52 protein-coding genes, 1 tRNA gene and 2 pseudogenes (1 of these 55 cut by a window edge) are annotated in these 57025 nt (G+C 58.1%); 31 read left to right on the top strand and 24 right to left on the bottom strand.

All coding sequences use genetic code 11. The features are described 5' to 3' along the window. Positions 1-84: the final stretch of a Na+/H+ antiporter subunit G gene (locus LRK71_RS06700; protein ID WP_232402057.1), read on the top strand. Its footprint begins 291 nt before the window's first position; 84 of the gene's 375 nt are visible here — the last part of the coding sequence; the start codon falls outside the window, past its left edge; the stop codon is at positions 82-84. A gap of 120 nt (positions 85-204) precedes the next feature. Then, positions 205-2388, top strand: a complete 2184-nt coding sequence (gene selD / locus LRK71_RS06695) for a selenide, water dikinase SelD (RefSeq protein ID WP_232402056.1) — start codon at positions 205-207, stop codon at positions 2386-2388. Here selD and mnmH read toward each other — a convergent pair. Both mnmH and LRK71_RS06685 read right to left on the bottom strand, forming a co-directional pair. After that, positions 2375-3463: a tRNA 2-selenouridine(34) synthase MnmH gene (gene mnmH / locus LRK71_RS06690; RefSeq protein ID WP_232402055.1), complete on the bottom strand. Its 1089-nt coding sequence runs from the start codon at positions 3461-3463 to the stop codon at positions 2375-2377. The two genes, selD and mnmH, sit on opposite strands and share 14 nt — an antisense overlap. A 144-nt stretch (positions 3464-3607) precedes the next feature. Further along, the gene (locus tag LRK71_RS06685) at positions 3608-5185 is read right to left on the bottom strand and encodes a bifunctional metallophosphatase/5'-nucleotidase (protein ID WP_232402054.1); all 1578 of its coding nucleotides are present in this window, start codon (positions 5183-5185) and stop codon (positions 3608-3610) included. A gap of 225 nt (positions 5186-5410) precedes the next feature. Here LRK71_RS06685 and LRK71_RS06680 point away from each other — a divergent pair, with 225 nt between their 5' ends. The 3 genes from LRK71_RS06680 to arsC are packed head-to-tail and all read left to right on the top strand — an operon-like array spanning position 5411 to position 7173. Further along, the gene (locus LRK71_RS06680) at positions 5411-5749 is read left to right on the top strand and encodes a DUF952 domain-containing protein (RefSeq protein ID WP_232402053.1); all 339 of its coding nucleotides are present in this window, start codon (positions 5411-5413) and stop codon (positions 5747-5749) included. Positions 5750-5761: 12 nt separating this feature from the next. Next, positions 5762-6820 (top strand): quinone-dependent dihydroorotate dehydrogenase, encoded by a 1059-nt coding sequence (locus tag LRK71_RS06675; protein ID WP_232402051.1) that lies wholly within the window; start codon positions 5762-5764, stop codon positions 6818-6820. Continuing rightward, entirely contained in the window at positions 6817-7173 is a 357-nt protein-coding gene (gene arsC / locus LRK71_RS06670) for an arsenate reductase (glutaredoxin) (RefSeq protein WP_232402050.1), read from the top strand. The genes LRK71_RS06675 and arsC overlap by 4 nt, the downstream gene beginning before the upstream one ends. Here arsC and LRK71_RS06665 read toward each other — a convergent pair. The 3 genes from LRK71_RS06665 to LRK71_RS06655 form a co-directional block, all read right to left on the bottom strand. After that, positions 7170-8510, bottom strand: a complete 1341-nt coding sequence (locus tag LRK71_RS06665) for an MATE family efflux transporter (protein WP_232402049.1) — start codon at positions 8508-8510, stop codon at positions 7170-7172. The genes arsC and LRK71_RS06665 overlap by 4 nt on opposite strands. A gap of 84 nt (positions 8511-8594) precedes the next feature. Further along, entirely contained in the window at positions 8595-9113 is a 519-nt protein-coding gene (locus LRK71_RS06660) for a PaaI family thioesterase (protein ID WP_232402048.1), read from the bottom strand. Continuing rightward, entirely contained in the window at positions 9110-9532 is a 423-nt protein-coding gene (locus LRK71_RS06655; protein WP_232402047.1) for a PaaI family thioesterase, read from the bottom strand. Before LRK71_RS06655 ends, LRK71_RS06660 begins: the two co-directional genes overlap by 4 nt. Before the next feature lie 127 nt (positions 9533-9659). On the opposite strand from LRK71_RS06655, the gene LRK71_RS06650 reads away from it, so the two are divergent. From LRK71_RS06650 to LRK71_RS06610, 9 genes are all read left to right on the top strand, one after another. Beyond that, complete coding sequence (locus LRK71_RS06650) at positions 9660-10034, top strand: MerR family transcriptional regulator (protein WP_232402046.1); 375 nt, start codon at positions 9660-9662, stop codon at positions 10032-10034. 437 nt (positions 10035-10471) lie between these two features. Next, entirely contained in the window at positions 10472-10873 is a 402-nt protein-coding gene (locus tag LRK71_RS06645) for a MerR family transcriptional regulator (RefSeq protein WP_232402724.1), read from the top strand. 67 nt (positions 10874-10940) lie between these two features. Then, complete coding sequence (locus LRK71_RS06640) at positions 10941-12722, top strand: acyl-CoA dehydrogenase C-terminal domain-containing protein (RefSeq protein WP_232402045.1); 1782 nt, start codon at positions 10941-10943, stop codon at positions 12720-12722. Positions 12723-12811: 89 nt separating this feature from the next. Beyond that, positions 12812-13024 carry a hypothetical protein gene (locus LRK71_RS06635; protein ID WP_232402044.1) on the top strand — a complete coding sequence of 71 codons (213 nt, stop codon included), beginning with the start codon at positions 12812-12814 and terminating at the stop codon, positions 13022-13024. A 41-nt stretch (positions 13025-13065) separates the two neighbouring features. Beyond that, positions 13066-14217: an acyl-CoA dehydrogenase family protein gene (locus tag LRK71_RS06630; protein WP_232402043.1), complete on the top strand. Its 1152-nt coding sequence runs from the start codon at positions 13066-13068 to the stop codon at positions 14215-14217. A gap of 280 nt (positions 14218-14497) precedes the next feature. After that, positions 14498-15130: a glutathione S-transferase family protein gene (locus LRK71_RS06625; RefSeq protein ID WP_232402042.1), complete on the top strand. Its 633-nt coding sequence runs from the start codon at positions 14498-14500 to the stop codon at positions 15128-15130. A 10-nt stretch (positions 15131-15140) separates the two neighbouring features. Then, positions 15141-16352 (top strand): acetyl-CoA C-acetyltransferase, encoded by a 1212-nt coding sequence (locus tag LRK71_RS06620; protein WP_232402040.1) that lies wholly within the window; start codon positions 15141-15143, stop codon positions 16350-16352. Further along, positions 16352-16837 (top strand): cupin domain-containing protein, encoded by a 486-nt coding sequence (locus LRK71_RS06615; protein WP_232402037.1) that lies wholly within the window; start codon positions 16352-16354, stop codon positions 16835-16837. The genes LRK71_RS06620 and LRK71_RS06615 overlap by 1 nt, the downstream gene beginning before the upstream one ends. Continuing rightward, positions 16834-19038 (top strand): 3-hydroxyacyl-CoA dehydrogenase NAD-binding domain-containing protein, encoded by a 2205-nt coding sequence (locus LRK71_RS06610; protein ID WP_232402035.1) that lies wholly within the window; start codon positions 16834-16836, stop codon positions 19036-19038. Before LRK71_RS06615 ends, LRK71_RS06610 begins: the two co-directional genes overlap by 4 nt. A 136-nt stretch (positions 19039-19174) precedes the next feature. On the opposite strand, the gene LRK71_RS06605 is transcribed toward LRK71_RS06610, so the two are convergent. The 4 genes from LRK71_RS06605 to LRK71_RS06590 form a co-directional block, all read right to left on the bottom strand. After that, positions 19175-19690, bottom strand: coding sequence for a fasciclin domain-containing protein (locus LRK71_RS06605; protein WP_232402034.1), 516 nt, complete (start codon positions 19688-19690; stop codon positions 19175-19177). A gap of 292 nt (positions 19691-19982) precedes the next feature. Then, a complete protein-coding gene (locus LRK71_RS06600; protein WP_232402033.1) occupies positions 19983-20645 on the bottom strand; it encodes a Hint domain-containing protein in 663 nt (220 codons plus the stop codon). A 105-nt stretch (positions 20646-20750) separates the two neighbouring features. Further along, positions 20751-21440 (bottom strand): sulfotransferase family 2 domain-containing protein, encoded by a 690-nt coding sequence (locus LRK71_RS06595; RefSeq protein ID WP_232402032.1) that lies wholly within the window; start codon positions 21438-21440, stop codon positions 20751-20753. Between the two features lie 57 nt (positions 21441-21497). Further along, the gene (locus LRK71_RS06590) at positions 21498-22430 is read right to left on the bottom strand and encodes a DMT family transporter (RefSeq protein ID WP_232402031.1); all 933 of its coding nucleotides are present in this window, start codon (positions 22428-22430) and stop codon (positions 21498-21500) included. 79 nt (positions 22431-22509) lie between these two features. Here LRK71_RS06590 and LRK71_RS06585 point away from each other — a divergent pair, with 79 nt between their 5' ends. Next, positions 22510-24138, top strand: a complete 1629-nt coding sequence (locus LRK71_RS06585; protein ID WP_232402030.1) for an AMP-binding protein — start codon at positions 22510-22512, stop codon at positions 24136-24138. A 43-nt stretch (positions 24139-24181) separates the two neighbouring features. On the opposite strand, the gene LRK71_RS06580 is transcribed toward LRK71_RS06585, so the two are convergent. From LRK71_RS06580 to LRK71_RS06560, 5 genes are all read right to left on the bottom strand, one after another. Then, positions 24182-25246, bottom strand: coding sequence for an NAD(P)H-dependent flavin oxidoreductase (locus tag LRK71_RS06580; RefSeq protein ID WP_232402029.1), 1065 nt, complete (start codon positions 25244-25246; stop codon positions 24182-24184). A 230-nt stretch (positions 25247-25476) separates the two neighbouring features. Further along, complete coding sequence (locus LRK71_RS06575) at positions 25477-26343, bottom strand: LysR family transcriptional regulator (protein ID WP_232402028.1); 867 nt, start codon at positions 26341-26343, stop codon at positions 25477-25479. Between the two features lie 243 nt (positions 26344-26586). Further along, positions 26587-27462 carry an RNA polymerase sigma factor SigJ gene (gene sigJ / locus LRK71_RS06570; RefSeq protein WP_232402027.1) on the bottom strand — a complete coding sequence of 292 codons (876 nt, stop codon included), beginning with the start codon at positions 27460-27462 and terminating at the stop codon, positions 26587-26589. Next, positions 27459-28001, bottom strand: a complete 543-nt coding sequence (locus LRK71_RS06565) for a hypothetical protein (RefSeq protein WP_232402025.1) — start codon at positions 27999-28001, stop codon at positions 27459-27461. Before LRK71_RS06565 ends, sigJ begins: the two co-directional genes overlap by 4 nt. Further along, a complete protein-coding gene (locus tag LRK71_RS06560) occupies positions 27998-28384 on the bottom strand; it encodes a hypothetical protein (RefSeq protein ID WP_232402022.1) in 387 nt (128 codons plus the stop codon). The genes LRK71_RS06565 and LRK71_RS06560 overlap by 4 nt, the downstream gene beginning before the upstream one ends. Before the next feature lie 373 nt (positions 28385-28757). On the opposite strand from LRK71_RS06560, the gene LRK71_RS06555 reads away from it, so the two are divergent. Beyond that, positions 28758-29768 (top strand): hypothetical protein, encoded by a 1011-nt coding sequence (locus LRK71_RS06555; protein ID WP_232402021.1) that lies wholly within the window; start codon positions 28758-28760, stop codon positions 29766-29768. A gap of 338 nt (positions 29769-30106) precedes the next feature. Here LRK71_RS06555 and LRK71_RS06550 read toward each other — a convergent pair whose 3' ends face one another. The 6 genes from LRK71_RS06550 to LRK71_RS06525 all read right to left on the bottom strand — a co-directional run bounded on the left by LRK71_RS06550 (position 30107) and on the right by LRK71_RS06525 (position 36541). Next, positions 30107-31495 (bottom strand): SPOR domain-containing protein, encoded by a 1389-nt coding sequence (locus tag LRK71_RS06550; protein WP_232402020.1) that lies wholly within the window; start codon positions 31493-31495, stop codon positions 30107-30109. A gap of 150 nt (positions 31496-31645) precedes the next feature. Then, entirely contained in the window at positions 31646-32278 is a 633-nt protein-coding gene (gene upp, locus LRK71_RS06545; RefSeq protein WP_232402019.1) for a uracil phosphoribosyltransferase, read from the bottom strand. Between the two features lie 91 nt (positions 32279-32369). Beyond that, on the bottom strand, positions 32370-33581 hold the full coding sequence (locus tag LRK71_RS06540; RefSeq protein ID WP_232402018.1) for a phosphopentomutase: 1212 nt from the start codon (positions 33579-33581) through the stop codon (positions 32370-32372). After that, positions 33581-34885: a thymidine phosphorylase gene (locus LRK71_RS06535; protein WP_232402017.1), complete on the bottom strand. Its 1305-nt coding sequence runs from the start codon at positions 34883-34885 to the stop codon at positions 33581-33583. Before LRK71_RS06535 ends, LRK71_RS06540 begins: the two co-directional genes overlap by 1 nt. Before the next feature lie 3 nt (positions 34886-34888). After that, positions 34889-35281, bottom strand: coding sequence for a cytidine deaminase (locus LRK71_RS06530; protein ID WP_232402722.1), 393 nt, complete (start codon positions 35279-35281; stop codon positions 34889-34891). 168 nt (positions 35282-35449) lie between these two features. Next, positions 35450-36541, bottom strand: a complete 1092-nt coding sequence (locus LRK71_RS06525; RefSeq protein ID WP_232402016.1) for a cupin domain-containing protein — start codon at positions 36539-36541, stop codon at positions 35450-35452. A gap of 184 nt (positions 36542-36725) precedes the next feature. Here LRK71_RS06525 and LRK71_RS06520 point away from each other — a divergent pair, with 184 nt between their 5' ends. Continuing rightward, positions 36726-38999 carry an NADP-dependent malic enzyme gene (locus LRK71_RS06520; protein ID WP_232402014.1) on the top strand — a complete coding sequence of 758 codons (2274 nt, stop codon included), beginning with the start codon at positions 36726-36728 and terminating at the stop codon, positions 38997-38999. A gap of 166 nt (positions 39000-39165) precedes the next feature. Continuing rightward, the gene (locus tag LRK71_RS06515) at positions 39166-39918 is read left to right on the top strand and encodes a CbiX/SirB N-terminal domain-containing protein (RefSeq protein WP_232402012.1); all 753 of its coding nucleotides are present in this window, start codon (positions 39166-39168) and stop codon (positions 39916-39918) included. Between the two features lie 1169 nt (positions 39919-41087). On the opposite strand, the gene LRK71_RS06510 is transcribed toward LRK71_RS06515, so the two are convergent. Continuing rightward, the gene (locus LRK71_RS06510; RefSeq protein ID WP_232402010.1) at positions 41088-45101 is read right to left on the bottom strand and encodes an Ig-like domain-containing protein; all 4014 of its coding nucleotides are present in this window, start codon (positions 45099-45101) and stop codon (positions 41088-41090) included. 386 nt (positions 45102-45487) lie between these two features. Between LRK71_RS06510 and LRK71_RS20515 the strand changes: the two genes are divergently transcribed. The 7 genes and pseudogenes from LRK71_RS20515 to LRK71_RS06480 form a co-directional block, all read left to right on the top strand. Further along, the gene (locus LRK71_RS20515) at positions 45488-46387 is read left to right on the top strand and encodes a helix-turn-helix domain-containing protein (protein WP_232402008.1); all 900 of its coding nucleotides are present in this window, start codon (positions 45488-45490) and stop codon (positions 46385-46387) included. A gap of 127 nt (positions 46388-46514) precedes the next feature. Beyond that, positions 46515-46691, top strand: a complete 177-nt coding sequence (locus LRK71_RS06500; RefSeq protein WP_232402005.1) for a hypothetical protein — start codon at positions 46515-46517, stop codon at positions 46689-46691. A gap of 424 nt (positions 46692-47115) precedes the next feature. Further along, the gene (locus LRK71_RS06495; protein ID WP_232402004.1) at positions 47116-47301 is read left to right on the top strand and encodes a hypothetical protein; all 186 of its coding nucleotides are present in this window, start codon (positions 47116-47118) and stop codon (positions 47299-47301) included. Then, a complete protein-coding gene (locus tag LRK71_RS06490; RefSeq protein WP_232402003.1) occupies positions 47298-48323 on the top strand; it encodes a tyrosine-type recombinase/integrase in 1026 nt (341 codons plus the stop codon). Before LRK71_RS06495 ends, LRK71_RS06490 begins: the two co-directional genes overlap by 4 nt. Before the next feature lie 97 nt (positions 48324-48420). After that, a tRNA-Cys gene (locus LRK71_RS06485) sits at positions 48421-48494 on the top strand. Positions 48495-48544: 50 nt separating this feature from the next. After that, a pseudogene (locus LRK71_RS20510) lies at positions 48545-48754 on the top strand (DUF6538 domain-containing protein); the annotation flags it as partial. A gap of 574 nt (positions 48755-49328) precedes the next feature. Then, positions 49329-49466: pseudogene (locus tag LRK71_RS06480) on the top strand (IS66 family transposase); the annotation flags it as partial. Positions 49467-49863: 397 nt separating this feature from the next. On the opposite strand, the gene LRK71_RS06475 reads toward LRK71_RS06480, so the two are convergent. Further along, on the bottom strand, positions 49864-50184 hold the full coding sequence (locus LRK71_RS06475) for a hypothetical protein (RefSeq protein WP_232402002.1): 321 nt from the start codon (positions 50182-50184) through the stop codon (positions 49864-49866). 139 nt (positions 50185-50323) lie between these two features. Between LRK71_RS06475 and LRK71_RS06470 the strand changes: the two genes are divergently transcribed. Next, positions 50324-51364: a thymidylate synthase gene (locus LRK71_RS06470; RefSeq protein ID WP_232402001.1), complete on the top strand. Its 1041-nt coding sequence runs from the start codon at positions 50324-50326 to the stop codon at positions 51362-51364. Between the two features lie 11 nt (positions 51365-51375). Then, positions 51376-52314 (top strand): alpha-glutamyl/putrescinyl thymine pyrophosphorylase clade 3 protein, encoded by a 939-nt coding sequence (locus LRK71_RS06465; RefSeq protein WP_232402000.1) that lies wholly within the window; start codon positions 51376-51378, stop codon positions 52312-52314. Here LRK71_RS06465 and LRK71_RS06460 read toward each other — a convergent pair. Both LRK71_RS06460 and LRK71_RS06455 read right to left on the bottom strand, forming a co-directional pair. After that, complete coding sequence (locus LRK71_RS06460; protein WP_232401999.1) at positions 52293-53417, bottom strand: ImmA/IrrE family metallo-endopeptidase; 1125 nt, start codon at positions 53415-53417, stop codon at positions 52293-52295. The genes LRK71_RS06465 and LRK71_RS06460 overlap by 22 nt on opposite strands. Further along, positions 53417-53740, bottom strand: a complete 324-nt coding sequence (locus LRK71_RS06455) for a hypothetical protein (protein WP_232401998.1) — start codon at positions 53738-53740, stop codon at positions 53417-53419. The genes LRK71_RS06460 and LRK71_RS06455 overlap by 1 nt, the downstream gene beginning before the upstream one ends. 459 nt (positions 53741-54199) lie before the next feature. On the opposite strand from LRK71_RS06455, the gene LRK71_RS06450 reads away from it, so the two are divergent. From LRK71_RS06450 to LRK71_RS06435, 4 genes are all read left to right on the top strand, one after another. After that, positions 54200-54754, top strand: a complete 555-nt coding sequence (locus tag LRK71_RS06450) for a recombinase family protein (protein ID WP_232401997.1) — start codon at positions 54200-54202, stop codon at positions 54752-54754. Further along, positions 54751-55056, top strand: coding sequence for a hypothetical protein (locus LRK71_RS06445; RefSeq protein ID WP_232401996.1), 306 nt, complete (start codon positions 54751-54753; stop codon positions 55054-55056). The genes LRK71_RS06450 and LRK71_RS06445 overlap by 4 nt, the downstream gene beginning before the upstream one ends. A 139-nt stretch (positions 55057-55195) precedes the next feature. After that, positions 55196-56056, top strand: a complete 861-nt coding sequence (locus LRK71_RS06440; protein WP_332460252.1) for a cysteine desulfurase family protein — start codon at positions 55196-55198, stop codon at positions 56054-56056. Between the two features lie 72 nt (positions 56057-56128). After that, positions 56129-56917, top strand: a complete 789-nt coding sequence (locus LRK71_RS06435; RefSeq protein ID WP_232401991.1) for a class I SAM-dependent methyltransferase — start codon at positions 56129-56131, stop codon at positions 56915-56917. The last annotated feature ends 108 nt before the right edge of the window (positions 56918-57025 follow it).

The following is a 57025-nucleotide window of genomic DNA, read 5'->3' as shown; positions in this document are numbered from 1 at the left end:
ACAAAGGACAGCCTGCCCCCCCCTGCAGATGACAGCAATTGGGCCACTCATACCGTGATTGAACCGCACCCAGAGCAGGACTGAGCCGACATCGCACCGCCGCACCGCACGGGCAGAAGATACCGCCGCAGGTATCAAGACACAGGTGGCACAAAACAGGCCACACAACACAGGCCGCACAACACAGGCAAGGTATAGATGCAGATGCATACCCCCCCTCTACCGGCAACCAAAGATGTGGTTTTGATTGGCGGCGGGCATGCGCATGCTCTCTTGCTGTTGAAATGGGGGATGCGCCCGCTGGCAGGGGCCCGCCTGACCCTGATCAACCCTGGCCCCAGCGCCCCCTATTCCGGCATGTTGCCGGGCTTTGTGGCCGGCCATTACCAGCGCGATGAGCTGGATATTGATCTGGTCAAACTGGCGCGCTTTGCCGGGGCCCGACTGGTTCTGGGGGCGGCAACGGCGATGGATCCAGTGGCCCGACAGGTGCAGGTGTCGGGGCGTGCGCCCATTGCCTATGACCTGGCCTCTTTGGATGTGGGCATCACCTCTGACATGCCCGATCTACCCGGTTTTGCGCGCTACGGTCTGCCGGCCAAACCGCTTGGTGGCTTTGCCCGGACCTGGGATCAATTCCGCCAGACGCAGGCGGATCACGCGAGGGCATCAAGCCCGGCGGCCAATATCGCGGTGATCGGTGGCGGCGTCGCCGGAGCCGAGCTGATCCTGGCCATGGCCTACGCGCTGGCGCAGCAGGGGCGGCTGGGCCAGGCCAGCCTGATCGACAGCCGAAGGGTATTGGGGCAGGCCAGCCCCGATCTGCGCCGCCGCCTGCTGCGGGCCTTTTGCGAACGCCGGGTCACGCTGGTGGAAAACACCGCGGTCGCCCGGATTGAAGCCGACCACATCCAGCTGGAAGATGGCCGAACAGTGCTGTCAGATTTCACCACCGGTGCCGCTGGTGCCCGCCCGCAGGACTGGATCGCCCAGAGCGGACTGGCGCTGCAGGATGGCTTTATCAAGGTGGACGAAACCCTGCAAAGCTCTGTTCCGGGGGTCTTTGCGGCAGGGGACTGCGCCCATATGACCGCCACGCCGCGCCCCAAGGCCGGGGTCTATGCAGTGCGTCAGGCCCCCATTCTCTATCACAATCTGCGCGCCCAGCTGACCCAGGATCCGCTGCGCAAATATCAGCCGCAAAAGGACTATCTAAAGCTGATCTCGCTGGGCAAGACCGAGGCCCTGGGCCAGCGCTTCGGGCTACAATTTTCCGGCGCTCTGGTCTGGCACTGGAAAGACCGGATCGACCGGGCCTTTATGGATCAGTTTCGCAACCTGCCCCAGATGCCCACGGCCAGCCTGCCACCGGAACATACCCATGATCTGCCTGCCATCCTGGGCGACAAACCCATGTGCGGTGGCTGTGGAGCCAAGGCGGGGCGCGCTGCCCTGCGCGGGGCGCTTACAGGCCTGGCAGCAGCACGGCGCAGCGATGTGACGCCACTGCCCGGCGATGACGCCGCACTGGTGCAAACCGGTGGCGCGCAGCAGGTGATCACCACCGATCATCTGCGCGCCTCGACACTCGACCCCGAGGTCATGGCTCGAATTGCTGCGGTGCATGCGCTTGGAGATATCTGGGCCATGGCTGCCGCGCCACAGGTGGCCACTGCCAATCTGATCCTGCCGCGCCTGTCCCCGGCGCTGCAACAGCGCAGCCTGGCCGAAATCATGGGCGCTGCGACGCAGGTATTTCAGGACGCCGGGGCTGATATCATCGGCGGTCATACCTCTCTCGGGGATGAGCTGTCGATTGGCTTCACCGTCACCGGCCTCTGTGACAGCCCGCCTGTGACCCTGGGCGGGGCGCAGCCCGGCGATGTGCTGATCCTGACCAAACCTATTGGGTCGGGCGTGATCATGGCCGCCGAGATGCTGGGCGCGGCCAAGGGCGCCTGGGTGGCAGCGGCTTTGGCGCGGATGGTGCAGCCCCAGGGCGCGGCCTCCCGGATCTTGGCTTCGGCCCATGCGATGACCGATGTCACCGGCTTTGGCCTTGCCGGGCATCTCTTGGGGATCTGCGAGGCCTCGGGCCTGGCTGCCCAGCTGGATCTTGCCGCAGTGCCACTGATGCAGGGGGCTGCCACGCTCAGCGCGCATGGCATCCGATCCTCCCTGTTTGAAGACAACCGCGCCCTCGCCCCCGACTTGCCACACCGCCCCGAGGTTGATCTGCTGTTTGATCCGCAAACCGCTGGCGGGCTGCTAGCCGCGCTGGCCCCGGATGAAGCAGAAGACAAACTGCAGGACCTGCGCGCCGCTGGCTTTGATGCAGCACGCATCGGCCGCCTGAAGGCTGGTGCGCCCGGCCTTATGCTGGTTTAATAGCGCCGCCTTTAGGGCGCTGTGCCGGGGCGGCCATAAGGTCGCATATCTGTTGCGCGGCGCGGTCCAGATCTGCCTGGGTCATCTGCCCCAGACCCACCTCAGCGAGAGGCGGCAAACCATTGATACGGCGCGATTTTTGATAGGCAGGGTCATAGTGATCCTGCATCAGGGCCAGGGTCAGCGCTGCCTTGTCCCCCGCCGCAATCAGGTCAAACCAGTGATCTATCACCGCATTTGCGTGATGCCCCCGCAGATACCCAAGCTTCTGTTGCAAGCGCTGTGTATCCGACAGGATATCATCATAAACCTGGGTCAGATATTGGCAGCGGGCTGCACTGGGGGCGCTGACCTCGATCCGGGGGGCCTGTTTCATCGCACGCCACAGGCTGGGTGGAATGATGCGGGCACCAACCTTGCTCGACTCGGCCTCGACCAGAACCGGGCGCGCCGGGTCCATCGGCACCAGCGCCTGTGCCAGGGCGCTTTCAAATCCCTTTTGGCTCGGCTGTGGATCCGACATCGCCCCCAGCAAAGAGCCGCGATGATTGGCCAGCCCCTCCAGATCAAGCATCTGTGCACCCAGGGCCTGACAGCGCTGCAACAGCTCTGTCTTGGCACTGCCGGTATAGCCATCCAGCGCGATCAGCCGAAACGGCAGCACCTGATCATAAAGGTAAGACTTCACCAGGCGGCGATAGGTCTGATACCCGCCCTCGACCAGATCTGCCCGCCAGCCGATCTGTTGCAGCATCCAGGAAAAACTGCCCGAGCGCTGACCGCCACGCCAGCAATAGACCAGCGGTTGCCAGCCGCCGTCATGATGGCTCAGCCTGTGTTCAATGTGATTGGCGGCATTGCGAAACACCAGTGCCGCACCAAGTTTACGGGCACGAAAGGGGCTGTCCTGCACATAGATGGTGCCGACCTGCGCCCGTTCTTCGTTGTCCAGAACAGGCAGGTTGATGGCCCCCGGAAGATGATCCTCGGCAAATTCGGCAGGGCTGCGCACATCAATGACGCAGTCAGCCCCATGGGCCAACAAATCCTGCAGCGATTCATAACGCTTTGACATGCTGTCTGACCTACCCTTTGAACGGGCTGAATAAAAGAGAGATTTCGCACGCAGACTGTCGCACCCGCCACAAAAGAATGCCCCGCCAGTCCAAGACAGTGGCGGGGCATATGGGGGTGAGGCAACTGTTTCGCGCGCGAAACGCTATTTCTGCGAAATACGCCCATCGGTATAGGCCTGATAGGCCCCCTGATCTGCCAGGTATTCGGCCAGTACATCGGCAAGATCGGGACCAAAATCATAGGCGTTCTTGTCGTCGCCGGCAAAGATCTTGTAGCCGTCACCGCCATTACGCACATAGTTATTGGTCACCACCAGATAGGTCTTGGCCGGATCAAGCGGCACAAAGCCCTGATCGCTTGCGACCTGAACCTCTTGCACCCGGCCCTCATTGGCCGCGACACTGCCATCCCAGCTGAACTTCAGCCCGGCAACCTGAGGAAAGCGGCCTTTGACCTCTTCCACCTGACTGACGCCATTTTCAAGGGCTGCAACCAGCCCGGCGCCAGTGATTTCAAAGGTGGACAGCGTATTCTGGAACGGCAGCACCGTCAGCACCTCGCCCATGGTGACAGCGCCGGGTTCCAGGCTGGCGCGAATGCCGCCGGAATTGGCAATGGCGATGGTCACGCCCTGGTCCTTGACCCGATCCAGCATGGCATCCGCCACCAGATTCCCCATCTCGCATTCCTGGATACGGCAGATGGTGCGATCACCTTCCACCGCGCTGGCGGCCTCGGCCACGACCTTATTGCGGATCTCATCCAGCGGCTGTGCCAGCTCGGCAATGCGCGCCAGGGTATCGCTGTCCTCGGCCACATTGCCATCCATGATCAGCGGCTCGCCTGCTGCCTCGGTCACAGTTCCGGCCTCGTCAAAGGTGACGTTCAGCTCGCCCAGGAATTTGCCATAAGCATAGGCCTGCACAATGGCCACATCATTGACCATGGTAGGATAGGGACCAACCGCATCTTCGGATGTATTGGACAGATAAGTATTTGAATGCCCGCCAACAATCACATCCACCCCAGTGGTTCCCGCCGCCACGACCTGATCCACTTTATAGCCAGAATGGCTGAGCACGATAATCTTGTTGACGCCCATCTCTGTCAGCCGGTCGACCTCTCCCTGCACGGCAGCCACCGGATCAGAGAACGAAATATTCGCACCAGGGCTGGCCAGATCATGGGTGTCTTCCGGGGTCAGACCAATCAGACCGATCTTTTCGCCGCCGCGTTCAATCACCGTGGATTTTTGCAAGACATCCGCCAGGGCAGGTTCCGCCGAGACATCCGCATTGGACATCAGCACCGGGAACTCTACCGCATCCATGAACCCGCGCAGGACCTCGGGGCCATCGTCAAATTCGTGGTTGCCAACGGTCATCCCGTCATAGCCGAGCTTGTTCATCATCTCGGCTGCGACCTTGCCCTTGTAGTAGGTATAAAACAGCGAGCCCTGGAACTGATCGCCACCATCCACCAAGATCGCATTCCCGGCCCGTTCACGCGCTGCGGCCAGGGCCGTGACCAAACGTGCCGATCCGCCAAAGCACTTGCCCTCGGCGTTGTCGCCCTCGCGGCAGCCACTGTCATATTTGCTGATCGGTTCAAAGCGCGCGTGGAAGTCATTGGTGTGCAGAATGGTCAGTTTATACTCTGCCGCCGCCATGCCAGCCGTCAGGCCCAAGGCCGCGACCGAGGTCAAAATTCGCGTCATCATCAGTATCGCTCCCGTTGTTATTCTTTGCCCGCAATGGTGCGATCAAAGCATCAACCAGTCAAAGGGGAATAACGCCCGGCCCGGCCCTTAGGCAGCATTCGGCACGATATTTGCACGTTTAGCGCGATTTGCGCCGCGCTTGCCGGGTGATCTGCGGCGGATTACTGCACCCGGATCTGTCGCTTCGGGCTTGATTCCAACGACGGCGCGGGGCATCAGATCGCCATGCTGATCTATAAAATCCTCCGCGCCGATGAATGGTCGGCCTTCCAGTCCCAAGGCAAAACCCTTGGCGCGCCCATCGACCTGAGCGATGGTTTCATTCACTTCTCCACCGCGCTGCAAGCGACCGAGACTGCTGCCAAGCATTTTGCCGGTGTCGATGGGCTCTGGCTGCTTGCACTGGATACAGAAGCGCTGGGGGAGGCGCTGAAATGGGAGGTCTCGCGCGGCGGTGACGATTTCCCGCATCTCTACCGCAAGATGCACCTGTCAGAGGTGATCTGGGCCAAACCCCTGCCGCTGATCGACGGTATACATCGCTTTCCCCAAGCCATGACATGAGCACCCCAATCCATGAAACTGACTGAAAAACTTGCGCTCAAGGCGCTGCACAAGCTGGATCCGGAAGTGGCGCACGGGCTGTCGATCAAGGCGCTGACAACGGGGCTGGCCCCCTGCCCCGGCCCGGTACGATCCCCCCGGTTGAAATGTGACATCGCGGGCATCGCGCTGGACAATCCGGTGGGGCTGGCCGCAGGCTTTGACAAAAACGCCGAGGCCCTGGCGCCGCTGACCCAGGCCGGGTTCGGCTTTATCGAGGTCGGCGCTGCCACCCCGCGCCCGCAGCCTGGCAACCCCAAGCCACGCCTGTTCCGGCTGAGCGAAGACCGCGCTGCGATCAATCGCTTTGGCTTTAACAACGACGGTATGGAGGTGATTGCAGAGCGGCTGGCGAACCGACCCAAAACAGGCGTGATTGGCCTGAACCTTGGTGCCAACAAGGACAGCGACGACCGGGCAGCCGATTTTGCCAAAGTGCTGGCGCGCTGTGGCGCTTCTCTGGATTTTGCCACGGTCAATGTGTCTTCGCCCAACACCGAAAAGCTGCGGGATCTGCAGGGCAAGGCAGCACTTTCGGCGCTGTTGAACGGGGTGATCGAAACCCGCGACAGCCTGGGTCGCCGGGTGCCGATCTTCCTGAAAATCGCCCCCGATCTAGATCGTGCCGCCATCGAAGACATTGCAGCCGTGGCGCTGGACACCGGCATCGACGGCGTGATTGCCACCAATACCACCCTGTCGCGCGAGGGGCTGCAAAGCCCGCACCGGGCCGAGGCCGGCGGGCTGTCCGGCGCGCCGCTATTTGAAGCCTCAACCCGCGTCTTGGCCCAGCTTTCTGATCTACTGCAGGGTCAGGTGCCGCTGATTGGCGTTGGCGGCATCGGCAGTGCCGAACAGGCCTATGCCAAGATCTGCGCCGGTGCCTCTGCTGTCCAGCTCTATACGGCGATGGTTTTTGGTGGGATTTCACTGGCGGGCGATATCGCGCGCGGGCTGGATGACCTGCTGGTGCGCGACGGGTTTGCCTCTGTCGCTGCCGCCGTGGGCTGCAAACGGGGGGAATGGCTATGATCAGCTATTGGCACAATCCACGCTGCTCTAAATCGCGCGCAGGTCTTGCGCTGCTTGAAAGCCGGGGGATCACGCCAGAGGTGCGGCTCTATCTGCAAGATCCGCCAAGGTCGGCAGAGCTGCAGGCGCTGCACGCCGCCCTTGGGGGAACGGTGATCGAAATGATGCGAACGGGCGAAAAGGTCTTCAAAGAGCTGGGCCTGAGCAAGGACAGCCCCGCAGCAGACCTGCTGGCGGCCATGCAGACACATCCCATCCTGATCGAACGGCCAATTGCGATCAAGCAGGATGGCGACGTAATCGAACAGGTGGTGATTGGCCGCCCAACCGAAGCACTGGAGCTGCTGCTCTAGGCGACCGCGCCTTGCTGGGATGACGCCACGCTGGCCTCTAGCCGAGGATAGCGCAGCCCCAGTGTCACAGCGCGGGCACAGTTCAATACCAAAAGCGCCGCCCAGAGCCCATGATTGCCCCAGATCGGCACCAGCACCAGCAGCACCACGAGAAAAATCGCCACCGATTGCACCATCGCCCGGCGCATATCCCCCGTCCAGGTCGCGCCGATATAGATGCCGTCATACATGTAGCTTGCCACCGAAATCAGTGGCAGCAGCGCGGCCCAGATCAGATAGCTACGCCCCTCGGCTCTGACCTCGGGGGCGGTGGCCATCAGGTCAATCAGATAGGGACCGCCCAGAAAAAAACCGGCGCTCAGCAATACAGCGCAGACAATCCCCCATTGGCTGGAAATCCAGGCGGCGCGACGCAGGTTGCCCCGGTTCTTTGCGCCAATGGCACCACCCACCAACGCCTCGGCGGAAAAGGCAAAACCATCTAACGCAAAGGCCGTGATCTCGACGAACTGCAGCAGCACCTGATTGGCTGCCAGCGTAACATCGCCAAATTTGGCCCCCACAAACATAAAACAGGTGAAAGACCCGGTCAGCAGCACCGAGCGTACCATGATATCACCATTGACCTGCGCCATCCGCCGGATCCGCACCGGGTCAAACACCCTTGGCCAATCGCACCATTGCCGCCCGGCAAAGGCCGCACGACACAGCCAAAGCCCCAGCGCCAGGCCGCTCCATTCGGCAATCAGGGTGGCAAGAGCGACGCCTTCGACGCCCCAGTCCAGCCCCAGTACAAACCACAGATCCAAGGCTATATTGATCCCATTCATCCAGATCTGCAGCACAAAGACCCCGCGGGTATTTTCCATCGCGATCAGCCAGCCCGTCACCGCAAAGAGCGCAATGGTCGCGGGCGCACCCCAGATGCGGATCTGCAGATAATCGCGCGCCAGGGTTTCAACCTCGGCACTGGTGGGGGCCAGGGCAAAAGCCCCCCAGAACACCAGGCCCTGCAGCGAAACAAAGGTGATCCCGGCAAGCGCAGCCAGCAGGACGCCGCGCATCAACAAAGCGCCGGTTTCCGCCGTGTCCCCGGCACCGCGCGCCTGCGCCACCAGGCCAGTGGTGCCCATGCGCAGAAAGCCGAAAATGAAATAAAGCGTCGCCAGAATAACCGCGCCAATTCCCACCGCGCCAATAGGCGCCGCCTGCCCCATCTGCCCGACAACGCCGGTATCCACCGCGCCCAGAATAGGCACCGTGGCATTGGACAGCACAATCGGCAGGGCAATTTTCAGCACCCGCGCATGGGTGATGTCATCCTGTTGCAAACCCATCTCGCGGGCACCTTCTTGTCATATGTAAGGTCACGCGCGACACCACCCAACAAGCCGGACGTGCTGCGCACTTGACCCCAGGCGTCAGCTTTTGGCCGCTTTCTCTTGTGGCATCAGAAAATGGCCGGTGGCCTGGGCAAACAGCTTGTCTTTGTGATCCTGCCAGGCCTCGACATGGACAGAGGCATAGCGCCGTCCGGCGCGGCTGATCGTGGCGCGGGCATAGGCATCGCGCGGCAGGCCAGAGCGCAGGTAGTCCACGGAAAAATCAATGGTTTTAGGTTGGCGCGGCAGGATACCCTTTGCCATGTCTTCGGGATCCAAGGCACCGCTTTCAATGCTGCCCCAGATCTGCGACCAATTCAGAGAGACCGTGGCGGTGATCTCCAGAAAGGCCGCCGTCACCCCACCATGAATGGCAGGCAAAAACGGATTGCCGATGTGTTTGTCGTTAAAGTTCAGCTGCGCCGTCAGCTCATCACCACGGCGATCAAAGCTGACATTGAGAAAGCGGATATAGGGCACCGAGTCGAGCAGAGCATTCAGCGCCGCATCGCGGCGCTGCTTGACCACCTGGATTGGTTCTGGACGGGGGCGCTTCAAAATCCACTCTCCACTGTAAAGGCGCCAGCGGCGGTTGCGACCGGGCGATCGGTATCGTCATCGCTGGCCACCGCCCGCACAAAAGCAACGCTGCGGGTGATGTGATGACAGGTGGCGCGGGTGGTGATGCTTTGGCCCGGCGTCGCACCGCGCATGTAATCGATGCGCAGATCAATGGTTGCAGTGCCGCCGGGCGCATCAGGGTGACACATCACCGCAGCGCCACAACAGGTATCCATCAAGGCCGACACCGCCCCGCCCGCGATGACGCCGCTCTGCGGGTCTCCGATAAGCTTTTCATCATAGGGCATTGAAATACATGCAGTTCCATCGCCAATTTCTTCCAGAACCATCCCCAGCTCTTTGGCATGCGGTATCGCCTGAATGAACTGACGTGCGAGATCTGTCTTGTCTGCCATATGGCTGTTTCCTATCCTGACTTGGCCCATTTGTGGCCCTGCTCGAAACAAAGAGCAAGCCCACAACACGCAGGGAGGTTGCACAGGTCATTTCAAGTGCATAGGTTGCGCGCAAGGGAGATGATGGATGACCGAAGCAAGATTGTCATTCAAGGAAATGTGCGCAGCCTTTGACGTTACGCCGCGAACCTTGCGATATTATGAGTATATTGAACTGCTGAAACCCGATCGCGAAGGGCGGTCACGGTTTTACGGTGCCCGAGAGCGTGCCCGGATGAAGCTGATTCTGCGCGGCCGCCGGTTTGGCTTTCAGTTGGAAGAGATCCGCCAATGGCTGCTGATCTACGAAAACGAAGGCAACCAGGCCCAGATGCAGGCTTTCATAGAGATGGCTGACCACCAGATGGGCGAGTTGCAGCAGCAACGCGAACAGCTGGACGAGGCCCTGGATGAGCTGGGCAGCCTACGCGCCACCACCAAAAGTCTTCTGTCGCAAAGCTGACGCCCGGCCGCCTGCCAAGGCTGAACCGCAAACAGACGCGGCAGAGCAGACCATCTGCGCCCCCTGCCCTGCGCCGGTTGCGGCGCGGCCTTTCCAACATGCCGACACAGGAAAACGTGCCGCCCCATCGGGGCAGCGCGCTACTTTGTCATGGCCGATTGGCGACCTAGATCAAGGAACGCGCTGCCAACCCCTGGACCTGTCCGCGACCAGAGCGGGCGTCACGACAGGTGACCGTGACGTCACCTTTGAAAGTGACGCGGCGTTCGGCTTACGTCAACGTCAAGAAGATGTTGTAAATCACCGCAACCCGGGCCAGCTTGGTCAGGCAGGCCTTGCCGGTTTCCCCCGTTTCCCGGGACCGATCCGCTGGCCAAGACCGCACAGGCAAACCACCGCCCGCCCGGCGCCGACAAAGAGTGACGACGATGACTGATATGAGCGAAGAGACCAAATCGATCCGCGAAATGTGCGACGCCTTTGGCGTGACCCCCCGCACCCTCCGCTTTTATGAGGCCAAAGAGCTGCTGTTTCCCCAGCGCGACGGGCAAAAACGCCTGTTCACCAAACGAGACGGTGCCCGGCTAAAGCTGATCCTGCGCGGCAAGCGCTTTGGCTTTAGCCTGGAAGAGATCCGCCAGCTACTGGATCTGTATCACATTGGCGATCAACAGATCACCCAACTGTCGCGCACCTATGAAATCGCCTGCGATCGACTCGCCGATATGATGCGTCAGCGTGATGAGCTGAACGAAGCCATCGAAGAGCTGCAGGACCAGTTGAAATGGGGCGAAAAAGTCATCGCCTCGATGAAATCCGATCAGGAGGCCGCCGAGTAGCGCCGCCCCCGCCAGCCTGCACGGGCAGGCCTATTTGACCCGAACTCTGCCACCAACGAGGACCGCAATGACCGTCTATTCAGCCCCCACCAAAGACACCCAGTTCATCCTGCATGACGTCTTGAAAGTCTCTGAGGCCGCAACCCCAGGCTATGACGATCTGGAACGCGACTTCACTGCCGCCATCCTAGAAGAAGCCGGCAAGATCAGTTCCGAGGTATTGCACCCGCTGAACGTCGTGGGCGACACCGAAGGCTGCCGCCTGGAAAATGGCGTGGTTTCAACCCCAACCGGGTTCAAGGCGGCCTTTGAACAGGTCAAGGAAGGCGGCTGGACCGGGCTAGACATGCCCGAACAATATGGCGGCCAGAACATGCCCTATGTGCTGGGCACCGCCGTTGGCGAGATGTTCTCCTCTGCCAACCAGGCCTTTGTGATGTATCAGGGCCTGACCCATGGGGCCGCCGCCGCGATCCTGGCACATGGCACCGATCAGCAAAAAGACACCTACCTGCCCAAGATGGTCTCTTGCGAATGGACTGGCACCATGAACCTGACCGAACCGCACTGCGGCACCGATCTTGGCCTGATGCGCACCAAGGCAGAACCGCAGGATGATGGCAGCTACAAGGTCTCAGGCCAGAAGATCTTTATCTCGGCTGGTGATCACGACATGGCTGACAACATTATCCACCTGGTCCTGGCCAAAATCCCCGGTGGCCCCGAGGGCATCAAGGGGGTGTCGCTCTTTATCGTGCCCAAATTCGTGGTCAAAGAGGATGGTACCCCCGGCGCGCGCAATGGCGTTTCGGTTGGCAACATTGAAAAGAAAATGGGCATCCACGGCAATTCAACCTGCGTGATGAACTATGATGAGGCCACCGGCTATCTGCTGGGGGATCTGCACAAAGGCATGCGCGCCATGTTCACCATGATGAACGAAGCCCGCATCGGCGTTGGCATGCAGGGCGTTAGCCAGGCCGAAGCCGCCTATCAGAATGCAGTAGTATACGCCAAGGACCGGCTGCAGGGCCGCGATGTAACCGGTGCCAAGAACCCCGAAGGCCCGGCCGACCCGCTGATCGTGCACCCCGATATACGGCGCTCTCTCATGGACCAGAAAAGCTTTATTGAAGGCGGCCGTGCCTTCCTGCTCTGGGGCGCGGGGCTGATCGACCAAGCGCACCGCGATGGCAACAAGGACGCCGACGGGCTGATTTCGCTGCTGACGCCGGTGATCAAAGGTTTCTTGACCGACGAAGGCTATGACATGACGGTCAAGGCCCAGCAGGTCTTTGGCGGCCACGGCTATATCGAAGAACACGGTATGAGCCAGTACACCCGCGACGCCCGTATCGCCCAGATCTATGAGGGCGCCAATGGCGTTCAGGCGCTGGATCTGGTCGGCCGCAAGCTGGCCGTTGATGGCGGAAAGCACCTGATGGCCTTCTTTGAGCTGGTAAAAACCTTCTGCAAGGACAACGCCGATCTGAACGAAGCCTATAGCAAAGACTTTATTGCGCCCCTGAAATCCGCCTCAAAGGACCTGCAGGCCGCCAGCATGTATTTTATGCAAAACGGCATGAAGAACCCCAATAATGCCCTCGCAGGCTCGACTGACTTCATGCATATGTTCGGCCATGTCTGCCTGGGCCTGATGTGGGCGCAGATGGCCAAAGCCGCAACGGAATGCCTTGACGCTGGAGCCTCTGACGCGGCGTTCTACGAGACAAAAATCGCCACCGGCCGGTACTATATGGCACGAAGATTGCCCGCCACCAAACTGCATCTGGCCCGGATCGAAACCGGTGCCGATACAGTCATGGCCCTGGATGCGGCAAACTTCTGATCCATATGACAAACCGGGCCTCCCCAAACAACGTCAGGGGGTGCCCATCCCAGCCCGGGGGCACTGACACCACCTAAAAGGAGCCCCCGATGCCAAAACGTTTTCGCCTGACCCGCCGCTTTCCCGTCGCCATGACAGAGGATGGCTACCGTCGGCTGAAACGTTTTGCATCCGAGGCAGGGCTGGACGACGGCGAAGCCCTGTCATTTCTGTTTGAAAATTTCGACAGCGTGACAGACCAGGAAAACCTCGGCCACCGGCTGCGACTGTTCAACAGCGCGCTGGAGGATCGCAAAAGATAGGGCCCGGCGGGTAACCACGCCAAACGGGCAATGGGAGAGACATGACGCGCGAAACACGTTCCGCCTGGATGACCGACGAGCACCAGATGCTGGCCGATATGACAGCACAGTTCATCACCAATGAATGGATGCCAAAATACGAGACCTGGCGCAAACAGGGCATGATGGACCGCGAGACCTGGACCCAGGCGGGAGAACTGGGCCTGCTCTGCCCCTCTATCCCGGAAGAATACGGCGGTGTTGGCGGCGATTTTGGCCATGAGGCCGCAATCCTGATTGAAGGCAGCCGTGCCAATCTGGCCAGCTGGGGGCATGGTATCCATTCCGGCATCGTCGCCCACTACATCCTGGAATACGGCACCGAAGAGCAGAAAAAACGTTGGCTGCCCAAGATGATCAGCGGCGAGCTGGTCGGCGCGCTTGCAATGACCGAACCCTCAACCGGCTCCGACGTGCAGCGGATCAAAACCAAAGCGTTGCGCGATGGCAATGCCTATCGGCTTTCGGGACAGAAAACCTTTATTACCAATGGCCAACACGCAAACCTGATTTTGGTGGCGGCCAAAACAGACCCCAAACTCGGCTCCAAGGGGGTGTCACTGATCGCGGTGGAAACCGACGGTGCCGAAGGCTTTTCGCGCGGCCGTAACCTCGACAAGATCGGTCTGCACGCGGCAGACACCTCTGAACTCTTCTTCGACAATGTGGAAATCCCGCCAGAAAATATCCTCGGCCAGGAAGAAGGCAAGGGCTTCTATCAGATGATGCAGCAACTGCCGCAGGAACGGCTGATCATCGCCTGTGGCGCTGTCGGCGCGATGGAGGGTGCTGTGGAACGCACCATCGCCTATTGCAAAGAGCGCGAAGCTTTTGGTGGCCCGCTGACCCAATTCCAGAACACCCGCTTCAAACTGGTGGAATGCCTGACAAAGACCAAGGTCGCCCGCGCCTTTCTTGATGAATGCATGGTGGAGCACCTGAAAGGCGAACTGACGGTCGAAAAAGCCGCGATGGCCAAATACTGGATCACCGACACGCAGGGTGAAGTCCTCGACGAATGCCTGCAGATGCACGGCGGCTATGGGTTCATGCAGGAATACGCCGTTGCGGAAATGTGGACCGACGCCCGGGTGCAACGGATCTATGGTGGCACCAACGAAATTATGAAGGAATTGATTGGCAGGTCATTGTGACACAACACCGGTTTCATTCAACAGGAGCTGATGGATGCCTCCGGCGGAGGTATTTAGGGCAAGATGAAATCTACGGCGCGTCCCTGCCCCCAAGCCTTCGCCAAATGGGCAGGGACGACTTCACCTTACGCGGTCATCGGCTCCTCAGCCTGTACCGCGCCACAACAATAGCACACAACCATAGAAAGAGTGTTAATTCTCTTTCATCTTACTCAAAATACCTCACGGGGGTCCGGGGGTGTGAAACCCCCGGCACCACATTGGCGACAAGGAGAACAACGTGACGATTAAACTGCATTGTTTTGGCGAGTCGGGCCATTCTTACAAGGCGGCTCTCGCCTTGGAACTTTCTGGCCTCGCCTGGGAACCGGCTTTTGTTGATTTCTTTGCCGGTCAGCATCGTAGTGATGACTATCGCAACCTAAATGTCATGGCAGAGGCTCCGGTGCTGATTGACGGTGATATCCGCCTGTCACAGTCCGGGGTCATCCAGCAGTATATTACCGATAAGACCGGAAAGTTTGGCGGCGCGCCTGACGAGAAATATGAGGTTCTGCGCTGGGTTCTCTGGGATAATCACAAGCTCTCCAGCCAGGTCGGAATGACTAGGTTTCTGATGAACTTCCTGCCTGAGGACAAACGCCCCAAAGAGGTGATCGGCTTTATGCAGGGGCGCCTGAAAGCTGCCTTTGCCACCTTGGAGAACCAACTCAGGGGGCGCGACTGGCTGGTGGGTGACGGCATGACAAATGCCGATCTCACCTGCTGCGGCTATTTGTTCTATGATGAGCCTTTTGGCTTTGACCGCAAAGACCACCCCAATATCGACGCCTGGCTGACGCGCATCAGTGAAACGCCCGGCTGGAAACATCCCTATGACCTAATGCCCGGCAATCCGTCGGACCGCGCTTGAGGAGAGACTCATGACCGAAGCTTATATTTACGACGCCATTCGCACCCCGCGAGGCAAGGGCCGCAAAGACGGCGCCTTGCACGAAGTGACCTCTGTGCGGCTCTCGGCGCTGACGCTGAACGCGCTGAAAGAACGCAACAACCTTGAAGGCCACGCGGTTGAAGATGTGATCTGGGGCAATGTCACCCAGGTGATGGAACAGGGCGGCTGCCTGGCACGGTCCGCAGTGCTGGCCTCGGATCTGGATGAAAGCATTCCCGGCCTCGCCATCAACCGCTTCTGCGCCTCGGGCATGGAAGCTGTCAATCTCGCGGCCAACCAGGTCAAGGGGGGGGCTGGCCAGGCATATATTGCTGGTGGTGTTGAAATGATGGGCCGCGTTGCCATGGGCTCTGATGGTGCGGCCATTGCCGTGGATCCCTCGCTTGCGATGGATACCTATTTTGTGCCCCAGGGCATTTCGGCCGATATCATCGCGACGGAATATGGATTCACCCGTGAGCAGGCCGATGCACTGGCGGTGGAAAGCCAGCGCCGTGCCAAGGCCGCCTGGGACGACAATCGCTTTACAAAATCAGTCATTCCGGTACGTGACCAGAACGGTATCCTCATTCTGGACCGCGACGAATACATGCGCCCCGGTACCGACATGCAGTCACTTGGCGCGCTGAATGCATCGTTCCAGATGATGGGAGAACAGATGCCCGGTTTTGACAAGGTGGCCATGCTGAAATACCCGCATCTGGAGCGGATCAACCACATCCACCACGCTGGAAACTCCTCTGGTATTGTTGATGGCTCTGCTGCCGTGTTGATCGGCAACAAGGAATTTGGCGAGCAATATGGCCTGAAGCCACGCGCCCGCATCAAGGCCACCGCCAAGATCGGCACCGACCCGACCATCATGCTGACCGGCCCGGTGCCAGTGACGCAAAAGATTCTGGCCGACAATGGCATGGTGATTTCCGATCTGGACCTGTTTGAAGTCAACGAGGCTTTTGCCTCTGTTGTCTTGCGATTCCAGCAGGCCTTTGATGTGGATCCGGCCGTGGTCAACCCCAATGGCGGATCCATCGCCATGGGCCACCCGCTGGGTGCCACTGGTGCCATGATCATCGGCACCCTGCTGGACGAGCTGGAGCGTCAGGATAAGGAAATGGGTCTGGCGACGCTCTGTATTGCCTCTGGCATGGGTGCAGCCACCATCATCGAGCGCGTCTGATGCCCAAGCTGGATCTGGCGCAAATTCCTTTCCGGGGCGGCTCGGGCTACCCAGGAAAGCTGGCTGAGGCGGTCGCAGGCCGGTCGAATCAACGGATCGGCGATGCCGCTGGGCTGACCCAATTTGGCGTCAATATCGTGCGGCTTGAGCCCGGAGGCCTGTCCTCGCTGCGCCACTATCACATGCAGCAGGATGAATTCCTGGTGATGCTGAGCGGCGCCTGCATCCTGATCGACGATCAGGGCGAACACGCGATGCACCCCGGTGACTGCGCCGCCTTTCCCGCCGGTGAGGCCAATGGCCATCACCTGAGAAATAACACCGACGCGCCGGCCAGTTTTCTGGTGGTGGGCACGCGGACCCCGACTGAAACCGCTTACTACAGCGATATCGACATGATGGTGAAGAGCGACGCCAATGGCAGCCGCTTCACCCGTAAAGACGGCAGCCCGCTGACGGCTGACCAGATCGGAGACGAGACATGAGTGAGTTTACGCTTTCCAAGGACGCGAACGGCGTCGCAACAATCACCTGGGATGTACCCGGAAAAACCATGAACGTGATGTCCTTTGACGGGCTCACACAGCTAGAGGCCTGCATCGACGAGGCCCTGGCGGATGACGCGGTCAAAGGCGTGGTGATCACCTCGGGCAAAGAGGGTACATTTGCTGGCGGCATGGACCTGAACCTGCTGGCGGTGATGAAGGAAGAGGCCGGCGACGAGCCTGCCCGCGGCCTGTTTGAAGGCACCATGAAAATGCATGCCCTCCTGCGCAAGATCGAGCTGGCCGGCATGGATCTGAAAACCAAAAAAGGTGGCAAGCCAATTGCTGCTGCCCTGCCCGGCACTGCTGCTGGCATCGGCATGGAGCTGCCGCTGGCAACCCATCGCATCTTTGCCGCTGAGAACCCAAAGGCCAAATACGGCCTGCCGGAAATCATGGTTGGCATCTTCCCCGGCGCCGGCGGCACCACCCGCATGGTGCGCAAGGTTGGCGCCATCGCCGCTGCGCCGCTCTTGCTGGAAGGCAAGATGCTGGACGTGAAAAAGGCCAAGGCCGCTGGCTACGTTGACGAGATCGCCGCTGATCCCGTTGCCGCCGCCAAAGACTGGGTGCTGAACGCATCCGGTGCTGATCTGGTGAAACCCTGGGATGCCAAGGGCTACAAAATGCCCGGTGGCGCGCCCTATCACCCTGCTGGCTTCATGAACTTTGTTGGCGCCTCCGCCATGGTGCACGGCAAGACCCAGGGTGCCTTCCCGGCAGCCAAAGCGCTGCTGTCGGCCGTCTATGAGGGCGCGCTGGTGGATTTTGACACCGCGCTGAAAATCGAAGCCCGCTGGTTCACCTCGGTACTAATGAACCCCTCCTCCGGTGCGATGATCCGCTCGCTGTTCATCAACAAGGAAGCGCTGGAAAAAGGCGCGGTCCGTCCCAAGGATGTCCCCGATCAACGGGTGCAGAAACTGGGCGTACTGGGGGCCGGCATGATGGGTGCTGGCATTGCACTGGTCTCGGCCCAGGCCGGTATCGAAGTGGTGCTGGTAGACCGCGATCAGGCCGCCGCCGACAAGGGCAAGGCCTATACCGAAGGCTACCTCGACAAGGGGATGAAGCGCGGCAAGGTCACCGCCGAAAAGAAAGAGGCAATGCTATCGCGCATCACCGCCACCCCTGATCTGGAGGCGCTGAAAGGCTGCGATCTGATCATCGAGGCGGTCTTTGAGGACCCCGCCGTCAAGGCCGAGATGACCAAGAAGGTTGAGGCGATCATCCCGGATGATTGCATCTTTGCCTCCAACACCTCGACCCTGCCGATCACCGATCTGGCCAAGGCCTCGGTCCGGCCCGAGCAGTTCATCGGCATCCACTTCTTCTCGCCGGTTGAAAAAATGCTGCTGGTGGAAATCATCAAAGGCAAGGAAACAGGCGACCGTGCCGTCGCCAAGGCGCTGGACTATGTGCGCCAGATCAAGAAGACGCCCATCGTCGTCAATGACGCGCGCTTCTTCTATGCCAACCGCTGCATCATTCCCTACGTGAATGAAGGTGCGCGGATGATCACCGAAGGTGTGTCACCCGTATTGATCGACAATGCCGCGCGTCAGCTCGGCTTCCCCGTTGGTCCCATTCAGCTCACGGATGAAACCTCAATTGATCTGGGCGCCAAGATTGCCCGCGCCACCAAGGCGGCCATGGGCAATGAATATCCCGACAGCCCGGCTGACGACATGATTTTCTGGATGGAAGATCTGGGCCGCCTAGGGCGCAAGGCCAATGCCGGCTTCTTTGACTATGACGAAAAGGGCAAGCGCATCGGCTATTGGAAAGGCATGCAGGACAAATACCCGCTGCTGGAAGACCAGCCTGATCTCATCGAAGTGCAGGAACGGCTGATGTTTGCCCAGGTGCTTGAGGCTGTGCGCGCGCTGGAAGAAGGCGTCTTGGAAGACATTCGCGAAGGCGACGTGGGCGCAGTTCTGGCCTGGGGCTTTGCGCCTTGGTCCGGTGGCCCGCTCAGCTGGCTGGACATCATCGGCACGCCCTATGCGGCCGAACGCTGCGACCAGCTGACAGCAGCCTACGGCGAGCGTTTTGCCTGCCCGGATCTGCTGCGTGAGATGGCCGCCAAAGGCCAGACCTTTTATGGTCGCTTCAACCCAGATGCCGCATCCGCTGCCTGATCCGGCCTTGGGTTAAAAATCAACGCCTCCCAGTCCACTGGGGGGCGTTTTGCTTTGGATCACTCGGGGATGATCCGCCTTGGGCCAGGCCAAGGGGCCTGTTGCAGGGCCTGGCCCAAGGCCCTGAAGTCATGCGTTACTTGCAGGCGGGGCGATTGCCCGGCAGCAGGACCTTGTCGACCACATGGATCACGCCGTTGTCGGCCAAAATATCAGCGACAACCACATTGGCCACCTGACCGCTGCCATCCGCGATGGTTACACCAGAACTGCCAGCCGTAATGCAAAGCCGCTCTGTCGTCAGGATCGGCTTGAAAGAGGTGGCGCCGCTGGGGATCATATCAGAAGATAGTTTCCGGTCATCGACATGATACAGCAGGATATCCGTCAGCTGCCCTTTGTTCTCTGGCTTGAGCAGGGTCTCGACGGTGCCTTCAGGAAGGGCTGCAAAGGCATCGTTCAACGGCGCATAGACCGTAAAGGGACCGGGACCGGACAGGGTTTCAACCAAACCTGCAGCCCCTACAGCTGCCACAAGTGTCGAGAAACGCTCATCCCCTGCGGCGATTTCGACAATAGTCTGCGCATTTGCGGCTGCTGCCGAGAGGCACAATGTGAAGGCTGTTGCGGCAAGTTTAAATTGAGTTTTCATCTTCTCTCTCCGGGTTGTTGAACGCGTGGCTGTTCTGAAGTGCTGAACATGTAGGGATTACGCCGAAGCATCCGAAATAGATCATTGCCCTCACGCCTTCGTGAACGAACTAGGCCAAGGCACTGTAATTACGCAACTTCCCCAAAACACACGCCATGCTGATGTTGGACAGATGCACCGCAAGACAACTGGCCGGACAGCCCCGTCCAATGCAACAATGCCCCGATGCCATTTGGCAAAGGGGGCATTCATTGCTCGAAAGGGGGCTGAAAACCGCCCGGTTGTCTGGGGATCAGATCTGAAAACTGCCTGGTGTCATAATGGGAATGCCGATATTGGTCATCAGCGTCTCTGACAGGGACATCGCTGAAATCAGCTCTTGGGCTTCGTCGATGGGCAGCACCCGGTACATGTCCTCTTGCAATTCAACCCCGATGGTCAAAAGGTCGCGCGGCGCGGCGCAATAGCCCAGCAGGCCCGCCTCCAGATAAATCACCTCGTCCTGTTCAAAACGTGGGGCCACCAGCTGCAGGGACGCGTCCGGGTGCAGGCGGCAGATGCCGCGATAGCCATCCAGCGTCGAGGCCGGAACAACGGCAAAGGGATCGCCCTGGTGATCCTCGATCAGATCGCTTTCCAGCAGCACACCTTGGTCGGGCATCAGCCACATTGGTACCCGGTTGCCCAGGGCATCGCGCGGCACATGCAGCGGGCAGCGGCTCGGGTCGATCACCCCGGCCTCCAGATGTATGGTCTCGCGCAGCATTTCGACCACCGTCTGCATCCCGTGATCAAAGGTCAGCACCCGATCCCCAGCGCAGAGCGCCTCTATCGGGCGCCAGCCAAGATTAGAGGCCACATGGGTTCCGCTCAGGAAACCACCCAGCCCAACTGGCATCGGTGGGATGGTCAGCTCAAAGTCAGGGCTCATCCGTTTTTGGAACCAATCCAGCATGTCGATCTCTCCTGTGCGGCGGCATCAACGGGCAGGGCTTGGCCCCGGTGTCGTGCTGCAATCCTTGTCTATGCGGGGGTCGGGCCAAAGAATCGCCAGAGGCGATCAACTGGCAGACCCGCGCGTTTGATCCAAGGCTAGGTCGAAATCGTTAAAAGAATATTCAAATCGGTTTATTTCCTCCTGACAGGCACGGGCCAGAGCTACCTGACTGTCGGGCTGATAATAGCCCCGCCAATCCCGCTGTCGCTCGGATGTGTTTTCCCGCTTTAATTCAAGGCTAAATCCAAGGTGATCAAACAGCGGCACCGCGTCTGTGGCAAAGTGCTCCAGCCGGATAAAAAGCTGGCATTGTTCCTTACCGTCGCTATGGCGCATGTAACTGGGGGCATTGTGCTGGGCAAAGCTGCGCAGAATCGCCGGGTGCAGGATAAAGTCGCGGAATGTCAGTGCCTTGGCCAGAGAGACCGCCGGATGATCAAAGCCCTGCCTCTGTAGCCAGTGATAGTAGCTTACCGCGCGATCCCAGGGGTTGCGCACCAGGGTAAAGGTAAACAGCCGCCGCAGCTCTGCCTCGGAGCGCAGCCCGGCGATATCGGCCAGAGTAGCATGTTTCCACAGGCGTCCGGCGGTTTTCACCCCCTTCAGGCGACGGCGGCGTTTCTTGGCCTTCGGGGTGTCACCCAGCATTATATCATCTGCCATAGCGCGCGCCTCAAGCGCCAGCGCCAGCGCGGTGCCACCGGTCTTGGGGATGTGAATAAACAGGTAGTTGCGGCCAGGCGACAAGATCATTGGCGCAGTCTAGGCCATGGCACTGAGGAAGAAAACAACTGGCCCGGCCTCTGCTCTCTAAGCCCCCCTGGAGGACCGCAGCGCCAGCGTCGATCCCGCCAGAACAATCAGGCCAATGCCCATCATCTGGCCCAGGTTCAGCGCCTGACCATAGATCACCCAGGCAATACCTGGCCCCACCAAAAGCACCGAATATTCAAACACCGATACAAAAGAGGCCTCGCCCAGTTGATAGGCCTTGGTGATCAGAAACACCCCCCCCACCGCGGCAAAGCCCTGCAGCAGGATCAGATGCGACATCTCCCAGATCGGCCAAACCCAGCCCCGGGTAACAAACCCTTCAGCGCCCATCGGCACTGGCAGCGGCCAGATCTCTATCGCCAGCAGAAACAGACCGCCAATCGCCCCCTGCGCCAGCAGATAGATGAACAGCATCGATACCGTGCTTTCCTTGCTGCACATGCTGCCGGTCACAACGGATCCCAGCGCATAGAAAAATCCCCCGGCAATCGGCAGCAGCATCATCCAGTCAAAGGCTGCCAGATCCGGTTGCAGCACAAACAACACCCCGACAAAGCCGCTGATGACAGCGGCGATACGGATCGCCCCAATGCGCATCCGCATGAACAGGACCGACACCACCACAATAATGATCGGCGAGGTAAACAGCCCTGCCAGCGCCTGGGCAATCGGCATCAGCGCCACAGCGGAAAAGTAGAACACCATCGCTATCGCCACCAAGAGCGCCCGCAGGGTCACCGCGCCCAGCCGCTGGGGGCGCAGTGATCCAAAGCCCATCTTCGACATCGCCCAAAGGATCGGCAAAGCCACCAGGGTGCGCAGCAGATAGAACTGTCCCAGACCAATCTGTTCGGCAATCAGTGGCACCGCATTGTCGGTCACACCAATAATGGCCATGGCAGCCAGCATCGCCTGTGCGGCGGTGGTTTGATTGCTGGCAGAAGGCGGAAGAGCCGCGATTTGTTTCATACCTCTTCCATTGCCTGCAACTTTCCTCATTATCTGTTCCAAAACCGACACAGAAACAGAATCACAGGGAGGAAAGCTGATGGGATGGATGGCTGACGAAACCGGGCTGGAGAAGACCGCAGCAAACCATGTGGCACTGACGCCGCTGTCACATCTGCGTCGCGCCGCACAGGTCTTTGCCGACCATACGGCGGTGATCTATGGCAGCCATCGCGTCAGCTACCGGGAATATCATGCGCGTTGCACCCGGCTGGCCTCGGCGCTGGTGGCGTTGGGGGTTGCCCCCGGCGATGTGGTTGCCACGCTGATCCCCAACCTGCCCGCCCAGGCCGAGGCGCATTTTGGCGTACCTGCCTGCGGTGCTGTGCTCAACACCATCAACACCCGGCTGGATGTGGACACCGTTGCCTATATCTTTGAACACGGCGGCGCCAAGGTGGTGCTGGTGGACAGCGAGTTCCTGGGGCTGGCCACTGCCGCCCTGGCCCGGATGCAAGGGGCTGCACCCATTCTGATCGAAGCCCCCGATCTTGAGGCCGGCTTTGCCGCCAGCGGCGACCACCAGACCTATGAGGAACTGCTTGCCAGCGGCGATCCCGATTTTGACTGGATCCTGCCGCAGGATGAATGGGAAAGCCTGGCGCTGAACTATACCTCAGGCACCACCGGCCGCCCCAAGGGCGTGGTGTACAGCCATCGCGGTGCCTATCTTATGACCATGGGCACGGTGGTGTCCTGGCGCATGGTGCTAAAGCCGGTCTATCTGACGATTGTGCCACTGTTTCACTGCAATGGCTGGAACCACACCTGGATGATGCCCCTGCTGGGAGGCACCGTGGTGTGCTGCCGCAACATCACCCCAGAGGCAATCTACGATGCCATCGCGGACCACGGTGTCACCCATTTTGGCGGCGCACCGATTGTGCTTAACCTGCTGGTCAACGCCAAGGACGAACAGCGCCGCGCCTTTGATCATCAGGTAGAGGTCTTTACCGCCGGCGCCCCCCCTGCCCCTGCAACTCTGCAAAAGATCGAAACCCTCGGCTTTCACATCACCCAGGTCTATGGCCTGACAGAAACCTATGGTCATGTCACCGAATGTCTCTGGCAGGGCGGTGACTGGGATGAACTGGATCAGGCCGGACGCGCCGCCATCAAGGCCCGCCAGGGCATCGCCTTTCCGATGATGGAAGACATCACGGTACTGGACGAGAACATGCAACAGATCCCGCGGAATGCCAGCGATCAGGGCGAAATCGTCATGCGCGGCAATTCGGTGATGAAGGGCTATCTGAAAAACCCCGAAGCCACCGCCGAGGCCTTTGCCGGGGGGTATTTTCACTCTGGTGATATCGCCATTCAACACCCCGATGGCTATATCCAGATCTCGGATCGCGCCAAGGATATCATCATTTCAGGCGGAGAAAATATCTCTTCCGTCGAGGTCGAAGGCGTGCTGATGGGCCATCCGGCGGTGAACCTTGCAGCAGTGGTAGCCAAGCCCGACGACAAATGGGGCGAAGTGCCCTGCGCCTTTGTCGAGTTGAAAGAGGGCCACGAGGTGAGCGAGGCCGAGATCATCGCCTTTTCCCGTGAAACCCTAGCCGGGTTCAAGGCCCCCAAGCGGGTGATCTTTCAGGAGCTGCCCAAGACCTCGACTGGCAAGATCCAAAAATTTGAACTGCGCGGGATCGCAAAATCCCTCTAGCCAAGCCCCGTCGCTGCTGGGGGGTGCAGCTGGTGCATCAGTATCAATCTGTCTGTATTTCCGTGATCAGATGATGCACCAGTTGGGTTGCAGACATGGCCCGCGACAGCGGCGCACCCTGACCGGCCCAATGGGCACCATATCCGGTATCGCCACGATGAGTCGCAGCCGCGTTCAGGGCTTTTCCAGCGTCATAGGTCACCGGGTAATCGGGCACTGACGCATCAGGGATATTCTTGCTCCATTGGGTAAATCGGTTGGCCAGACACCGGGCCGGGCGACCAGAGATCACCCGCACCATGCAGGTGTGATGCGCGCTTTCCCCGGCCAGCGCCTCTCGATAGGCTGCCGGTGCAGCACTTTCGTCAGTCGCAATGAAAGCGGTGCCAAGCTGTGCTGCCACGGCACCAAGATTCAATGCAGCACGTATACCGGCACCATCCATGATACCTCCGGCAGCAATGACCGGAATGTCGAGCTCTTGCACCAGAATTCGGGTTAGAGCGAAGGTGCCGAGTTGATCGTCCTCCGCGTTTTCATCGAAACAGCCGCGATGTCCACCGGCTTCCCAGCCCTGTGCAACAACGGCATCAATTCCGATGGCTGCGGCCTGACGCGCCTCCTGCAGGTTGGTTGCGGTGGCCAGCATCAGGATGTTACGGTCTTTGAACGTTTTGATTTGGGACGGGGTCGGCAGGCCGAAATGAAAACTGACAACTGCTGGACGTTCCTCTAGCAACATGTCGAACATCGCATCGCCATCCAAGAATGACTTATAGACCTCTGACAGTTCCTTCGGAGGGGATGCTGCGAACCGCTCGAACTCAGGCTTCACAAGGTTAAGCCAGGCTGTTTCTTTTTCAGTGTTGCGGATCGCCCGGTGGTGGCAAAAAACATTGGCATTGAAGGGCCGATCAGTGAGCATTCGTGTCTGGCGGATCAGATCGCGGGCTGCTGCGACTGTCGATGCGCCGATCCCTAGGGAGCCCAGCCCACCGGCTTTGGACACTGCGGCGGCCATCTGGGGCGTGGCAACACCCGCCATTGGGGCCTGGATGATCGGGGCGGTCAGGCCAAGCTGGGCGAGGACAGTCAAGTCACTGGACATGGGGCTTCCTTATGCGCGGGCTGGGGACCCAATGGTTCAAAGGTCAATGGCGATCCCCGCGATGCGCTTTACGGTCACAAGGCTAAATGCAGGCTGGTGTCTTTGAACTTCAGGGTGGTCTCTTCTTTGATTGAGAAGATCATACAACGCGCCTCTGATCTAAAGTAGCGTGAAAAAATGATGCATACGATCAGAATTTCAGAACAATAAACATCACAAAGAACAGTGCTCTAATTTGCAAACAGTGTCGTTCGTGCGGTCTGTAAAAACGCATCCACAGCACCATTGCGGACAGATTTAGGATTCAACATGGCATAGGTATCTATGAAACGCGCGGGATCGTCCAATGTGTGAATGCGCAGCAGGTTGCAAACCTGGCTACCCTCTACGACAGAACGCGGCAGGCAACTGACTCCAACACCGGATGCAACACATCCTAAGATGCCTTCAAGCGTCCCCAGTTCGAATACGTCGTTCGGCGCCAAGCCGGACATGCGCATCCAGCGCCGGGTGTAGTCGCGGTAAGAACACCCCAGCTTGAATACGATCACTGGAAGGGAACGCAGATCCTCCAAGGTTTCGAACTCAAGCGCTGAAATCATCACCATTTCTTCGGCGAACAGCGCGTGTCCCTGGAGATCGTCATGCTTAAACTTGCCACCAATCAGGGCAATATCTACCTGATCCAGAAGAAGTTTTTCGATCAATTCATCAGTGGGTCCTGATTTAATCTGTAACCGAAGGTTCGGGTTTTCTGTGCGAAATGATGACAGGATCCCAGGCAAGCGTACTGCGAGCGTGCTTTCCATGCTGCCGATCCTTAGCAAGCTGACCGAGCTCTCGAAGGCCTCGACCGAAGCACGGGCGCGTTCTTCTGCCTGAATGACGTCTTGCGCGTAGGGCAAGAAGGCCACGCCTGCCGCTGTCAACGCCATTCCCGCCCGGCTCCGGTTGAACAGGCTGACACCCAATTCTGCTTCCAACGCCTTGATCCGGGTCGTCACATTGGATTGGACGCAGTTCAATTTCTTGGACGCACCGCCAATGGTTCCGATGTTGGCAACAGTGGCAAAGGTGTGCAGTGTTTTGATTTCCATTATCTTCTCATTTTCAGAATATATCACTTGATTTCATTCTGCATACGGGATGGCATATCGCCTGTCTAATGTATGGGTAGTATACTGTAAGGGGGTCGCTTGGATGAAGCGGCAAGCACCTGGGGAACAGTTGAAAAGGTCAGTCAGCCGCCGACGAACCCGGCAGGGGGCAATCCGGCGGCGGCAGAGCGCCCATTTTAACTGCCTTATGCGGCGCAGCTAACGACTGTTTTCGCGATTTCACTATTCTTCACTCACCCCAAGTTTGTCTGGGTTTCGCATGATATATAGCCACGCAATTCTTCCATCTTGATCAGGCGCAAGAGTGGTGACGGAGTCCAGCTGCCCGAATTGATAGCGCAAAAAGGCAGGTTTGGTATTCACGGATGCTATCCGGGTCGTCCAGCCCGTTTCATGGCACGCTTTTTCGTACAAAGCCCGGAACACCTGCAAAATCTCGCTGCCACCTATCAATGGGCGCCGCGCGGCGCGTCTTTTTGCCCCGCCATCAGAAAGTGCGACGGAATTGGGTGTCAGCAATGACAGAGCCGCATCAAAGTCTTCGGCCATGATCGCCATGAAGAAACGTTGGCTCAAATCTGCGACCTCTTCCGGCGTGGCATCGAAACGGGGACCAGAGTCCTGCAACTTCTTTTGCGAACGGCTGACAAGTTGGCGACAGGCGGCTTCCGTTGCATCAAGCGTGGCTGCAATGTCCGAATAACTGGCATCGAATGCCTCTCGCAGAATGAATGCCGCACGTTCCCGTTCAGTGAGCCGTTCCATAGCCCACAGCAATGCTAACTCGCATTCCTGGGCAAGTTCAAACTGATGCACAGGCTCTTGCGTTTCACATTGAATAAGGGGTTCAGGAAGCCAGGGGCCTACATAGATTTCGCGTTGTCGATGCGCGGTTCGCAACGTATCGATGGCAATATTCGTGGCGACCCGGCGCAACCAAGCCGCCGGATTGTCAATTTGGGTCAGGTCGGCTGCTGACCATTTCAGCCATGTGTCTTGCACAGCATCCTCTGCACCCGCACGTTCACCCAGCATGCGATAGCACAGTGATATCAGTTTTGGGCGCTCTGCTTCAAATATGGTCGCAACTATGTTCATGATTGATGCAATGCCGTTATTGCCCTGTCCTCGATAATCACGCGGCTACAGGTCTGACCGAAGCCAAGGCCACGTTTCAACACCGGGTATATGCGCCCGCTTGATGCTGCAAAAGATGCCGCAGTTACCGCCGCCGCGCCAAAACGCGCTTCAATTTCCTTTCGCAGATCCTCCAGTTCGGGGGCGTTCGCAATGGCCGCCTGGGAAAACCGGAAACCAAGGCCGACATCACCCGCGGCCTTCGCATTGCCTTGCAGACAAAGCGCGATTTCCTCTGCCGGAACCGCTGCCTCAAGCCCCATGTCGACGATCAGTTGCACACAAGACCCGCAGTCACCATCCAGCGTCGATCCAAGCATTGCGCCTGCCCAGACGTTTTGGGCGTCTTTGGGACCACGATATTGGCTGTAAAACGGTAGTATAGACAGCCGCAGCCCTGCCGATGCCGAGGTATCAACAATATGGCTCATGTAGCTCGTATCGTAATTGTATCGCGACGCGAACCTCTGAATGCCCGTTTTGAGAAGCGCGCGGATCATGTGTTCGCCCTTTCTGACTTCAAGTTGACTGCGGAAATGAACCCTGCAAAAGCGGGCATCTGGATGCCAATCAGGTTGGTAAGGGAAACCAAATCCGCCGGCGTGCCGCGATGAAACCATATCCAAATATGAAACAGCGCATGCAGGACGAGCCAGGACGCACCGCAGATTCCGGCTGATTTGTCATGTTTGACACCAGCCCAGATCAAAGCCACCCCGCTTGCCAGATAGGCAAGGCCGACATCCTTCGCAAAATGAAAGTTCATTGGCCCTGTCTGCGCGACCCCCGGTATCGTGTGATACCAGTGCTGCGTGGCGATCCAAATATAGGCCGCCGTTAGAACTGAAAGCCCGCCGACCCCGATCAGAATTAAATTTCGCATCATATCTCCAAATTTGAGGTTTCAGAGATAAGACGATCCAGAGGCAGAATTTGTGACGAGATTCAAAAAAACTTTGACGCAACCGCAACGAACTCTCACGTCCTCCCGACTGCGGCCATCAATCGACGGTGCAGCGATGGTCGGCTCGGGGGCAACTGGGCTTGACGTTTGGGGCAATATTGCCTGGCGCGACCCCTTGATAGGATACAGTCGGCCTGCCGCGTCACATCAAGACGTGTGGCATACCACGATCTGCCCGCGCAGCGCCCCAAAAATCGCGGTACTGAAGGTATTTGGCCGCGAAGCCATTTGCCGCACCGCCATTGGCCATGCTAGGCTTATTCAACGAAAACAGGCAAGACAGGCAGGCTGAATGACCGTTCTCAGGGAATTCGAACGACTTGAGGCTGCAGGCCTTTGGCGTGCAAGCCCCGATGCGCAGCGTCGAGATGTCATAATCTCGGTTGGCGATGCCACCCTCACCATTACCGATATGCAGGATCGCCCGCTGGCCCATTGGTCACTGGCGGCAGTCGAGCGTGCCAATCCCGGCGCCTTTCCGGCGTTATTTCACCCCGATGGCGACCCGGGTGAGCAGCTGGAAATCCCGCAGGATGAGGTCACCATGCTGGACGCCATCGAAAAGGTGCGCCATGCCATTGAACGCTCCCGCCCCCATCCTGGCCGCCTGCGGGTGGTCAGCGTCCTGGGCAGCCTTGCTGTGGTTGCCATTCTGGTGCTGTTTGGCCTGCCCGGACTGATGCAGCGCCATGCGGTGAAAGTGGTCCCTGAGATCAAGGCCAAGGCCATTGGTCAGGCGCTATTGGGCCGGATTGAACGGGTTTCAGGCCAGGCCTGTGCCACGCCCGAGGCAACCCCGATCCTGACCAAACTGGCACTACGCACAGGGCTGCGCCAGCTGGTTATCATGCGCTCAGGCGTCGCCAGCAGCCTGCATTTGCCGGGGGGCATCGTGCTGCTCAATCGCAGCTTTGTCGAAGATTATGAGGACCCCGCTGTGGCGGCTGGTGCAATCCTGGCCGAGCGTACGCGCGCCGATTTGCATGACCCGCTGGCAGAGTTGCTGGACGCCGGTGGCTTTTTTGCCTCGTTCCGCCTGCTCACCACCGGAGAGCTGACACGCGCCACCCTGGATAGTTACTCGGAAACCGTGTTGGCAGCGCCGCGCCCCCCCCTGCCTGATGATATGCTGCTGGCCGAATTCGCCCGTGCGGCCATCCCGTCCACACCCTATGCCTATGCGCTGGACATCACTGGCGAGACCACGCTGGGCCTGATTGAGGCCGACCCCATGGCCGGCCGCGTACTAGAGCCGGTCCTGAATGACCGCGACTGGGTACAGCTACAAAACATCTGCGGCTAGGTCCAAGTCTTGGCTCTGGCGGCGTTCAAAAGGTCGTATCAGCCCCCGCTCCTGTTCTTTTGGAACCATTGGCAAGAATGGTATGCACCGCCAGCCCCCCCTACTAGACCCCGACCAGGCCCGGCACTGCACAAAGCCATTGCACGACAAGGCGTTAGGAACAGCGATCGGTGGGGGGGGCAAAAGCGGGCAGCGCCAAGCCGCTATAGAGCGGCTGCAAAACTACAGCTGTCACCTGGAACATGTTGTGCAAAAACAGGAAGCGGTCTTGCGCATCTGAAATACGCAAAATCAAATAAGCAGAGCAGTCGCGTTAATGCAGATGAACGCGTCACGCTCTAACGGCTGAGACGAGCGCCGCGATACCCCGCAGCACGCACCCGATTCAGCGCCTGTTCAGCGCGGGTGCTGTCATGAAAGGGTCCGGCCAGAACCACCTTATAGGGCACGCCTTTGCGCGACAACGCGCCAAGGCGCACCGGCAGCCCGGTTGCGGCCAGAGCCTGCGCCGCCTGCCGGGCCTGAGCCGCATCGGCAAAGGTTGCGGCGCGGACATAGCGCGCGGGTGCCGAGGCAGCAGTGACGGCAGGCGTATCGGTTGCGCCTGGCGCAGAGCGGCTCGACAAACGCAGGGCAAGACCATGCCGGTCCTCTCCCTCAAAATTATCATGTCGCCTGTTGTCAATCTTCACCACCGGACGATCAAGTGGCAGCGCTCGCAGGCTACGTGGCGGGCCGGCATCCCAAATCGCAGCCATCTGCGCGTCGCCGCGCGGGGTGCGCACACCACGCATCGGATTCATGCGATCATCCCGGCGCTTTACCGCGACATAGCCCTCAGGCACCTGGGTCCGCCCGGTAAGGATGGCGGGGCGCAGATCGCGTTCGGCGCGCCGCAGGTTCAAGCGATCATCATCCCAGGCGGCGGTATACCCGGGCGGCGGGGTCATCCCCAAACTATGGCGCCGCTGCTCATAGACATGCACTGGCAGCACCCGTGTATTCGGCGACAGAACCAGCGAAGACTGCGGACCAATGCCGCTGCCAGACCCGTATGTCACCGGCGACTGGGCCTGTGGGCCACAGCGGGTGCCAGCCTTACCGGAATATTGCCGACTGATCGCAGAAACCCCTGCGCATCCTGCCTGATCACCGGCTTGCCCGCGGGCTTGCGCATTGACCGACCCCGTGCTTGCGGCGGGCCGGGTGCGCGTCGGCGCAGGCCGTACAGCTGTGGTGGCTGGCCGCGGCGCGGCGGTCACCCGTGCGGTGGTTGTCTGTGGCGTGCGCCGTGGCTTGGCCGTGGTCACCACTGCGGGCGGCGTCGCGGCAGCGGTACGCGGCTTTGGCACAGGTTTGGCCACCGGGGTTGCAGCAGCGGCGGTCTGGGGCGCAGGCTTGGCCGGGGCATCCAGGGTGATCATTTCTGGCCCCGCGCTTTGCGTGGGACGCGCAGTAGCCCCGGCAACTGTTGTGGGCTTGTATCCGCACAGCTGCTTGCGATTGCGCGCCACCCGCGGCACCCAGTTCACATTCCCGTCAATGCCGGCGCGGATATAGACGCAGCCACGGCTATCGACGAACTGTTTGCCATGAAAGGATGCCGGGGGAAATTCAGCTGGGGGGCGGACCGCACGCAGGGTCTGCGCCTGTAGCGCAGTGTCTTCTACCGCCAAAGCAATAGTGCCCGAGATGATGGCCAGCGCGATAATTCTAGTTAGTTTCATACCCGTGCCCCACAAAATATAGGGTCAGGATGCCTGAATTTTCAAAAGTAGTAAAGCCGCGTTAGGCAACAATATGGCGATGATCCAGCAAAGTGCTGCCGGATCATCGCCATATGGAAACAGATCAAAAAACAGGCCTGCGACCCCGTCTTACTTGGTGCCGAACATACGGTCACCCGCATCACCAAGGCCCGGCATGATATAGCCTTTCTCGTTCAGCTCTCGGTCGAGCGACGCGGTGACGATTGGCACATCGGGATGGGCTTCTTTCATGCGGGCAACGCCTTCGGGAGTGGCCAGCAGGCAGAGGAAACGGATATTGGTGGCCCCCGCCTCTTTCAGCAGATCAATCGCGGCAACAGAAGAGTTGCCGGTGGCCAACATGGGATCCACCGCAATTACCATGCGATCCCCCAGCTCTTTGGGGGCTTTGAAGTAATATTGCACCGGCTGCAGGGTTTCTTCGTCACGATATAGCCCAACAAAGCCCACACGGGCGGAAGGCACCAGATCCAGCACCCCATCAAGCATACCGTTGCCCGCCCGCAGGATCGACACCAGCGCCAGCTTCTTGCCCGCCAGGATCGGCGATTGCATGGTTTCCATCGGGGTCTCGATGGTGGTCTCGGTCAGCGGCAGCTCGCGGGTGATTTCATAGCCCAGCAACTGGGTGATTTCATGCAGCAAGCGGCGAAAGCCGGCGGTCGAGGTCGCCTTGTCGCGCATCAACGTGAGCTTGTGCTGTACCAGAGGGTGGTCAACAACGGTCAGATGGTCGCTCATTTTGGCTGTCTCCTACTATGAATTCCGACTTTGCTTTGCGCGGTCTTATGCGGGCTCCCCCCTTGGGGGCAAGTCTGTTTTGATCTGTTGGTCAAAGAAAACTCTGGCCGGGGCCGCGATTATCAACCCCGAGATGCGCCGCAACAGAGGCCGCGACATCGACAAAACGGCAGGCCCCCAGGCTACCGGTGCCGCACCCTGCCACCAGGACAGGCACCTGTTCGCGGGTATGATCTGTTCCCGGCCAGCTGGGATCATTACCATGATCCGCCGTCAACAGCAGCATGTCATCCGGACGCAAGCGCGGCAGCAGCTTGCCGAGTTCGGCATCCAACCATTCCAGCGCACGGGCATAGCCTGCAATATCGCGGCGATGGCCATAAAGGCTGTCGAATTCGACAAAATTGGCAAATGTCAGGCTGCCCGCCTCTGCCCCTTCGATGCTGCGGGCCAAATGCTGCATCAGTTGCACATCAGGGCCTTTTTGCAGGCTATCAATACCCTGCATCGAGAAGATATCGCCAATCTTGCCAATGGCATGCACCCGGTGACCGTCCTCCTGCAGCCAATTGGTCAGCACTGGTGCAGGTGGCTGAATAGCAAAGTCGCGCCGGTTGCTGGTACGGCTGAACCCGGCCTCTGGCCTGCCGGTAAAGGGGCGCGCAATGACGCGGCCAACCTTCATGGCATGCAGCCGGGGGGCCACCGCTTCGCAGAGCGCCAGCAATCGGTCCAGGCCAAAGCTCTCTTCGTGGGCGGCGATCTGAAACACGCTATCGGCTGAGGTATAGCAGATCGGCTGCCCCGTACGCATATGTGCCGCGCCGTGGCGGGCAATGATTTCCGTACCAGAGGCATGGCAATTGCCCAGGATCCCATCCGCCCCTGCCGTCTGCGCGACATACTCCACCAGTTCAGCCGGAAAGGCGGGGGTGGTATCGGGAAAGAAGCACCAGTCCCAGGGAACCGGCAGGCCCGCCAACTCCCAGTGGCCCGAGGGGGTATCCTTACCCTGGCTCACCTCGGTCGCCGCGCCCCAGCGCCCCTCTGGCGGGGCGGTGAGGCCGGGAAAGGGCTGCGGCGAGGCCAGTCGCATCGCCGCCCCCAGGCCAAGGCGGTCCAGGTTGGGCAGCTGCAGCGGCCCCGAACGCCCTGTCTCGGCCCGACCTGCTGCACAGGCCTGGGCGATATGGGCCAGGGTATTGGCGCCAAGATCCGGCAGATCCCCGTTGAAAAAGGCAGAGGCATCCGGTGCCCCCCCAATGCCCACGGAATCCATCACCACCAAAAAGGCACGTGCCATCAGCCGATCCTTTCATATACAAGCGGCGGCAGCTCTGGGGCCCGGTCCGCCAAGGTCAACGCCTGCAACAGGCTTGTCTCGGCCTCCAGGGCGGCGCTTTCGCGCGCGGCATGGATCCGCGCCACTGGCGCCCCGGCGTCAACCCAGCATCCCAGCCGCACAAGATCGGAAATGCCGACAGCCGGATCCACCTGATCCGCCTCGACCATGCGCCCGCCACCCAGCGCGACCACCGCAAGCCCCAGCGCCTCGCCGTTCAGGGCCGCGACAAAGCCAGAGCGGGGTGCCGTGACCTCGCGGATGACCGGGGCCACAGGCAGGTAGCGTTGCCAGTGGCTGGCAAAATCCGCAGGTCCGCCCTGGGCCGCCACCATCTGGCCAAAACGCTGCGCCACCCGGCCACTCAGCAGCAGATCAGAGATCTGGCGCCGCCCCGCTACCACATCCACTGCCAGCCCGGCCCGCACCAGCAGCTCTGCGCCAAGCGCCGCAGTAATGTCGATCAGAGGACAGGTCTTGCCCGCAGTCAGAGCCCGCATCACCTCGGCCACCTCCAGCCCGTTGCCAAGCGCCGAGGCAATCGGCTGGTTCATATCGGTGATCAGCGCCGAGGTCTTGCAGCCCGCCGCAGTCGCCGTCTCGACCAGAGCCTGCGCCAGGGCGCGGGCCTCTTCAGGGGTTTTCATAAAGGCACCAGAGCCAAGTTTGACATCCATTACCAGGGCTTCGGGGCTGGCGGCGAGCTTCTTTGACAGGATAGACGCCGTAATCAGATCAAGGCTTTCGACCGTGCCGGTGACATCGCGAATGGCATAAAGCCGTTTGTCCGCCGGGGCAATCCGCCCGGTGGCCCCGACAATGGCACAACCGACCTGCGCGGTGATCGCCTGCAGTTTTTGTTCGGAAATCTGCGTGGTAACGCCAGGGATGGCCTCCATCTTGTCCAGCGTGCCCCCCGTGTGACCCAACCCGCGACCGGAAATCATCGGCACGTAGACTCCACATTCGGCCAGGGTCGGCGCCAGCAGCAAAGAGACACAATCCCCCACCCCGCCGGTCGAGTGCTTGTCCATCACCGGCCCCGGCAGATCCCAGTGCAGCACATCGCCGCTGTCACGCATCGCCAGGGTCAGCGCCCGCCGCCCCGCAGGCTCTAGCCGCTGCAGGCAGACCGCCATGGCAAAGGCCCCCGCCTGGGCATCGCTGACATGACCATTGGCCAGCCCCTCGACAAACCATCCCAGCTCGGCATCGCTGGGCTGCTGTCCCCGGCGTAATTCGGCAATGATGGCACGCGCATCCATGGATCAGCTCCGCACCATATGGCCCGCGTCAAAGGCACCGGGCAACAGATCACCAATGGTTGTTTGCTGCTCCAACCCATCGGTGGTGCCCAGGGTCACCCTCACGGAAGCGGCACCAAACTCTTTCAGCTTTTGCCGACACCCGCCACAGGGCGGCACCGGTGCGGGGCTATCCGCAACCACATAGACCTCGGCCAGGTCGCGCTCTCCGGCGGCGACCATCGCAGCGATGGCGCCGGCCTCTGCGCAGGTGCCTTCGGGATAGGCGACATTTTCCACGTTGCAACCCACGTAAACCGCCCCCGAAGCACTGCGCAGTGCCGCCCCGACCTGGAAATTCGAATAGGGCGCATAGGCGTTCTGGCACACGGCGCGGGCGGCATCTTTCAAGGTCATCATCAGATCTCGCTGGTTTGGGTCAACAGGTGGGAAGGCCACAGGATAGGGGCAAGCGCGGGCAAAGGTAAAGCCTGCGTCCGGGGCCACAGCAAGGGCGCGCACTGTCTGATGGCCCCGGACAGGTGAAATCGGTCAGACAGGTTCTGTCCCCGGCTCTACCGCGGCCTACGTCAGGGTGGTCCTGAACACCCCCGGCAGGCTGACCTCCAGCAGTTCCAGATCGGCACTGGCCGCGCTGAGCCGGGTTTGCATCCCCGGCGGGATCACAAAAGCGTCGCCCTGCTCCAGCGCATAAGGATCACGCCCCTCGCCTTCCAGCGTCACGCTTCCATTCATTACAAAGGTGAAATGAATGTCGGTGTCATGCGCCGCCCAGACCGGGTCGCCCGCGCCGGTCGCCGGGCGCACCACCTGCACGCCAGCAACGCCTTTGGTATTTGCGGCAATGGTGGTGTCGCGACAGTCAAACCCCGGCAAACGGAAGGGCTGCCAGGCGGCACCTTCGGCCTTGTTGTAGACAAACCGCTGCCCCTGCCATTCGCGTTCGGGCCGCAGATGCGGCGTTGGCAGGGTCATTTCATGGTCGATCTCGGTCACATGTTCCGCCGGAACGCCGATTTCAATCACCTGCACATTGTCACTGGCCTCCAGCACCCGGTGGCGAATTTCCGGCGGCTGGATAAAGCAGTCGCCAGCGGTAAGCCGCATCTTGTCGCCCTGATCTTCATAGAGCACATCAACCCAGCCATGGATGCAAAAGATCAGCTGAAAGCCAACCCGGTGGAAATGCACCATATCCGGCACCGGCCCGCCATCGGGGATGCGGATATGGCTGGCAATGATAGAGCCCCCCAGACGATCCGGCACCAGATCGCGGTAATGCATGCCCGCCCGGCCAATCACCCAGGGTGCCTGATCCTTGAGGCGACGCACCACAAAGCTGTGCACGGTTTTGGGCATCACCATGGGCGGGTGGCGCTCTTCTATTTCAATCCGGGTGCCATTGGGCGCGGTCAGCCGTCGCTGACCATCGGCAAATCCGTCCGGGTCGTCACACAGGATGCGCAGGGTGCCAGGCGGCTCGCTTGCCGCCCGGTCGATGCACAGGCGTAACCCGTGCCCGGAAAACACGGCAACCTGGGGATCATCCGCCGGATAGATCATATCCATCTTCATCCCCAGAACCCTGGTGAAAAACGGTATATCATCTCGCAACTCCTGCGTCGGCAGGCGCATTTCTGCTATGATTTCGCTCATCTATTTCCCCTTTATCACTGGGGCTGATCCTTTGATCTGTCAATTCCGCAGCCCCTTTGCGCCACAGTGCGGCGAAGTTTTCCATTGCGCAAGAGAGGCCAGATCACGTTAGCTGAGCAAAAGCCGGTTCCCCCGGCGTCAAAATTGGTTTAACGTTAAACTATATACCCTAGTGGAGCCTCAAATGTCTGACACCCCTTCGCTGCGCGATGCCGCCCTGCGCTATCACGAATTCCCGCGTCCGGGAAAATTGGAAATCCGCGCCACCAAGCCGATGGCCAATGGCCGCGATCTGGCACGCGCCTATTCCCCCGGCGTGGCCGAGGCCTGTCTGGAAATCAAGGCAGATGCGGCGAATGCGGCGCGCTATACCGCGCGGGGCAATCTGGTGGCGGTGGTTACCAATGGCTCTGCGGTGCTTGGCTTGGGTAATATCGGCGCATTGGCTTCAAAACCGGTGATGGAAGGCAAGGCGGTTCTGTTCAAGAGTTTCGCCGGCATTGATTGCTTTGACATCGAACTGAACGAGAGCGACCCCGAAAAGCTGGCCGATATCGTCTGCGCTCTGGAGCCCAGTTTTGGCGCCATCAACCTGGAAGACATCAAGGCTCCGGACTGCTTTATCGTGGAAAAACTGTGCCGCGAGCGGATGAACATTCCGGTGTTTCACGATGACCAGCACGGCACTGCCATCGTGGTGGGCGCAGCAGCGAAGAACGCGCTGCATGTGGTGGGCAAGCGGTTTGAAGACATCAAGATCGTCTCGACCGGCGGCGGCGCGGCCGGGATTGCCTGCCTGAATATGTTGTTGAAACTTGGGGTGAAACGGGAAAATATTTGGCTTTGCGACATTCACGGGCTGGTCTACGAGGGCCGCCAGGAAGACATGAACCCGGAAAAAGCCGCCTTTGCCCAGGCCAGCGACCTGCGCACTCTGGATGACGTCATTGGCGGGGCCGACCTGTTCCTCGGTCTCTCTGGTCCCAATGTGCTGAAACCCGAAATGGTGGCAAAGATGCGCCCGCAGCCCATTGTCTTTGCCCTGGCAAACCCCAACCCCGAGATCCTGCCAGAGGTCGCGCGCGCCGTGGCACCCGACGCAATTATTGCAACTGGACGAAGCGATTTTCCCAACCAAGTCAACAACGTGCTGTGCTTCCCCTTTATCTTTCGCGGCGCGCTGGACGTTGGCGCCAGCGAAATCAACGACGAGATGCAGATCGCCTGCGTCGAAGGCATCGCAGAACTGGCCCGCGCCACCACAAGCGCCGAAGCAGCCGCCGCCTACAAAGGCGAGCAACTAACCTTTGGTGCCGATTACCTGATCCCCAAACCTTTTGATCCGCGCCTGGTGGCCGTGGTCTCCTCTGCGGTGGCCGAAGCCGCGATGAAAAGCGGCGTGGCTGCCCGGCCGATTGACGATCTGGAGGCCTATAAACAGCGGCTGAACCAGTCGGTGTTCAAATCGGCTCTGCTGATGCGTCCGGTCTTTGATGCCGCCCGCGCTGCCGCCCGCCGGATTGTCTTTGCCGAAGGAGAAGACGAACGGGTGCTGCGCGCCGCCCAGGAAGTGCTGGAAGAAACCACAGAAACACCCATCCTGATTGGCCGCCCCGAGGTGATTGAAGCCCGCTGCGAACGCCTTGGCCTGCGGATCCGCCCTGACCGCGATCTGCAGATCGTGAACCCGGAAAATGATCCGCGCTACTACAACTACTGGAACAGCTACCACCAGATCATGCAGCGCGAGGGCGTTACGCCGGATCTGGCCAAGGCAATCATGCGCACCAATACGACTGCAATTGGTGCCATCATGGTCCATCACGGCGAGGCCGACAGCATGATCTGCGGTACTTTTGGCGAATACCGCTGGCACCTGAACTATGTAAACCAGGTACTGGGTGGCCAGGGCTATGCACCCCACGGTGCCCTGTCGATGATGATCCTTGAGGATGGGCCGCTGTTCATCGCTGACACCCAGGTGCGGATCGAACCCACCCCGGAACAGATTGCCGAAACCGTCATGGGGGCCGCGCGGCATGTGCGCCGCTTTGGCATCGAACCAAAGATCGCCCTGTGCTCGCAATCACAGTTCGGAAATATCGCCTGCGACACCGGCGCCCGTCTGCGGGCCGCGATCGAGATCCTCGATGCCAAGCACTGCGACTTTACCTATGAGGGCGAGATGAACATCGACACCGCGCTCGACACCGAGCTGCGAGGACGGATCTTCCCCAATTCACGGCTGGAGGGCGCCGCCAATGTACTGGTCTTTGCCCATGCCGACGCGGCCTCTGGCGTGCGCAATATTCTCAAGATGCGCTCTGACGGGCTTGAGGTTGGGCCAATTCTGATGGGTATGGGCAACCGCGCTCATATCGTCAGCCCGTCCATCACCCCACGTGGCTTGCTGAACATGGCCGCCATTGCCGGCACCCCCGTGGCGCATTACGGCTAGGTAAACAGCCCTTGGCGAGGGGGACACCCCCCTCGCCCTGCCGCCCCGACCTGCCCCGCCGAAAGGCCCCGACAGCAGGTGAATATGCCCAAAGCCCCTAGCGTCAGGCGAGAGGCCACATATATAGGGGCCAGCGACACCCACCCCTAGCCAAACAGAGCCCCCTATGCCTCCTTCTCCTCGCACTCCAGCAGACCAGCCCCTGCAGGCGAGCACAGCCAACGGTGCGACCAAAACGGTGGTAATCGTGGCACATGGCCAACCCTCTGCCCCAGAGCCCCCCGAGCGCGCCCTGGCCCAGCTGGCAGCGCAGGTTTCCCGGTTCCTGCCCGGCTGGGAGGTCCGCTCCGCGACCCTAGCGCAGCCCGACCGCCTGGAGCAGGTGATGCGGCGGGGCGCTCTGGTCTATCCCTTTTTCATGGCTGACGGCTGGTTCACCACCAAGGTTCTGCCACAGCGGCTGAACGGTCTTGAGCACCGCCAGTTGCCGCCATTTGGTCAAGACCCAGCCCTGCCAGAACTCGTGGCAAGCATGGTCCGACAGGCCCTGGCCGCCCAGACCGCGGCAGCAGAAAACCACACTGCCCAAGACAGCCTGCTGCTTGCCGCCCATGGATCGGCCCACGGCCCCAAGGCGTCGGCAGCCACCGAACGCTTTGCCACCGCACTGCGCCCCCTGCTGCCCGGCCTGGAGCTGGTAACAAGCTATATTGAACAGCCCCCTTATCTGTCTGATGTAGCGAAAAGATTGCCCGCTCAAAGCCTCTGCCTGCCGTTCTTTGCCCAATCTGGCGACCACGTCACACAGGACATTCCCGCCGCCCTCACCAAGGCCAAGTTTGAAGGCAGACTGCTGCCTGCCCTCGGCACCGCCCCCAAGATCGCACAGCTCATCGCCGAGGCCATTAGGCGCGCCTGACGCAGCCCCAGCACCCGAAGTTTTGCGCCCCGAAACATCCAAAATTGACACCTCGTTTTTTCAAGGTTCTATGTCACTTTGACCCTTGCGAAGGCAACCGAACCTAAATAGAAGATGTCGCAGACTGTGTGGCAGAACACCACGTGCCACAGACCAGGTCAAAAGAGGCGAGTTGGCGGAGTGGTGACGCAGCGGATTGCAAATTCGAATTCTCCCCATTGAATTAAAACACTTTTTTGTGCGTACCGCCTGTGGGACACATCGGGAACTAAACGAGAATGTGTGTCAAGCAATCTTCACTCCCAAAACAAAAAAGAAGTGCGATATTGCTCAGTCCGTCCTTCAAGTTACAAACTTACCAAATATAGATGTACTATCGCGAGCAACAGACTCTGCCCCAACCCACATCAGGGCTGTGACCAGGGTTCTGTCGATCTGAAAAAGGAACTTTTACTTTGGTTTCTGTATTGAGAGCCGTTGGCTGGCTTGGAATAATACTTGCCAGCTCAAATGCAGCGGTAAAGCTATTTGCGACGGACGACGCCGTAAGGCGCTATGCAGGCTCGGACAGGAATTTGGACCCGAACCTTGCTATAGGTGCATTCTGTCTTATATTTCTCGCCCTAGCTGACATCTTAGTCGAAGTTAAGAAGTAGCCCACCCCCAAATAGAAAAGCCCTACCGCATTCGAACGAAAGGTGGCTTAAATGGGCGTCTGGGGCGGCACAAAAACGGGACAGGTCCAGTGTGCTTTGCAGGAAATTGCAAATTCCGCTCTCTGCGCAGAGCTGCCGTTGCGAGCAGTCTACCAGGGTAGCGCGGATCCATCTCGCTTGCGGATGACTGCTACCAGCCCTCAGCCGACCTTGGTACCAGGCGCGGTAGATGGCCGGTCACAGCCCTTTTCGCGACATTGGTTCTGTAGATGTATGGCTGAGCATGAACCGAAAGTGGGACGGACAGTGTAAATTTGCTGCAGGTGCGAACGCACCCCATTGCCTATGCGGAGCCAAGCACCAAGCAAGCCTTACCAGGACGTTGTGAGAATGATCGTCGCGAGAAGCGGATTACACAGATAAAAGATTGCTCTTTCCTTGTTTAAACGAGGCGAAAACAGCATATTCAGCTTCGTCCCTTCCCAATTGCTCGTTATTCGTTTTGTGCCTTTGTCAGAATACAAAAGAATAGCTCGCCTCGACACCGTAGCTTGAGTAATCGTTCGCCCCGAACCCGTCGCCGAATGCGCTGAATTGAAACCGGCCACCATTCGTCAAGACACCACCGTAGCCTAGTTCCAGCCGCATACGGCCACCTTCATAGGTGGGTTCGCGCAAGGCGGCAGCACCGGAGCCTGAGGTCTCTGACCAGATTCCTGAAACCCCTCCTGTCAGAACTCGCTGGCCAGCCTGATGTGCCAGTTGTAATTCAAAATCTGCGCCTAACTCCACGCCGGTCAACTGAATTCCCTGAGCCGGGATCGTGTTGCCAAGGCTGTCGGTATAGGCATGCTGATCATCGCGGGCATGACTGGCCGTCAGGAAGGGAAATACGCTCCATCCCCCGCTGATGACCTCTCCGGTGATACCGAGTTGGGCGAGCCAGCGTTCAGTTTTGAACTGATCGCGATACGTGCCAAGCGGTGCGATATCGTTGTTGGATTGCCCATAAAGAATACGCGCGCTGAAAATCACCGGCTGATCGGGCAAGCGATACACCGCATATGGTCCGACCAGCCAGCCATAGCCGTCGACCTCGGCGGGGCCTTCGGTGGTTTCGGCATAGTCCAGTTGCAGCATCGCCCCCAGCAGCAGATTTGGCTTTACCTCGATATGCCGCCCAATGGTCGCAAGCGCGTAGCCACTGTCTTGACCATCGCTCTCGCTGACGGCAGCGCGGAAGGTGCCCCATGCTCCGCCTTGCGGGGCGATTGCCATATCCATGTTGAACTGACCACGGGTGACGGCAGCATTCATCTGGTTGCCTGTGCTGCGCCCAAGCAAGAAATCAGCCACGCGCGGCTGGTTGCTGATCAGATTGTTGGCACGGGCCTGCATGAAGTCGGCAATCAACTGACTGGTCTGTTCGATAATCCGGTTCACTGCAGTCATCTGGTTCGACGCTGCATTGGGAATACCATTGTTGTCATGGGTTACGCCCGCAGGAAGAGAAACCGCGAGATCGCCCCGACCGCTGGCCAGCAATAGTGCCTGATAACGAGCACCACTTCCGCTGAGCGACTGAACTTCGCCGCCGGAGATCACCAGATCGCTCGCGGTCAACCCGCTCACCACCCGCGAAAACTGAATGTCGATCTGGTGCTGACCGGGACCACTAAAGCTATCGGTCAGCCCGGTAAGTGTCACGCTTACATCGGTGCGAAGGGTGATCCTGATCTGATCGCTGTGGGTTTCAGTGCCATCATCCACGGTGAGAGTAAAATCCAGCACCAGATCCGGGTCACCGAGAGAAAGAGTGGGTGTCGTAAAACTGGACTGTGCCGCCGTCGCATCACTCAGGGTGATGCCTGCGGGCGCTGTCCAAAGATAGGTCAGGCTGTCGCCATCTGGGTCCGATGAACCAGATCCATCCAGAGTGATGAGCACACCGCCACCAGCCACCTGATCCGCTCCGGCATCTGCCAAGGGCGCGGTATTGATAAAGCCTGTCGCGGTGAGGGAGGCCGCCACATTAGCGTTGCCTCTGCTATCCTGTGCAACCCCAGCTGGGAGAGTGATCGAGACCGAACCACGCGCAAGTGGAGCGACATCAAATTGGTATGAGCTTGGCGAAGTTGATGCAAAGTTACTGATCGAAAGGTTCTGCAGCTGCAGGTCGGTCTCATCAAAGCCGGTGACATCACTGCTGAAGTCGACAGTAATCGTCTCGGAGCCGGCGATATTGGACGGCAACCCCGCGAGCGTGGCGGCAACCTGAGCCATTACCGTGACGTCGACGGTGTCCTGGTGCGTGTCAGTGCCATCATCAACCGTCAACGTAAACGACAGCACCTGATCGGGATCACCTGGCGCGGGGGAAGGCGCGGTAAAATTGGGCTGTACTGCCGTCGCATCACTCAAGGTGATGCCTGCGGGGGCGCTCCAGTGATAGGCGAGCGTATCTCCATTCGGGTCGGAGCTGGTGCTGCCATCCAACGTGATTTGCGCGCCACTTTGTACCACCTGATCTGGCCCCGCATTGGCCACCGGGGTAGTGTTATAGACCGTGCTCACCGGGGTCGCAGCGACAGAGAAAACACCGGGCACCCCTGCGACCGCCATATGTTGTGCCGCATCTGCCGGGACGGAAACCGTGATTGAAGCGCTGCCGTCCGGTGTGATCCGGGCGGCATAATTCGCGCCGCTCCCCGAGAGGGACGAGAGCGTACCGCCACTGATCTGAATGTCCGACCCGGTGAAGCCTTCGACGGTTTTGGAAAACGTGATGGTTGCCTCGAACGCACCACCCACCGATGCGGGCACACCGGTAATCTCCGGTCGTGGCTCGTCCACATCCGCATACCCCAAATCGAGTCGGGTCTCGGCGCTGAAGTTACCGGCAACGTCCCGGAACATCCCTGCGGGGAAGGTCACATAAACCGGGCCATCACGTTGCGGGACAATCGTATATCGCATCTGGTTGTCGGGAAGGATGCTCTTACCCGTAAGGGCGACCGTCCCCGGAACCGATGCCGAATATCCGAGCACAAATATCGTCCCGGGTGAGTATTCGAGGACTGCACTATAGCCGACATAGGGGGTGGTGCTGGCGCCCGCATCCACCAGCGTGATGGTGGGCGCAGTGGTGTCCACAAAACCAGATAGCGTGTTGGAGGCCGTGTTAGCTACGCTGCGATAGTTGGACACCACACCTGCTGGCAGGGTCAGCGATATGGCCCCGTCCCCATCCGGCGTCGCGGTCAAAGTGTAGGTCTGCGTCTGGCCATATGCGGGCGTCGGCGACCCTGACGAAAGGTTTGAGAGCGTCAGGTTGGTTGCGTCAAAATCCGATAATTGCAGCGTATCTGATGTATCCACGCCCGCATTGAATTCCACTGTCACGGTCTGCGCGCCTACCACATGGCCGCTAAATCCTGACAGAGACGGGGTCATGGTGGCGGGAATATCGACCACCTCGATGGTCATGCTCTGGGTGTCGCAGGTTGTGTAGACGCAGGTTTCCAGCGTTGCGGTATAGGAGCCAAAGCTCGTGTAACTGTGTATAGGGTTCTGTGACGTGCTGGTACCTCCGTCACCAAAGTCCCAGCTCCACCTCATCAACGCCGATGGCGTGGATGAGGATTGGTCAGTGAAGAAGACTGTATGCGGCACCGAAACTCCGAATCCCGGGTTTGCGGTGAAATTCGCTGTAATGCTGCTGATCCCTTCAGCCGTGCCGGAAAGTGTATTTGAGGCAAGGTTTGGGAACGATAGACTGTCGGTCGCCACGCCTGCAGGTACAAGGACCGTTACCGCGCCCGGCCCATCGGGTGAGACTGTGAACGTATAGGTGGCACCCGCCCCGGCGAAGCTGGAAATGGTGGCGTTTGTCACCTGGATGTCCGATGCATCAAAACCGCTGACGGCCTCGCTAAAGGTTGCGGTGACGGTTTGAGGATTAATAAAGGTGCTGCTCAGACCCGAAAGGGTAACGGTCGGAACAGGATCAGTGAGCACGGCATCTCGCTTCACCACAGTGCCGGTCACCCCGTACAGCCCGTAGTCAAAATCATACCGACCTATGCCAGGCACATCTGCTGTGAACCGGACGAACATTTGATCATCAGACGCGATTGTGCCATCCGCGCCGTCTTGGACAAGCCACGGCACATTCGTGTAGCCGCAGTTCGCCTCCAACCACGCGACCGTGATCGGCGAATGAGGCGTAGAAGCGCCGTCGGCGTAGTTAAAATAACTCCCTCCGGCGGCCCTAAGACCGGAAACAGGGGGGAAGATGAAGACGCTGGCACCGCCGGCATACTGCTGCACCCTTGCCGAGCACTGTCCTCCCGGCATTGAGACCGCCGGGGACCCGTCGCTGGCGTCCAGCGCCTGTGCTGGCTGAGTGGCGCAAAACAATGAGACGACAACCAATGCGCTACAAACGGCAACCTTGGTCACAGATCTGCGGGTTAGACTCTCAAGCCTGCCCCACACCGCCGCTGCAATTTTCATCAGTGTCACCATTCCCAACCTCCCGCCCGGCCACTTTGCCCTGCGCCGCCGCTGCGCAAGCATGCCAAAACATGCCGCTGCCGGTGAGAGCGCGATCAGGAGGGAACCGGTTATTATCTGTCTTTTGGGCCGCCCGTATTCGACATGCGCGGCCTTGGGCAAATCATATCCAATTTTGGTGGGTCGCGTAGGGAGCGTGTTTGTCGAGATAGCGGCTTTTTTTGTCGAATCTCAGCCTGTACTCATGAAAGCTGTCCCGGCTCTTGCACGAGGTGCGTGGTTCGCTTAGCCTATACTTAGCCTTTGTTCCTATTAATCTTTATCGCTAAATGTCTCTTGATTCATCTTCTTCTGACGCTTCTCAACCGGTTAAACTCTGTTTATCGGGCGTAGAGACAGTGACGGTAAAAACCGACGCGGTGGACATCGAGTTTCAGCGAGCAAAAGCGGCTCCGGATACCGGCATTGGCTGGACTAAGACGCGGTTTCGCTCCAACGGCCCGGATACGGTCGAAGTCACAAACAAACGGCCTACAGATTTTGTATTTACCCAAGTGCCTTTGGGCGGCAGCTTCGCCGCTGAGTTGACCTGCGGAGCGCTCTACGAAAGTAACACGGTGGGGCTGATCCGCCCGCGTGATACGGGAGCTCTCTTTCGGTTGCATCGGCGTGAGGTCGACATCTTTGGTGTAAATGCACCATTGAAAATGGTTGAGAACTGGTTTGCGGGCAAGGTCCCCAAGGCAGTTCAGAGGATTTTGGACGGGATGGGGGGACCGTCCCTTGTCACACAGGCCCCGCTCCCCAGCTACCTCAGAATTTCGCTCGAGCAGGCATTGCACAGCCGTCTGCCACTTCGCACTCAGTTGATCGAGGCCGCCGCCCTGCAAATCCTGTGTTATCAACTGGAGACCCTGTCCACCGACAGCCCTCCCGGAATTGCGCTGCATGAGGTTCAGGCTGCACGAGAAGCCCATGCAATGCTGCAAGTCGAGGCGATGACACCGCCCGGATTGGGAGAGCTGGCATCTCGGCTGGGTCTAGCAGCCAACCGTTTAGCGTTGGCCTACCGCGAAGTGTTCGGCTGTACCTTGGCGCAGAGCGCCGAACAGGTCCGACTGCACGCCGCATGCGACGCGATACTTGGCGGCGCCCCAATAAAACGAGTGGCGAGCCAACTTGGCTATGCAAGTGTCAGCAGTTTCACCTACGCATTCCGCAAGAAGATGGGTATGCCCCCTCGCAAATGGCTCGACACGCAAGCGCGTAGGGGTAACCGACTAAGGTCCGATTTTTAACATCCGATGGTATCCGCCAGCGACCAGCGAGACAAACTACTCAGGCTTTAGAAAGGTTAACGTGCCGCTTCCCTAGCTCTGGTGATGGGATCAGTCGCGATGCATGAGTGTACCAAGGTGGGTCTGCATGAAGCGCTTTGTCAAACACCAGAAAGATGATGCAGCCGATGCCAAGGCGATCCACGAGGCCGCCGCTTCTTTATCGGGCGCTCGAGATCACGGCATTCCTTCTTATTTTGCTCAAGTTTACGAAGACTCTCTTGCAAGCTCTTTAGGTCTTCGATCATCTTATCTAACCGCTTGAACGGATCCATTTAATGCCCCCACTATTGCAGAATAATTAAACAACTCTGGGTAGAGAGCCGTCAGTGCCCCCTTAGATCAAGAAGAACTCATCCTACTTGTACCCAAGTGCCCTATCGGCACGGCCAAGATCTCACCCACCGCGCTCAGCTTGCCATTGGCACATTCCCTGCCCCTCGCCTCAGCAATCAGGGCATCCGAGATCTGCCCTTCGGTCTGCGGCAGCGGGCCGGTGTATCCAGCGCAGGGCTGCAGCAAATCCGCCGGCACTCTGGGTGGCGGCATATGCGATCCGCGTGAACTGAAATCGCAACCACTGGATAGAAGAACTGATGCCCCCAAGAGCTTTCTCAGCAGCAACCACAACGCCACCACCGCCAAAACCTAAGCGTCAACCCGGCCAACCACCCCAGGAGGAGAACGAAATGAAAACACCCGTCAAATCCAAAACGACCCCTCAACGGCTGGCCGAGTATGCGGCAGAGCTAAAAGCAAAGGGGATAGATGATTTCAGAGCCACTGTAGAGGGACGCACATTCACCTTTGACTTTAGCCACCCCACCCTCACTATTGCCGAGGCTCAAAACCCCGCAGACTTGGTGGAACCATGAAAGGCAAAGAACTCCCCTCCTACATCCACCGTCGCAAGCGAGATGGAGTGCTCTTGTTCCGTAAGCGATATGGCGGAAAAATTGTAGAAGTTCGCCTGGAAACACAGTTTCCAGAAGGGACGCCGGTTCCCTTTTCCCTGCATCAAGAACGCGAGCGCATCCTAAATGATCCGGCACCCGTCGCCCCTGGGAAAGACCTAGCTGCAGTCGTTCGCCACTACTACGCCAGCACCAAATACTCAGGGCTGGCTGCGCGCACACGGCGCGATTATGACATGCACATTGCATATTTTCAGGAAAAACTCAGTCACCTGCACCCAAAGGCCATCGTGCGCCATCATGTGATCACCTGGCATGAGGCATGGGCCAAAAAGGGAACCCCGCATGCCGCAAACTACCGGCTGGCTGTGCTGAAAATCCTATTTGAACACGCAAAAGATATAGGCCTACTCACCAAGGAAATGGAAAACCCGGCAAAGGGCATCCGGGCGATCAAATACGAAAAGCAGGATCGCAAACCCTGGCCTAAGAACAAGATTGACGCGTATCGCAAAACCGCCGCTGGCCGGTCTCTGCTGGTTTTTGAATTATGCATCGGGACTGGTCAACGGATTGCAGATGTACTGAAGATGAAATGGGGCGACATCGAGGATGGAGGAATCCTTCTCCGGCAGAACAAAACCCAGAAAGACCTTTGGGTTCCCCTCACAACCCATCTAAACGCGGCGCTTGCAACCACAGAGAAGCGCAGCGTTTTCATCCTGACCAATCACCTTGCTACAGGCCCCTGGTCATACCGTGGAGCCTCAGACGCGGTAATGAAGATCCGAAAGCAGATCGATGCTGTTGACTATGACATTCACGCGCTCCGACACACCACTGCAACCGAGCTTTGTATGGCTGGCGCCGATGATGAAACCATCGCCGCAGTGACCGGCCAAAGCGCCAAAATGGTTCAGCACTACACCAGGACAGTTCGCCAAAAAGTGCATGCGTTGAGATCGATAGATTTTCGAGACTAATTGTCGTTTTGCCCCTTGCGAACAAAAGGGAACATAAATAGAAGGTGTGGCAGACTGTGTGGCAGGACACCACCCGCCACGGTTAAGTCATTGAAAAGGCGAGTTGGCGGAGTGGTGACGCAGCGGATTGCAAATCCGCGTACACCGGTTCGATTCCGGTACTCGCCTCCACTATACGCCAAGCACCTAAGATCATTGTAAAACAGGCGGATAGCCGTAAAGTGGACACTAAGTTGGACACTAAATCGGTTACTATTTTGGACGACCACCCAAGCTCATTAATCCTTGTGAAGGGCAAGTACGCAGTCTCCGTTACTGTGCCCAAACCGCTGGAGAACCTCTTCACGCAGAAGCAAATTCGCAGGAGCACCGGTACTTCGGATCGAAATCTTGCGGAGCGCAGACAACACGCCATCACTCAGGAAATCTACCGGAGCTTCGATGTAGAGGCGCGCAAGGAAGTCTCTCGAAAATTAGCTGAAAAGCAGCGCGCTAATGAGAAGAAGGAAGAACGCTACTACGATATCCTGCAAACCTTGGTCGACACGGCTGTGGAAGCTTTGTCTGACGGGGCTGGTGAAGCTCGCCCTCACAATGTGCGCCACGAGTTCCGCTTCGATACTCCTTGGAGAAGCCAGCTTTTGTGCGTTATCGACGCAGTTGTGGAAGAGGCCGCGTGGGGCAACACCCCTATGCTGTCCAGCTTTGATGCAAAATATGAAAACGTACGTTCCGCAGCGGACGAATTTCTACAGCCAGACTTCCAACGCTTCGTAAACCAGTTTCGGGAACCTGAAGACCGATCCAGATCAGTCTTAGCAGACTACGCCGGGTTAGACGACACTGAGCAGGAAACTGCGCAAGGAAGCCGGATAAGCAGCCTCCTTACCGCCTATATGTGCGCGAAAAAGTGGGAAAGTCGAAAGATTAAGTCGAAGAACACGGCTCAGCCAAGGCTGTGTGAAAACTCTGGTCGTTCTCCGCATTCAACGGAAAACGCCAGGCACCCAGTCCAGTACTGCCCCGATTGCGCAGGAAGGTCTGGCCCAAATCCAAGCACTCTATCGCATCGAAAAAGACCTGCGCGGCCTGCCTGCCGACCAACGCCACGCCGCACGGCAAGAGCGCTCAAAACCCATCATCGATACCCTTAGCTTAGGAGGCATACTTAGCTGAGCACTGCTCAATGCCTGCTTGAGCCCTTGCTTTTGCGGAAGGTAGAACGGACCTGAGTTGGGCTAGTTTTTGCCGCTCCTGGGTTACATTTACTGCCACCGGTGTAGAATGCGTCCGATACGATGTCTGTGGGCATGAGTATGGGATCATGGCGTAAGAGTATGGGTCCGTTCTGTAGCAAGTCATTGGGACTGTTTCAGGCACCCTTTGCTTATGAACTGCATACCCGCGGGAGATATTTTCCTGCGTCTCCACAGCAGCGGCTTGCAGAGCCCGGTATTCCTGAGACGCAGAAGAGGTACATTGCTCAAGTGGGCTAGTGCATGCTGCTAGTAAGCCCATGCAAGTTACAATAGCAAAGCTTTTAACCAAACGTGCCTTCATTAGGATGGACTTCCTTTAGATTTATTCTTGGGGGCAGGACATAAGCAAGAAACTGCCCCTTTTCCAGAATGTCCTGTTTTTTGTGCAAATTTCTGTTGAAGGACTGATGCAAAAACCCCACCACTTTGCCTAGTGACAGGGTTTTTGCAATTTTACTTGGTGTTTCTATAGAACCATTCGCCCCCGATAGTGGACTCGGGTATTCTTGGAAAGAGCTGGCACCCTCTTCGTACAGCTGTACGAGCTTGTTGCCCCCAGCTGCAAAATTTCGCTCAGCGTTTCGGCCTGCAATCGTAGCCAAGGTCTTGCTGTCTTTGCGCCTGAATGGGGAACTCTTGGTATCCATCCCTTGAACTTTCGCGCGTAAATGCTGAAGATCAACCAAAAGGTGAGGTTGATCAGCATTGTTTCACGCGAGCGAAGATAGCCTAGACGACCTGATGAGAGCTGTCTTCAAACAGCTACTCACAGGCCGTGGGAATTTTGAAGTCGCCTCAAGCAAGGGCAAGAGCACTGAAACCTTCGGTGCTCTCTTGGAACTGAAGAACCCCCGTGCACGGTTAAGCCGGTCGTTCTCAAGGGCCAGAGCTTTCAGCCCACTTGGCGAGTTTTTCTGGTATCTAGCGGGCAGTGATAGCGTCGAGTTCATCAAACACTATATCCCCAACTATCCAAAACTGATAAAAGACGACGTCACCGCAAGCGGGGCCTACGGACCGCGAATTTTCGGAAACAAGGCACTAGAAAAACGTGACGGAATTAGCGAGTGGGATCGGGTCATCCGTACTTTGCGTGAGCGAGAAGGCTCGCGCAACGCTCTGATCCAAATTTACGCCAATTCCGATGCAAGACCCAAGAACGGCGACAAGCCTTGCACCTGTACCATTCAATTTGCGGTTAGGAATGGGCAGCTGTTGATGCACACGCATATGCGTTCCAATGATGCTTTCTTCGGCCTCCCGCACGACATTTTCACATTTACTATGCTTCAAGAGGTTGCAGCTCGTGAACTTGGCTTTGGGTTGGGTAAGTACACCCATTCTGTGACAAGCCTACATCTATACCATGACTGTGCGGAAACTGAGGGTCGCCCGGCGAACACATCGACATCTGGCGCCGAAGCATACTACAGGGAGGGTTTTCACGATTTTTCGCCAATGCCCGAAATGCCATCAGGAGATCCATGGCCGAGCATAGAAACGGTGAAAATGGCGGAGCAACAAATCCGATCTGGCAACATCGAATATACCGCTCCAACAGATCTTGAGCCATACTGGCACGACTTCATCGAGCTTTTCAGAATTCACAAGATATTCGAGGAAATAAAGAAACGCGGATATAGCCTTAGAACCGAGAGGCCCGAATTACGTAGAGTTGTGAAGATCATGAAAGATATTTCACCCACTTATCGGATCTACATTCTTGGTAGGCTCGAAAGAAAACAAGCTCCCGTTAGGGATCTATTTGAGAACGTAGGTTAAGGCAGCGGTACATGAACGGCATCCACAAAGACAGAATGGACGAGATTATCGAGAAAATCGGACACATCGGCGCCCAATTTGGTCCCCTTCCCAGCATTGCGAGCGCCCAGCGGAGACGGTGTTGGGCGCAACAAATCGTGTCCAGTCTACGTCGGATTTCCTATACTGACACGCTGATGACGCGTGGTGTGAACGCGGCGAGGTGTGATCCAAATTCTGGTATTTTCGATCCCGTACGAGGGTCGCTTTACTATCAGCGCAACGGACAACTCGATGAGGCGGTCTGGCTAGCATTCGTCCTCACTCATTTCGGTAAACATGCGGTAGACGAATGGAAGCTGGCTGCAAATGTCTATGGATCGTTCGGCGCAGGGCCTGTTTGGACATTCGCTCAATACGCTGCGAACCCGGCAGGCTTCGAGAACATGTTGGGAGCAAACTCTGGCCGCTTGGCCGACGCCAGCAATTCCGGTAGTTTTTCCAACCACCGCAAATTTCAAAGCAAGAAACCATTCGCAATAGCCAAGACGTTTCGCACTTACTACGAGTGGCAGACTGAGTTCGGTGGCTTTCGTGATCGAATGATCGCGACACATGCAAGTGTTGGCCAGGAGGCGCATGCGGCTTTTGATGCTCTCTACAAATCCATGAAGGGGGTGTATGGCTTTGGGGGAGGTCGCCTCGGCAGGTTTGATTTCCTTACGATGCTCGGCAAGCTTCAACTTGCTCCGATTGCGCCGGGTAGCGTCTACTTGGACAAGGCAACAGGACCACTGGCTGGGGCGCGGCTTCTGTTTTTCAACAATCGAGACCACAGCATCACCGGTAAAGCCTTGGAGCCGCGTGTTGATGCCTTGGACGAGATTCTCGGGGTAGGAAAGCAGGTGATTGAGGATAGCCTTTGCAACTGGCAAAAAAGCCCGGATGCCTATGTGTATTTCCGGGGTTGAGAAAGAACCGGAAGTATTGTGTTGTCGTCCCATTTGTACCGGCGCTTAAGATCGTTAAACTGGTGTGGTTGGAGCGCCCCAGATTTTTGAAGCTGCCCGACAATAATGCCCGGTGTCACCCCAGCTTTTCGCGCGATCCTACGTGCATGTGGACGGGTCGGTATGGCATTTAGCATCTCGTCTCGTAGATCAGCTGCGACAAGCGCATCTTGAGCGAAAGTATCAGCTTCATCTTCTACTGCTGACGCACCTAAAGGCGACGGGTCACTGCCATCTACCGAAATGTGGTCAGTGCCATGAAGAACTACGTGCGCAGCTTCGTGAAAAAAGGTGAACCAGAAATGGTCCTCACTCAGATATCGGAAACTTAGCAGAATAATAGGATTGCCCTTGGCCGACGTCCAAGTGGCCCCACTTGCTCGACAACCTGTCGGGACCTTCGAACTAACAAGACCAACGCCGTGTTCGGCGCAAGCTTGCTGAAGTTTGGGAAAGAACAACTCAGGGCGCTTGAGTGCGCACAACTTCTTCAACTCAGGCAAACGGTTTTTGAAGTCGTTCGCAGAAAACTTCGCGAGAGCCAAGCTTTCGGATTGAACCTCACCGACGCGCAGCCAAGCCAAAGTTGCCATTTCATCAGCCTCAAACGCAAAGGACGTTCGAAACGCAACTTGGCCTATCCCCGAAGAGTAGCGTTCATTCCAACCTTGGATGCTGACGCACCCAAAAAAATCCAATATGTCTCTGGACAACCGCTCACCGCGAGAGCCCTTCGGCAGCCAGCCGAGTTGCCGCAACGCCTTGGCGGGAAATGATTGCCCCCATGTGGAAAGCGTCTCTGTTTGAGCAGAACCGGCAATACGCACTTTGTCATCAAGAAATTGGTTGTAACGCTCGATCCAGAACTGGCGCGATGCACCGAGTTCGTTGGATAGTGCGTCCGCAATCTCATCGCAAATTTGGACTCTACCGTCCATGATTCCAAAGAATACGTCTTCTTCGAACCCTATGCGCTCAGCCAAGTCGTGCACTGACAGATTGCCTGCGGTGGCCAGTCGAGAGATCGTGTCACCCGGTGGGGAAGCCCAATTTGGTTCAAACATTAAGCCAATACCTCCCCGCCAATCGTTAGAGCCTTTAGCTGGATTCTATGAGAATCTTTCCATGCTTCGTCCCCAGCGCCGCGTGCATCTATCACTGTTTTCAGCGTGCAACCAGAGGATACAAACCAGTCTAACACAAAACCGTCTTCTACTCTGGTGGCCGAAATTGGACCCATCGGCACATCCCCGGCAAAGATGGCTGCTCTAAAGTCCGCCACCAAACCAATGAAGGCTTGACCGTTTTCACTTCCGAGGTGACGGTAAGCCTTCTTGGGTTCTGTCGCCAAGTCTCTCATGAGTTTGCTCGAAAATGTTGGTTCCAAGGACCCAGCATCCTAATAATTGCACAAAATGGGGCCTTTGCTGGAGCGCTTCGTACCATACCTTTCCAAAGGTCATACATGAAGTATTTGTACTCGGCGTAGCCACAAAAGTCACGCAGCAATTGCTGTTTCTTAAAACGCCAACTTAAAACCAAAAGAAGCTCAGCGGAATGGCCAACGTCGGCAATGTGGGCTGTGACTGCAGCATCCGGACCGGCTAGTGAATGACTGCAAAGGGCCGGTCGCCTTCCTGACGACGGGACGCTCAACTCGACTTTGCAAAGGTCGCTATCTGCAGCAGAAAGGGCATCTGGCACGGCGACGCGTGTCTCGATTGGCTCTACCCATGCGATACACTACGGAGACGGCTCACTGGCTGTAATTTTAGGGTCTGAATTTGACATAAAAGGCGAATCCATTTAGGGTCTAAAGGTAAAAAATACACAACCGCGAGTTTGCATGAAGATAGGTTATAAGCGCGTCTCCACCCTTGACCAGAACCTTGCCCGACAAGACCTGGGAGAAGTCGATAAACTGTTCGAAGAAAAAGTTTCAGGGAAATCGTCCACGGATAGACCGGCCCTGAATGCGATGATCGAATTTGCGCGGGAAGGGGACGAAGTTCTCGTTTATTCTATCGACCGACTGGCGCGTGACCAAAGAGACCTGCAGCAAATCATCCAGGAGCTTAATGAAAAGCAGGTGACTGTACGGTTCCTGTCAGAGCGTCTGACCTTCTCCAGTGACCAAGACGATGCCTTTGCCAGGCTGCAGCTTCAGATGATGGGAGCTTTTGCCGAGTTCGAGCGCAACATCATCCGCAAACGCCAAGCTGAAGGCATTGCCAAGGCAAAGAGCCGTGGTGTGTATAAAGGGCGTCAGGCGTCCATCGATGCTAATGCTATCAAGCAACGTGTTGCAGAAGGCCAAGGTGCCACGGCAATCGCCAAACAACTTGGGATTAGCCGTGCATCGGTATACAGGATCTTGAAGACAGAGAGGGCCGAAGTATGACCACTATCGGCAACTTGATGAAAGAGGAGCCTCGCCACTGGGGGCTGCGTGGTGACCCATATCTCTGGCAGCAATTGAAAACCGAACTCAAGCACCACCAACTACCAAGAACTCGCTCTGAGCTGGCTTTGACGCTGGAGCAAGAGTTCGGGCGCGTGACTAGACACAGCCTGGCTCTGGAAAATGAATTTGTCATGCCGGAACACGCCCATGGAGGCATGTCCTCTGGCATGATTTCATGCGACTTTTGGCGGCGCGTAGCGTTCCCGACTATTTTGTCTCGTTTCGAAAAAACGGCTTGAGCGAAAGTGGGAAAACGAGGCCATTTTTGACCTAGCTTCACCTACAACCCCAATTTACCTCTGCAAAATTGCCATGTGTCATCACAGATGCCAGAATCCACGCCATCAAATTGGGATAGCCCAAGGATAGCGCACGACAATCCTTGTTTCAGCGACGGAGCATAAGTGCGTATTGGAAAGTGCCGCCTATGTAGCTCAGACAAAAGGATGTGCGGTTCGAGAGATTCCGGTCAACGGAAAAGGCCACGTCGACCTCGACAAACTGCGAGACATGCTAAGCGAGGATGTTTTTTTGGTAAGCGTGGCATTGGTCAACAATGAGATCGGGACCATCCAAGATCTTGCTTCAATATCAGCACTTTGCCGCGATATGGGCGCAATCCTCCACTCCGACTTCGCGCAGGCACCAAGCGCAGTCAGCCTCCAAGAATATGCAGATTTGGCTGACATGGTTAGTCTGTCGGGGCATAAATTTGGTGGGCCAATGGGTGTTGGCGCGCTCTATGTGAGCCGTGAGCTGAAGGACCGGATTGAACCTCTGTTTCACGGAGGTGGGCAAGAAGGTGGGCTTCGGTCCGGCACACTGCCCCTTCCCTTGTGTGTTGGTCTTGGCTCAGCGGCGGAGTTCCATGCCTCTGAAGCTGGAACTGCTTTGAGAGCGCGGGTCGCAGGTCTACGAGATCTCTTCGTACACAAACTGCAATCGAACCGCGACCATATTGGATTAAATGGAGATAAGCTTTGCTCCCGCCATCCTGGCAATGCGAATCTAAGGTTCGAAGGACGCGATGCGGGAGAAATGCTCCAACGATTACAACCCATCGTGTCAGCTTCTACAGGTTCGGCCTGCTCTTCGGGAATTTCGGAACCAAGCTACGTCCTCCGTGCAATCGGACTCACATCGGATGAAGCGCAAGCCTCCATACGCTTTAGTTTTGGGCACACCAATACATCGGATGAAGTTCTAGAAGCCGCCGAGGCCATTATAGCTGTACTCTAGATCGATCGCCCCTCGGTCAGGTAGGATGTTTCAAAAGAGCCTTTAGAAAGATCCAAACCCGAGGGGTCAAACTTGCAAAACAAAAAATCTCTCAAAAATGCGGTTGGAAAAAAGGTAGGCCAGGCGATCTACGTGCACCGTAGCGCGGTTGATCACCTTCAGACGAGCGCAAAGGATAAGCTGAGCCTTGCACTGCAAAGGGTTCCGGAAGATTTCCAATGGTCAGTATTGAAGATCTCGGGGCAAAACGACCAGACCTTCTCGTTTTTGGACTATCAAGACTTCAGCGCCGTGGCTTTTCCAGAGCTGCGGGCAAGCCTACTCGTCAACCTCACGGAAGAAAGCGCAAAACTGAGAAAATATTCTGACGCAAACCCACCCATTCTCCACAGAAAGGAGCTACTCCTAGCCCCTGATCATCCACTAAGAGATGACTTCGCAAAGCTGACGCAGTCCTTAGAGAGCAAGGGGCTTTTTAAGAACATGGCAAACAAGGGAACGCGGCGGATTTGGATGGAGACACTGGCTGAAGCCGGATTGACCGTCGAAGGTCCACACATCGTGCAGAGCGGTTTAATCTCAGAGGAGTCCGCCAAGACTTCAGCCGATGACATGAATGGCCTAGAGAAAAACATTGTTGAGCGCCACAAAACGGCGATCACGCGAGCTACGCTCTCAGCGCCAATGTACCTGCTGTTTACAAGTGGTCTGATCCGTCACGATCGAACCGTTTTGGACTATGGATGCGGTCAATGTGATGACATCCGAGCTCTACAGTCTGATGGCTTTACCGTCGAAGGTTGGGATCCCCACTATCGACCAGATCCCAGTATTCTGAAAAAGAGCGGTAATCCCCCCTAAAATTAGTGGTGTTCAATAGTAGAATTTTCTCGGCAAGATATCTGAGGAGATTTACGATGAAGAACGGACGATACAGCGACGCACAGATCATGGCCGTGTTGAAGCAGG

The organism is Pseudophaeobacter flagellatus, assembly GCF_021228235.1.
GTDB classification, from domain to species: domain Bacteria; phylum Pseudomonadota; class Alphaproteobacteria; order Rhodobacterales; family Rhodobacteraceae; genus Pseudophaeobacter; species Pseudophaeobacter flagellatus.
The sequence above is the reverse complement of the archived record's forward strand: the minus strand, read 5'-3'. Positions and strand labels throughout refer to the sequence as shown.

Bases quoted from the DNA above. Each gene is read 5' to 3' on its own strand.
- LRK71_RS06675 (WP_232402051.1), top strand. From the start codon at position 5,762: ATGAAACTGACTGAAAAACTTGCGCTCAAGGCGCTGCACAAGCTGGAT.
- arsC (WP_232402050.1), top strand. From the start codon at position 6,817: ATGATCAGCTATTGGCACAATCCACGCTGCTCTAAATCGCGCGCAGGT.
- LRK71_RS06560 (WP_232402022.1), bottom strand. From the start codon at position 28,384: ATGCGAAATTTAATTCTGATCGGGGTCGGCGGGCTTTCAGTTCTAACG.
- LRK71_RS06650 (WP_232402046.1), top strand. From the start codon at position 9,660: ATGACCGAAGCAAGATTGTCATTCAAGGAAATGTGCGCAGCCTTTGAC.
- LRK71_RS06520 (WP_232402014.1), top strand. From the start codon at position 36,726: ATGTCTGACACCCCTTCGCTGCGCGATGCCGCCCTGCGCTATCACGAA.
- LRK71_RS06685 (WP_232402054.1), bottom strand. From the start codon at position 5,185: ATGATGACGCGAATTTTGACCTCGGTCGCGGCCTTGGGCCTGACGGCT.
- LRK71_RS06590 (WP_232402031.1), bottom strand. From the start codon at position 22,430: ATGAAACAAATCGCGGCTCTTCCGCCTTCTGCCAGCAATCAAACCACC.
- LRK71_RS06510 (WP_232402010.1), bottom strand. From the start codon at position 45,101: ATGGTGACACTGATGAAAATTGCAGCGGCGGTGTGGGGCAGGCTTGAG.
- LRK71_RS06540 (WP_232402018.1), bottom strand. From the start codon at position 33,581: ATGGCACGTGCCTTTTTGGTGGTGATGGATTCCGTGGGCATTGGGGGG.
- sigJ (WP_232402027.1), bottom strand. From the start codon at position 27,462: ATGAACATAGTTGCGACCATATTTGAAGCAGAGCGCCCAAAACTGATA.
- LRK71_RS06630 (WP_232402043.1), top strand. From the start codon at position 13,066: ATGACGCGCGAAACACGTTCCGCCTGGATGACCGACGAGCACCAGATG.
- selD (WP_232402056.1), top strand. From the start codon at position 205: ATGCATACCCCCCCTCTACCGGCAACCAAAGATGTGGTTTTGATTGGC.
- LRK71_RS06555 (WP_232402021.1), top strand. From the start codon at position 28,758: ATGACCGTTCTCAGGGAATTCGAACGACTTGAGGCTGCAGGCCTTTGG.
- LRK71_RS06465 (WP_232402000.1), top strand. From the start codon at position 51,376: ATGAACGGCATCCACAAAGACAGAATGGACGAGATTATCGAGAAAATC.
- LRK71_RS06645 (WP_232402724.1), top strand. From the start codon at position 10,472: ATGAGCGAAGAGACCAAATCGATCCGCGAAATGTGCGACGCCTTTGGC.
- LRK71_RS06530 (WP_232402722.1), bottom strand. From the start codon at position 35,281: ATGACCTTGAAAGATGCCGCCCGCGCCGTGTGCCAGAACGCCTATGCG.
- LRK71_RS06620 (WP_232402040.1), top strand. From the start codon at position 15,141: ATGACCGAAGCTTATATTTACGACGCCATTCGCACCCCGCGAGGCAAG.
- LRK71_RS06600 (WP_232402033.1), bottom strand. From the start codon at position 20,645: ATGCTGGATTGGTTCCAAAAACGGATGAGCCCTGACTTTGAGCTGACC.
- LRK71_RS06580 (WP_232402029.1), bottom strand. From the start codon at position 25,246: ATGTCCAGTGACTTGACTGTCCTCGCCCAGCTTGGCCTGACCGCCCCG.
- LRK71_RS06605 (WP_232402034.1), bottom strand. From the start codon at position 19,690: ATGAAAACTCAATTTAAACTTGCCGCAACAGCCTTCACATTGTGCCTC.
- LRK71_RS06495 (WP_232402004.1), top strand. From the start codon at position 47,116: ATGAAAACACCCGTCAAATCCAAAACGACCCCTCAACGGCTGGCCGAG.
- LRK71_RS06680 (WP_232402053.1), top strand. From the start codon at position 5,411: ATGCTGATCTATAAAATCCTCCGCGCCGATGAATGGTCGGCCTTCCAG.
- LRK71_RS06635 (WP_232402044.1), top strand. From the start codon at position 12,812: ATGCCAAAACGTTTTCGCCTGACCCGCCGCTTTCCCGTCGCCATGACA.
- mnmH (WP_232402055.1), bottom strand. From the start codon at position 3,463: ATGTCAAAGCGTTATGAATCGCTGCAGGATTTGTTGGCCCATGGGGCT.
- LRK71_RS06550 (WP_232402020.1), bottom strand. From the start codon at position 31,495: ATGAAACTAACTAGAATTATCGCGCTGGCCATCATCTCGGGCACTATT.
- LRK71_RS06470 (WP_232402001.1), top strand. From the start codon at position 50,324: ATGAGAGCTGTCTTCAAACAGCTACTCACAGGCCGTGGGAATTTTGAA.
- LRK71_RS06515 (WP_232402012.1), top strand. From the start codon at position 39,166: ATGCCTCCTTCTCCTCGCACTCCAGCAGACCAGCCCCTGCAGGCGAGC.
- LRK71_RS06610 (WP_232402035.1), top strand. From the start codon at position 16,834: ATGAGTGAGTTTACGCTTTCCAAGGACGCGAACGGCGTCGCAACAATC.
- LRK71_RS06665 (WP_232402049.1), bottom strand. From the start codon at position 8,510: ATGGGTTTGCAACAGGATGACATCACCCATGCGCGGGTGCTGAAAATT.
- upp (WP_232402019.1), bottom strand. From the start codon at position 32,278: ATGAGCGACCATCTGACCGTTGTTGACCACCCTCTGGTACAGCACAAG.
- LRK71_RS06490 (WP_232402003.1), top strand. From the start codon at position 47,298: ATGAAAGGCAAAGAACTCCCCTCCTACATCCACCGTCGCAAGCGAGAT.
- LRK71_RS06640 (WP_232402045.1), top strand. From the start codon at position 10,941: ATGACCGTCTATTCAGCCCCCACCAAAGACACCCAGTTCATCCTGCAT.
- LRK71_RS06585 (WP_232402030.1), top strand. From the start codon at position 22,510: ATGGGATGGATGGCTGACGAAACCGGGCTGGAGAAGACCGCAGCAAAC.
- LRK71_RS06565 (WP_232402025.1), bottom strand. From the start codon at position 28,001: ATGATCCGCGCGCTTCTCAAAACGGGCATTCAGAGGTTCGCGTCGCGA.
- LRK71_RS06460 (WP_232401999.1), bottom strand. From the start codon at position 53,417: ATGTTTGAACCAAATTGGGCTTCCCCACCGGGTGACACGATCTCTCGA.
- LRK71_RS06575 (WP_232402028.1), bottom strand. From the start codon at position 26,343: ATGGAAATCAAAACACTGCACACCTTTGCCACTGTTGCCAACATCGGA.
- LRK71_RS06535 (WP_232402017.1), bottom strand. From the start codon at position 34,885: ATGGATGCGCGTGCCATCATTGCCGAATTACGCCGGGGACAGCAGCCC.
- LRK71_RS06525 (WP_232402016.1), bottom strand. From the start codon at position 36,541: ATGAGCGAAATCATAGCAGAAATGCGCCTGCCGACGCAGGAGTTGCGA.
- LRK71_RS06445 (WP_232401996.1), top strand. From the start codon at position 54,751: ATGACCACTATCGGCAACTTGATGAAAGAGGAGCCTCGCCACTGGGGG.
- LRK71_RS06655 (WP_232402047.1), bottom strand. From the start codon at position 9,532: ATGGCAGACAAGACAGATCTCGCACGTCAGTTCATTCAGGCGATACCG.
- LRK71_RS06615 (WP_232402037.1), top strand. From the start codon at position 16,352: ATGCCCAAGCTGGATCTGGCGCAAATTCCTTTCCGGGGCGGCTCGGGC.
- LRK71_RS06450 (WP_232401997.1), top strand. From the start codon at position 54,200: ATGAAGATAGGTTATAAGCGCGTCTCCACCCTTGACCAGAACCTTGCC.
- LRK71_RS06595 (WP_232402032.1), bottom strand. From the start codon at position 21,440: ATGATCTTGTCGCCTGGCCGCAACTACCTGTTTATTCACATCCCCAAG.
- LRK71_RS06500 (WP_232402005.1), top strand. From the start codon at position 46,515: ATGAAGCGCTTTGTCAAACACCAGAAAGATGATGCAGCCGATGCCAAG.